The organism is Streptomyces sp. CWNU-52B (assembly GCF_047444975.1).
Taxonomy (GTDB): Bacteria; Actinomycetota; Actinomycetes; order Streptomycetales; family Streptomycetaceae; genus Streptomyces.
On sequence record NZ_JBLFJV010000006.1, the window covers coordinates 171,247 to 227,845 of the forward strand.

Genomic DNA, 56,599 nt, shown 5'->3' on the forward strand with positions numbered 1-56,599 from the left:
CGGCGGCGGCACGGGCCACCCGGTGACCGCCGTCGGCGACCCCTGCCAGGCCATCTACGGCTGGCGCGGCGCCTCCGTGGCCAACCTCGACGACTTCCCCGAGCACTTCGCGCACGCCGACGGCCGGCCCGCGACCCGCCAGTCGCTCAGCGAGAACCGCCGCAGCGGCGGCCGCCTCCTGGACCTCGCCAACGGTCTCGCGGAGCCCCTGCGCGCCATGCACGCGGGCGTGGAGGCCCTGCGCCCGGCACCCGGCGCCGAGCGCGACGGCATGGTGCGCTGCGCCCTGCTGTCCACCCACGCCGAGGAGATGGACTGGCTCGGCGACTCCGTCGCGCACCTCGTACGCACCGGGAAGGCACCCGGTGAGATCGCCGTCCTGTGCCGCACCGCGACCGACTTCGCCGAGATCCAGGGCGCCCTCGTCGCCCGGGACGTCCCCGTCGAGGTCGTGGGCCTCTCCGGGCTGCTGCACCTGCCCGAGGTCGCCGACCTGGTCGCCGTCTGCGAGGTCCTCCAGGACCCCGGGGCCAACGCCTCACTGGTCCGCCTGCTCACCGGACCGCGCTGGCGCATCGGCGCCCGTGACCTCGCCCTCCTGGGCCGCCGGGCCCGGATGCTCGTGTCCCACGCGCGCGTGGACGCCGACGACGACCCCGACCGGCGGCTCGCCGCGGCGGTCGAAGGGGTCGACCCGGCCGAGGTGATCTCCCTCGCGGACGCGCTCGACACCTTCCTGGAGACACCCCTCGGCGGCGACGGGGACGCCGACGGGCTGCCGTTCTCGGCCGACGCCCGCGTGCGGTTCGCGCGGCTCGCCACCGAACTGCGCGACCTGCGCCGCTCGCTCGCCGACCCGCTCATGGACGTCCTGCACCGCGTCCTGGCCACCACGGGGCTGGAGGTGGAGCTCTCCGCGTCCCCGCACGCCCTGGCCGCCCGCCGCCGCGAGACCCTGTCCAACTTCCTGGACGTCGCCGCCTCCTTCGCCGCGAACGAGGGCGAGGCGAGCCTCCTCGCCTTCCTCGGCTTCCTGCGCACCGCCGCCCAGTACGAGAAGGGCCTCGACAACGCCCTGCCGGGCGGCGAGAACACCGTCAAGGTGCTCACCGCGCACAAGTCCAAAGGGCTGGAGTGGGACGTCGTCGTGGTCCCGGGGCTCGTCACCGGCACGTTCCCCAGCGGCCAGGGCCGTGAGAAGTGGACCGCCCAGGGGAAGGTCCTCCCGCACGAACTGCGCGGCGACGCCGACACCCTGCCCGACATCGAGGCCTGGGACGCCCGCGGCATGAAGGCCTTCCACGAGGCCATGAAGGAGCACCAGCGCACCGAGGAGCTCCGCCTCGGCTACGTCACCTTCACCCGCCCCCGCTCCCTGCTGCTCGGCTCCGGCCACTGGTGGGGCCCCTCGCAGAAGAAGCCCCGCGGCCCCTCCGACTTCCTGCACGCCCTGTACGAGCACTGCGCGGCCGGGCACGGCGAGATCGAGGCCTGGGCGGACGAACCCGAGGAGAACGCGGAGAACCCCGCCCTGCGGGCGGCCGGCGCCGACCACGCCTGGCCGCTCCCGCTCGACGACCAGGCGATGGCCCGTCGCCGCGAGGCCGCCCGGACGGTGCTGGCCCACCTGGAGTCAGGCCACTCCCACGAGACGGCCCACCCTTCGGCGCACCCCTCCGCTCACGACGACCCGGGCCCGTACGACGATCCGGACTGGCCGCCTCCGCCGGAGGAGGACGAGCCGTCTTACGAAGAGCCTCCTTATGACGAGCCTGACGACGGACCTCCTTACGAAGAGACCGATCTCACCGACGAGGCCCCGGACGACTGGGACCCGTGGACCCAGGACCGCCCGAGGGTCCCGCACCCCACTCCGGCGCCGGACGCCCGCCCCGGCCCGCCGGAGACCACGCGCCCCACCCCCGAGGAGGCCCGCACCATCGCCTCCTGGGACCGCGACCTGGACGCCCTCACCGGAGAGCTCCTGCGCGCCCGCGAGAGCGTCACCGACGTCACCCTGCCTGCCTCCCTGACCGCCTCCCAGCTGCTGCGCCTGGCCGCCGACCCGGACGGTTTCGCCCAGGAGACGGCCCGCCCCATGCCGCGCCCGCCCCAGCCCGCCGCCCGCCGCGGCACCCGCTTCCACGCCTGGGTCGAAGCCCGCTTCGAGGAACTGCGCCTCCCGATGCTGGAACCGGAGGAACTGCCCGGCAGCGAGGCGGAGATCGCCGACGAACGCGACCTGGAAGCCCTCAAGAACGCCTTCGAACGCACCCCCTACGCCCACCGCACGCCCTACCGGGTCGAGGCCCCCTTCCAGCTCGCCATCGCCGGACGCGTCGTACGGGGCCGTATCGACGCCGTCTACAAGGTGGAGGACGGCGCCGGGGGAGCCATGACGACGTACGAGATCGTCGACTGGAAGACCAACCGCACCCGTACCGCCGACCCCCTCCAGCTCGCCCTCTACCGGCTCGCCTGGGCCGAGCAGCACGGCGTCCCCCTGGAATCCGTACAGGCGGCCTTCCTCTACGTGCGCAGCGGAGAGGTCGTACGCCCCGAGAACCTGCCGGACCGGGCCGCGCTGGAACGCCTTCTCCTGGAAGAACCACCCGAAGGGGTAGCCGACGCACCGCCGGACCAGCACGCGCGTGTGGACGGTTAGGCTCGTGACCATGAGCAAGACTCCGGACAGCGCCGTCCGCGCGTACATCGAGCGGCACCGCGCGGCCTTCCTCGACGACCTCGCCGAGTGGCTGCGCATCCCGTCCGTCTCGGCCCAGCCCGAACACGCGGCGGACGTACGGCGCAGCGCCGACTGGCTCGCCGCGAAACTGCGGGAAACGGGCTTCCCGACCTGCGAGGTCTGGGCGACCCCCGGCGCACCCGCGGTCTTCGCCGAATGGCCCTCCGACGACCCCCAGGCACCCACCGTCCTCGTCTACGGCCACCACGACGTACAGCCCGCCGCCCGCGAGGACGGCTGGGACACCGACCCCTTCGAACCCGTCGTCCGCGGAAACCGCCTGCACGCGCGCGGGGCCGCCGACGACAAGGGGCAGGTGTTCTTCCACACACTCGGCGTCCGCGCCCACCTCGCCGCCACGGGCCGCACCACCCCCGCCGTCCATCTGAAGCTGCTCGTCGAGGGCGAGGAGGAATCCGGCTCTCCGCACTTCCGCGCCCTCGTCGAGGCACGGAAGGACCGGCTGAGCGCCGACGCGGTGATCGTCTCCGACACCGGTATGTGGTCCGAGGACACCCCCACGGTGTGCACCGGCATGCGCGGCCTCGCCGAATGCGAGATCCAGCTGTACGGACCCGGCCAGGACATCCACTCCGGTTCCTTCGGCGGCGCCGTACCCAATCCGGCCACCGCGGCCGCCCGCCTCGTCGCCGCCCTCCACGACGAGCACGCGCGCGTGGCGATCCCCGGGTTCTACGAGGACATCGTCGAACTCACCGACCGGGAGCGGGAGCTCTTCGCCGAGCTGCCCTTCGACGAGCAGCAGTGGCTGCGCACCGCCAGGTCGACGGCCACCCACGGCGAGAGCGGCCGCACCACCCTGGAGCGCGTCTGGGCCCGCCCGACCGCCGAGGTCAACGGCATCGGAGGTGGCTACCAGGGCCCGGGCAGCAAGACGATCATCCCGTCCTCGGCCATGGTGAAGCTCTCCTTCCGGCTCGTCGCCGGCCAGGACCCGGACCACATCGAGAAGGTCGTCCGGGTCTGGGCCGAAGGGCAGCTGCCCGCCGGGATCCGTCACGAGATCACCTTCGCCGCCGCCACGCGCCCGTGTCTGACACCGCTCGAACACCCGGCACTGCAATCCGTCGCACGTGCCATGGGCCGCGCCTTCGAGCAGGAGGTCCGCTTCACCCGCGAGGGCGGATCAGGGCCCGCCGCGGACCTCCAGGACGTCCTCGCCGCCCCGGTGCTGTTCCTCGGGATCTCGGTCCCGTCCGACGGCTGGCACGCCCCGAACGAGAAGGTCGAACTCGACCTCCTCCTCAAAGGTGTCGAAACCACCGCCTACCTGTGGGGCGATCTGGCCCAGAACTGGCGAGATACCCACTGAAGAAGCCCCGCCGCACCCGTCCTGCCCTGCAACCGGCTGAAAAGCCCACCGAACCAACCGTCATACCGGGGGAGTTGGAAGCACCCGTGACCACCTGGACCGATCACACCGCCGACCGTCCCATCTCGCTCACCGCCCCGAACGGCATCGACCGGGCCGCGCACCACCGGCTCGACGAGGCCTGGCTCGCCGCGGCGTGGAGCCACCCCACCACCCGCGCCTTCGTGGTGTCCGGCGGCCAGGTCCTCATCGACGAGACGTCCGACGGCACCACCGAACTCGTCATGACCCCGTCCTTCGAGGCGCCCCTCACCGAAGCACACCGTTACTTCCTGGGCACCGACGACGACGGCGTCAGCTACTTCGCCCTCCAGAAGGACACCCTCCCCGGCCGCATGGACCAGTCCGCGCGCGCGGCGGGCCTGCGTGAGGCCGGCCTGCTCCTGTCGCCCCGCGACGCGGGCCTCATGGTGCACGCGGTCGCCCTGGAGAACTGGCAGCGCCTGCACCGCTTCTGCTCCCGCTGCGGCGAACGCACGGTGATCGCCGCGGCCGGCCACATCCGCCGCTGCCCCGCCTGCGGCGCGGAGCACTACCCCCGCACCGATCCCGCCGTGATCATGGCGGTGACGGACAACGAGGACCGCATCCTGCTCGGCCGTCAGGTGCACTGGCCCGAAGGCCGCTTCTCCACCCTCGCCGGCTTCGTCGAGCCCGGAGAGTCCATCGAGCAGTCGGTCCGCCGCGAGGTCTTCGAAGAGGCCGGCATCACCGTCGGCGAGGTCGAGTACGTCGCCAGCCAGCCGTGGCCCTTCCCCTCCAGCCTCATGCTGGGCTTCATGGCCCGCGCCACCTCGGCGGAGATCAACGTCGACGGCGAGGAGATCGAGGAAGCACGCTGGTTCTCCCGCGAAGACCTGCGGGCCGCCTTCGAGTCCGGGGAGGTCCTGCCTCCGTACGGCATCTCGATTGCGGCCCGCCTGATCGAACTCTGGTACGGCAAACCCCTGCCGACGCGCGGAACGGCCACCTGAGGAGGGAACCGCCCGCCGCGGACGCTAGGCGCCGATCTTCTGCTTGACCTGCGCGAGCGAAGGGTTCGTCAGCGTCGAACCGTCCGGGAAGAGAACGGTGGGAACCGTCTGGTTTCCGCCGTTCGCCTTCTCCACGAACGCCGCGGACGCCGGGTCGTGCTCGATGTTGATCTCGTCGTACGTGATGCCCTCACGGTCCATCTGGCCCTTCAGCCGACGGCAGTAGCCGCACCACGTGGTGCTGTACATCGTCACAGTGCCCGGCATGTCTCTCGTGCTCCTTCGCTGCAGGGAGGTGCGTGTTCGCAGTGAAGGGAACGTACGCGACCGGTCGGCCATTCCCCGGCACTCCCACCGGCGCGGGCAGCACCGGTCCCAGCGTCGACCGCCGCATTAGTACGACCGCGGACGTCTGCCTGTGGACAACCGGCACACCCGCCTCTGCCGACCTGGCAGCATGGCGGGGTGACACCAGCAACGCATTCCACCCTCTTCCCGCAGGGCGCCCACGGCTCTCAGTACCCGGCTGTGCCGAGCGGGGCCGACGCGGTACTGGAAGGCCTCGACCCCGAGCAGCGCGAGGTCGCCACCGCGCTGCACGGTCCGGTGTGCGTGCTCGCCGGGGCCGGCACGGGCAAGACCCGCGCCATCACCCACCGCATCGCCTACGGGGTGCGGGCGGGGATCCTCCAGCCCTCCAGCGTGCTCGCCGTCACCTTCACCAACCGTGCCGCGGGAGAGATGCGCGGCCGGCTCCGCCAGCTCGGTGCCTCCGGGGTCCAGGCCCGCACCTTCCACTCCGCCGCCCTGCGTCAGCTCCAGTACTTCTGGCCGAAAGCCGTCGGTGGCAGCCTGCCCCGAATCGTCGACCGCAAGATCCAACTGGTCGCCGACGCCGCGGCCGCGTGCCGTATCCGACTGGACCGCGGCGAACTGCGTGACGTGACCTCCGAGATCGAATGGTCCAAGGTCACCCAGACCGTCCCCGCCGACTACGCCGCGGCGGCGGTCAAGGCCGGACGTGAGGCCCCCCGCAACCGCGCCGAGATCGCCCAGGTCTACGCCGCGTACGAGGACATCAAGCGCGGCCGCGGTGTCATCGACTTCGAGGATGTCCTGCTGCTGACCGTCGGCATCCTCCAGGACCAGCACAACGTCGCCGAAGCGGTCCGTGCCCAGTACCAGCACTTCGTGGTCGACGAGTACCAGGACGTCAGCCCCCTCCAGCAGCGCCTCCTGGAGCTGTGGCTCGGCGAGCGCGACAGCCTCTGTGTCGTCGGCGACGCCAGCCAGACCATCTACTCCTTCACCGGCGCGACCCCCGACCACCTCCTCGACTTCCGCACCCGTCACCCCGGGGCCACCGTCGTCAAACTCGTCCGCGACTACCGCTCCACCCCCCAGGTGGTCCATCTCGCCAACGGCCTGCTCGCCCAGGCCCGCGGCCGCGCCGCCGACCACCGGCTGGAGCTGATCTCCCAGCGCACCGCGGGGCCCGAGCCCGGCTACGCCGAGTACACCGACGAGCCCGCCGAGGCCGAGGGGGCCGCCCGACGCATCCGCGACCTCATCGCCTCCGGCACTCCCGCGAGCGAGATCGCGATCCTCTTCCGTACGAACTCGCAGTCCGAGATCTACGAACAGGCCCTCGCCGACGTCGCGGTGCCCTACCAGCTGCGCGGAGCCGAGCGCTTCTTCGACCGCCCCGAGGTGAAGCGGGCCATCCACGGCCTGCGCGGCGCGGCCCGCTTCGGCGGGAACGACTCGCTCCTCGACGACGCACCCGACCTGCCCTCGCAGGTACGAGCCGTCCTGTCCGGCGACGGCTGGACCCACCAGCCACCGGCCGGCTCCGGCGCGGTCAGAGAGCGCTGGGAATCCCTGGCCGCCCTCGCCAACCTGGCCCAGGACTTCTCCGCCGCGAAAGCCGACGCCACCCTCGGCGATCTCGTCGCCGAACTGGAAGAGCGCGCCGGCGCCCAGCACGCCCCGACCGTCCAGGGCGTCACCCTCGCCTCCCTCCACTCCGCGAAGGGCCTGGAGTGGGACGTCGTCTTCCTGGTCGGCGTCGCTGAAGGCATGATGCCGATCTCCTACGCCAAGACGGACGAACAGGTCGAGGAGGAGCGCCGCCTCCTCTACGTCGGCGTCACCCGCGCCAGAGAGCACCTGTCCGTCTCCTGGTCGCAGTCCCGCTCACCCGGCGGCCGCCCCAATCGCCGGCCCAGCCGCTTCCTCGACGGTCTGCGCCCCGGCTCCGTCCCCACCGCGGGCCGCGGCGGCGCGAGCGGTCCCGGCGGCTCGGGCGGCATCGAGCGCGGAGCCCCGGGCAGCGCCCCCGGCGAGATCCGGCGGACCAACCGCACCCCCGCCCGCTGCCGGGTCTGCGGCCGCACGCTCAGCGACGCCGGCGAGATGAAACTGATGCGCTGCGAGGACTGCCCCTCCGACATGGACGAAGGGCTCTACGAACGGCTCCGCGACTGGCGGGCGGTCCAGGCCAGAGGCAGCGGTCAGCCCGATTTCTGCGTCTTCACGGACAAGACACTGATGGCCATCGCGGAAGCGGTGCCGTCCACTCCGGTTGAGCTGGCCCGCATCCCGGGAGTCCGCACCCGCAAGCTCAACCGCTACGGAACCGACGTACTCGCCATCTGCGCAGGTCAAGAGCTTGAGACGGGTGAAGGCGAGGAATGATTCAAACTCGTCGAGAAAATAGTTTGCGCATGCCCCAGCAATCCCCATAGGTTCTAAAGCACGGAAACGGCGCCCTTCTCGAAGGGCCAGGTTCCGTGCTGTACTTAACAACCGACGGACCGGCTCGCCGGTCCCAGAGACGCCGAGAGGAGGCGATTCCAGTGATCAGCATCATCAGCAGCTCCGCCAGCACGACCAAAATGACCGATCGCTCGGTCGTCTCCACCTGCCTGCTCGGCTTCTCGAACCTGGGCACCGGTCTGTCCGGCATCGCTGCCATTCGGCCGGCGTCCCCCGTGTCTCTCGCGGCACTCCCTGTTCGCGAGCGCAATGAGCGACCGATGAAGGCACTGGCAGCAGTAGAAGCACAGGCGCAGACCTATGCCTTTACGGCCACCGGTGCCGGAGCCGACAAGCAGACGCACCACACGATGTGGGCCTTCCGTGGGCCTGACCCCTGGAGTGATCCAGCCTGATCGACGATCAGGTCGGCGCCTTCAGGGCCGCGGAATCCCACCCGGGATCCGCGGCCCTTTTGTTTTCCCCCGACCGGGGACGGCAGCACGAAGGAGCCTCGGGACTAGCAAGAACCCCGGTACCAGCCGCCAACCGGCCAACCCGGCCGGCACGACCAGACGAGGAAGACCCGCCGTGCAACTCGAAACGCACGCCCCGTCCGTACCGCCTTCCGAAACGATCACCCCGCCCGGTTCCACGGAGGACTCCACCTTGATCCCGCTCACCGCGCTGACCGCGCTCGACGACGCCATCGAGAACCTCGGCGTGCCCGTCCCCTGCCGTTCGTACGACCCGGAGGTCTTCTTCGCCGAGTCGCCGGCCGATGTCGAGTACGCCAAGTCCCTCTGCCGCACCTGCCCGCTGATCGAGGCCTGCCTCGCCGGCGCCAAGGAGCGGCGTGAGCCCTGGGGCGTCTGGGGCGGCGAGCTCTTCGTCCAGGGTGTCGTTGTCGCCCGGAAGCGGCCGCGTGGCCGCCCGCGCAAGAACCCGGTCGCGGCATGAACACCGTAGGAACGATCGATCGCCCCCTGACGCACGACCCGAAGAAACAGGCCCCGATGAAGCCGTCCGCAGGCGAGCCCACCGGCTCCGCGATTCCAGACTTCACCGCCACCGGCGGCAACGACTCACGCCAGAACAGGACCCGAGAGATGCAACTCATCCCAGAAGCCCTCGCTCGTGCGCATATGCACGACCGAATCCATGAAGCCGAGCAGGAACGCAGGGCCATGCGCCTGGTGACGGCCCGCCGTATGCAGCGCCGCGCCGAGCGCGCCTCGCTGCGGGCCCGCCGCGCTCTGGCCATGGCGGTCATGCAGTAAGGCCCACCGGCCGAGAGCAGCACGAACGACAACACGAACAGCACGACAGACGAGACAGCGGGCAACACGAACAACCGCTGATCGGGGGGTCGCGGGGGTCGGTCCGAACGGACCGGCCCCCGCGGTGCGTTGGCTCACGCCCCGGCCGCTGAGCCCTTCTCGTCCAGCCCCGGGGCCGGTTCCGCCTCCGCCGCTGCCTCGTCCTCCGGGAGAAAGCCGGGCAACCAGTCCTCCAGCTCCTGCCGCAGCCGCACCGTCGCTCCCAGCTGGCACAGCACACCGATCGTGCTCAGGGTCACCCGGTGTATCAGCAGGTACGCCGGGGGCAGATTGAGCTGCTTGCCCAGTTGGTGCGCGAGGGAGCGGGGGTCGGCGATCCGGGCCGCCTGGCTGCGCATCCAGGTCCGGCTGAAGGTGAACTCGTCGAGCAGGGCGGGCTCGATGATGGGGAGCAGGTAGTCCAGGACGGCGTCCGGGTCCAGCTCTATGGCCTCCTTGACGAAGCCCTCTTCGCGGAGCAGTTCGTAGACCGCTTCCGCCTGCCCGTCGAGGGTCATGCGGAGAGAGTCGCCGATCGTCGACGGCAGGCCGTCCGGGAGGCGGTCCACCGTGCCGAAGTCCAGGACGCCCAGCCGCCAGCCGCTCCTGTCCCCGGAGTCCTCGGAGCCGTCCTCGCTCCCGGGGTCCTCTGGAGCGGCCGGCAGGAGGCGGAAGTTCCCCGGGTGCGGATCGGCGTGCAGCAGGCCGGTGCGGGACGGACCGGAGAAGAGGAAGCGGGCGAGGAGCTGACCGGCTCGGTCCCGCTCCTCCTGCGTACCGTCCGTGATCACCTCGGACAGGGGGATCCCGTCGATCCACTCCGTGACCAGGACCTGTTTGCACTGGTGGACCACGGCGGGCACCAGCACGTCCGGGTCGTCCGCGAACTCCTCCGCGTGTGCCTGCTGCGCCTGTGCCTCCAGGCCGTAGTCGAGCTCCTCGGACACCCGGTCGCGCAGCTCCGCGATGAGCGGCTTGATGTCCATGCCCGGGATCAGCGGGCCCAGCAGCCGGGCGAATCGGCTCAGCTGGTTCAGATCGGACAACAGGGCCTCACCCGCTCCCGGGTACTGGACCTTGACCGCGACCTCCCGGCCGTCGTGCCAGACGGCCCGGTGCACCTGCCCTATGGAGGCCGCCGCCGAGGGCTTGTCCTGGAACTCCAGGAACAGCTCCTGCCAGTCGTCGCCGAGCCGCTCCGCCAGCACGGTGTGCACCGTGCGCGTCGGCATCGGCGGGGCCGCTTCCTGGAGTTTGGTGAGCGCCGCACGATACGGGCCGGCGACCTCCTCGGGCAGCGCCGACTCGAAGACGGACATGGCCTGCCCGAACTTCATCGCGCCGCCCTTGAGCTCGCCGAGCACCTTGAACAACTGCTCGGCTGTGCGCTGTTGCAGCTCGCGCCCCACGAGTTCGGCGGACTTGCCACCGATCCGTTTGCCGAGTCCCCAGGTCGCGCGTCCGGCGAAGCCGAGCGGCAGGGCGGCCAGCTTGGCGGTTCGGGTGACAGCCTTCCGGGGAAGATCAGACATGCGCCCTCCAAGTACCGGACAGCCGTGCCGCGTGCGGCTGTTGCCCGGCCATTGTCGCGTGCGGCCCTTCGTCGTCCGAGGTCCGCTCCCCCTTACCTCTCTCCCCGGCCCCGCAGGGGCATGCGGGATGCTGCCATACCGGGCGGGCGTGCCAGTCGAAACCCGGCACCGAGACTTCCCAGCGGGCACCCGCACTCGACGGTAGTCCCCCGTCCAGGAAGGTGAGCGCATGGCCGGCGGCCAGCCCCGCGACCGTGGTCGCCAGCGCCAGATCGCACGCCGCCACCTGGCGGGACCGCCCGGAACGCCACTGAGCGAGCAGCCGCGGCCAGCCCGGATCCCGGTCGGTGCGTCCCAGCTCCAGACAGCCCGCGCAGGAGGTGTCACCGGGCAGGACCAGCGGGCCGACGACACCGGTGCCCTCCACGATCCCGGCGAACAGATGCGGCGTACCGGAGTCGATCAGCGGCCTGCAGGCCGCCGGGTCGGGCGCGTGCACGGCCAGTCCGTCCCGGGGCGCGACGATCACCAGGGACAGGCCTCGTTCGTCGTGCTCCGGAGCGGACCGGGCGGTGCCCTGCCGGGGCGGGCGGTCAGGGGCCGCTCTGCGCACCGCGCGCCGTGCGGCCTCGTCCCTGCGCTCGCCGACGGACTCCACGGGCAGCCCGCCCGGAGCCACGTCCCAGGGTTCGACGCGGCCACCGTCCTGGACATCGACCCGGCCCACGCCCGCGCCCGCCAGCGCCGAGGCCAGGACGGCCCCGACTCTGCCCGCGCCCCGTACCTGTACGCGCAGTGAGCGGCGGGCCGCCAGCCGGCGCATGGCCTCGCCCGGCTCAGGGGCGACGAGGGAGAGCGAGGCGGCGTCGGGCCGGAGCCGGTCCAGCACCCCCTGCTTCCCGCGCAGGGAGTCCGCGCCGGGGCCGCCGCCCGTGGCGTCGTCGAGGAGTCCGGCCCGGGACAGCCGCTCCACGAGACCGTCGACGCGGCCGTCGGGCAGACCCATCCGACGTCCCTCGTCGCGCAGGAGAGGCAGCCCGCGTGTCCCGTCGAGCAACGTCAGGACACTGCCCGTCGCCGTGTCCAGCGGGCCGAGCACCATCGCGTGAGCGGGTGCCATCCCGAACTGCACGGTGTGCAGATCCCGCCAGCCGCGCCGCAGCGCGGGTTTCACCATCGGATGCATGAAGCGCCCCCCCGTACGTCCCCGTTCGTGACACCGCTCACATGCCGCTGGCGGCTCACGTGCCTGTCGCGCCGGGGAGTTTCGTCCCGCTCCGCCGGTCGAATGACAGGATGCCCGCTTTGCCTGGCGCGTGCCGAAAGTTATCCACAGGGCGTGGGTGCTCGTCGTACAAATCGAGCGCGTGGGGTGCGGTTCGGCATCGATGCGTACCGGAGGCGGGACTTCCCCCATGCGCAACGGGTAACGTCGGGGCGTGCCCGCCGACCCACTGCACCGCGCCGGAAACCCACAGCGCAGCACGACGAGCCAGCCGCCAAGCGGCTCGGGGGCGAGCGCGATCGAGGTCCGCAGGAGCGCGCGACGGCGCAGAACGGTCTCCGCGTACCGTGAGGGCGATCGCACCGTCGTGCTCATTCCCGCCCGGATGTCCGAGGCGGAGGAGCAGCGCTGGGTCACCGTCATGCTCGACAAGCTGGCCGCCCAGGAGAACAAACGGGTGCTCGGCGACACGGAACTGTCCGAGCGTGCCGCCCGCCTCTCCGAGCTGCACTTCGCGGGCCGGGCCCGGCCCACCTCGGTGCGCTGGGTCACCAATCAGAACACGCGATGGGGTTCGTGCACCCCGGCCGAGGGCAGTATCCGTCTCTCGCACCGCCTGCAGGGCATGCCCGAGTACGTCGTCGACTACGTCCTTGTCCACGAGCTCGCCCATCTGCTGGTGCCCGGTCACGGGCCGGATTTCTGGCGGCTCCTTGAGGCCTACCCGCGGACCGAGCGGGCCCGCGGCTACCTCGAAGGAGTGGTCGCCGCCGACCGGCTGCCCCATCTGCCCGCCGCCCGCGGTGAGTGACACGACACCGGATCCCTGACCAGGCGGGCGACCGCACGGATTGTGTACCGGGTCTGTACCGGCTTCCTCCGCGGCCGGATTTTGCCGTTAGCCTGACGCGACGCACTTGTATTCGGGATGGGGGACGGTCGTTACGCATGGCCAGGGAATTCCAACGCGGCCACAAGGCCAGGATCAGTGACCTCACCTCGGGCACCGATCTGTACGTGGGTGTGCAGATCACCGGCCCCGGGCTGACCTTCGACATCAGCTGCTTCGGACTGGACGCCGACGAACAGCTGTCGGACGACCAGTACTTCGTCTTCTTCAACCAGCCGAAGACTCCTGAGGAGTCCATTCAGCTTCTCGGCGCCCAGGCGGGAGACACGGAGTCCTTCCGCGTCACCCTCGACAGGATCCCGCCGCAGATCCAGAAACTGTCGTTCACGGCGACCCTCGACGGTGCCGGACAGATGTCCCAGGTCGCGCCCGGGTACATCCGGATCGTGGCGGGCGGCGAGGAGGTGGCCCGGTACTCGTTCACCGGCGCCGAGTTCTCCACCGAGCGTGCCGTGATGCTCGGCGACTTCTACCTGAAGGACGTGTGGCGCTTCGCCGCCGTCGGACAGGGCTTCGACGGCGGGCTCGACGCGCTGCTGAAGAACTTCGGCGGCGAGGTCGCCGAGGAGGAGCCGGCCGCGCCGGCGCCGCAGGCCGGTGCGCCGTCGTTCGCGCCGCCGGGCCAGGCCGCCGCGCCCCCCGCGTTCGGGGCTCCGGCAGGCCCCGCGGTGCCGCCCGCTCCCGCGCCTGTTCCGCCCGCGCCGCAGCCCGCTCAGGGTTTCGCGCCGCCTCCGGGGCACACGCCACCGGCGCCCGCACCTCCGATACACGCCGCGCCGACCATCGTCGCGCCCATGACTCCGCCCGGCGGCGCCCCCGTACCGCCTCCGGCACCCGCTCCGGCGCCCTACGGTCAGCCGGGTCAGCAGCCTCCGTACGGCCAGGCCCCCGGCCAGACCGCACCCCTGCCGCCCGGTTACGGACAGCCCCAGATGCCTCAGGCACCTCAGGCCCCCGGCCCGCCTCCGGGCTACGGCCAGCCGCCCGCGCCTGGGGGCTACGGCCAGCAGCCGCCCTTCGGTCAGGTGCCGGGTCAGCCCGGTCCGCCGGGTGCGCCCGGCGGGTACGGAGTGCCGCAGGGCACCCCCCAGGGCGGCGCGGGTGTCACCGCGGCGCTGCAGATGTTCAAGGAGACGCCCACCGGGCAGCGCTGGACCCAGCAGAACAAGAAGCTGGTCCGGGTCGACCTCGGCATGGGCGGCGACCAGGCCGTACTGGCCCGCCAGGGCAGCATGGTCCTGTACCAGGGCAAGGTCGACTTCAGCTACAAGGGCGCCGGGTTCTCCGGCCGGATCGTGGGCAACGCGACCGGCCAGGAGATGCAGCTCATGCGCTGTTCGGGCCGCGGCCAGGTGTTCCTCGCGGAGAACTCCGCCATGCTGCACCCCATCGAGCTGCAGGGAGACGCCGTCTGCGTCTCCGCTGAGAACGTCCTCGCCTTCGACGAGACGCTCCAGTACGAGGTGCGCCGCGTCGAAGGACACGGCATCCCTGGCGGCGCCCTGTTCACGATGCAGTTCCAGGGGACCGGCACGATCGTCGTGAAGACGCGTGGCGTGCCCGTCGTCCTGCCCGTGACCCCGACGACGTTCGCCGACTGCAACGCCGTCGTCGCCTGGTCCGCCGCTTCCCAGGTGATCGTCTCCAGCCAGGTGCGGATGCGCCGCAACGCCTATCCGGGCGACACGGGGGAGAGCGTGAACCTCCAGTTCCGCGGCGCTCCCGGGAATTTCATCGTCGTCCAGCCGTACGAGGTCTGAGGGAGCCCGTCCTAAATGAACCAGCAACTCGCGGGCTTCGCCCCGGCACCCGTTGCCGCGCGCATGGAGAACCACGGCGATCACATGCTCAAGGTCGCCATGCAGACCGGAAGCGACCTCCTCGCGCGCGTGGGGTCGATGGTCGCCTATGAAGGCTTCGTCCAGTACGAGCCCAATCCGCCGGCCGTGCGCCAGATCGCCAAGGACTGGATGACCGGCGAGGGCGCACCTTTGATGAAGTGCTCCGGAGACGGCCTGCTCTACCTCTCCGACTACGGGGCGAACGTCGTCGTCATCAACCTCAACGGCGACGCGATCTCCGTCAACGCGACCAACCTGCTCGCCTTCGACGCCCACCTGACGTGGGGCGTCGAGCGGGTCAAGGGGCTGGCGAAGTTCGCCGGCCAGGGACTGTGGAACACCAAGATCTCCGGACAGGGCTGGGTCGCGCTGACCTCCCGGGGCAAGCCCATCGTCGTCGACTGCGGCGGCGGTGAGGACGAGACGTACGTCGACCCGGACGCGCTCGTCGCCTGGTCCCCGAACCTCAAGGTGAAGGGCAAGCGCAGCTTCAAGGCGCAGTCGCTGATCGGGCGAGGCAGCGGCGAGGCCTTCCAGATGGCCTTCTCCGGACAGGGCATCGTCGTCGTCCAGCCCAGCGAGGACAGCACCGACCGCCTCCGGGTACGGGGCTGAGGGGGAGGACACACCATGCAGAGCCCGCTTTTCGCCTACAACGACCAGCAGTCCCAGGACCGCTACAGCCTGCAGAACAAGCAGATGCTGCGCGTCCTGCTGGAGGGTCACGACGATGTGCTCGCCCGCAAGGGCACCATGGTCGCCTACCAGGGACTTGTGGAGTTCGACGCGGAGTTCCAGAACTCCGGCCAGCAGCGTTCGCGCGCCTACACCGGGGAGGGCCTCGACCTGATGCGCTGCCACGGGCAGGGCACCGTCTACCTGGCCAACCTCGCCCAGCACATCCATGTGGTGGACGTGGACCAGGACGGTCTCACCGTGGACAGCAGTTACGTCCTGGCGATGGACTCCGCGCTGCACCACGAGGTGATCGCCGTGGACAGCCAGTACGGGATCTCCGGCTCCGGCAAGTACCAGCTCAACATCAGCGGGCGCGGCAAGGTCGCCCTGATGACGTCGGGCATGCCGCTGATGATGCAGGTCACGCCGGACAAGTACGTCAACTGCGACGCCGACGCGATCGTCGCCTGGTCCACGAGCCTGCGCGTCCAGATGCAGGCCCAGACGCATTCCTCCGGAGTGTTCCGGCGCCGTGGCAACACGGGTGAGGGCTGGGAGCTGAGCTTCATGGGCCAGGGGTACGCGCTCGTTCAGCCCAGCGAGATGCTGCCGCCGCAGAACGCCGCCATCGGGTCGGGGCTCGCCGCCCAGTACGGGATGGGGCAGCAGGGAGCGCGGGGGCAGAACCAGGGGAACGCCTGGAGCTAGCGCTCCGGGAGGTGCGTGGCTGTCGGGCATCCGCGGGCCGGCCGTGGCTGGTCGCGCGGTCCCCGCGCCCCTGAAAGGGCACGTGGGTAAGGGGCGGTCGCCATTGCGGCCGCCCCTTACCCACGCCTCCTTCTCAGAGCCTCGCCCGGGTGGCTGCCAGGAGGCGGACCACGGAGGCGTCGGCCACCTGCGGCACCTCGTCGTAGGTGAACCAGCGCAGGTCCAGGGACTCGTCGCTGATCTCCTGGACGGCACCCGGGGCGGCCACGGCCGCGTACTGGACGTCGAAGTGGCAGTGGCACGGCGGCGGGATGGGATGCCGGTCGAGCCGCACGGGACCGCCCGGGAGCAGCGTCAGTCCCGCGATGCCCGACTCCTCCGTGGCCTCACGCAGGGCCGCGGCCTCCAGGGTGGTGTCCTCGGGCTCGCAGTGGCCGCCCATCTGGAGCCACATCCGGAGCTTCCTGTGGAGCGTCAGCAGCACCCTGCCCCGGTCCGGGTCGATCACCAGCGCGCTCGCCGTGACGTGCCCGGCCGTGCAGGCCTTCCACATGCCGTCCGGGTGGGCCCCCAGGTGGTCGAGGTAGGCCTGGCGCAACTGCTCCTGGCCCTCGACGTCCTTCAGGACCAGGACGGCGTCGTCGTACAGGGTCACTTTTCGCTGTCGCCCTTGTCGTCGTCCCTGTCGTCGCCCGGGTCGGCGTCCTTGCTCTTGGCCTCGCCCTGGCGCTCGCTCCCGCCCTCGGCCTCGTCCTTCGTCAGATTGGGCTTGTCGGGTGAACCGTCCGCGGCCTCGCCGAGCATCTTGTCGAGCTCGGAGAAGTCCAGCTGCTCGCGGTGCACGAAGCCGTCCGGGTCGTCCAGGTCGGAAGCCGTCGGCAGCATGTCCGGGTGCGCCCACAGGCCGTCCCGGCCGTCGACCCCGCGCGCGTCCGTGAGCGAGGCCCACAGCCGCGAGGCGTCCCGCAGCCGTCGCGGGCGCAGTTCCAGGCCGATCAGCGTGGCGAACGTCTGCTCGGCGGGGCCGCCCGTGGCGCGGCGGCGGCGCAGGGTCTCCCGCAGCGCGTCGGCGGACGACAGACGGGGCTTCGCGGCCGAGTGCACGACCGCGTCGACCCAGCCCTCGACGAGTGCCAGAGCCGTTTCCAGGCGGGCCAGCGCGGCCTTCTGCTCCGGAGTGTCCTCCGGCTGGAACATGCCTTGCTGAAGTGCCTGCTGCAGCTCTTCGGGGTTCTGCGGGTCGAACTGGCCGACGACGTCCTCCAGCTTGGCCGTGTCGACCTTGATCCCGCGCGCGTACCCCTCGACGGCGCCGAAGAGATGTGAGCGCAGCCACGGCACGTGGGCGAAAAGCCGCTGGTGGGCGGCCTCGCGCAGGGCGATGTAGAGGCGGACCTCGTCCTGGGCGATCCCCAGGTCCTTGCCGAACGCCTCGATGTTCAGCGGGAGCAGCGCGGCCTTGCCTGCCGGGCCGAGCGGCAGGCCGACGTCGCTCGAACCGACGACCTCGCCCGCGAGCACCCCGACGGCCTGCCCGATCTGCGTGCCGAACATGGCGCCGCCCATGGAGCGCATCATGCCGAGCAGCGGGCCCGCCATGGCCTGCATCTCCTCGGGCAGGACGTCGCCCATGGCCGCGCCGACGCGCTCGGCGACCGGGTCGACGAGCTCCTTCCACACGGGCAGGGTCGCCTCGACCCACTCCGCGCGGCTCCAGGCCACGGCGGACGTGGCACCGGAGGGCAGCGACGTCGCGTCGTCCAGCCAGAGGTCGGCCAGCCGCACCGCGTCCTGGACGGCGGAGCGGTCGGCGGGACCGATGCTCGCGTCCTTCGTGCCGTCGGAGGTGCCCTGGGACACCGTCTGGCGGGCGATCTGCTTGGCCATGTCCCAGTTCACCGGGCCGCCCTCGTAGGAGAGCATCTGGCCCAGCTGCTGGAACGCGGCGCCCAGGTCGTTGGGGTTCAGCGAACCGAACATGGCTGCGAGCGGATTGTCGCCTCCCGGTCCGCCGGGCCCGAAACCGAACGGGTTGGCAGGTCCCTGACCACCACCGCTCTGCTGGTCCTTCTTCTTGCCCTCGTCGCCGTTCTCCGGCTCCTCCGGCGGAAGGCCGAATCCGAATGGGGTGTCACTCACGGGATTCCTCGGCTGTTAAGGCCGCCGGTTCGCTCCGACGGCGGCTGCCCTGCATCACCACCCAGCGTAGACACCACAACCGGTTCGGGCCTCGGTGCGTCGCCGACTCGGCGGCTGCGGCAGGATGGATGCCACCTGGTACGTACGCGTCACGCGCGTTCTTACTGAAGACAACCGCTGGAGACGCCCGGTGAGTTCCCCAGATCCACAGGTTCGCGCAGCGCGAAACCCCTCAACCCACCCGTCGCCCGAACATCGGCCCGCACCGTCCGTGTCGCGTGCGGACAGGACGCCCGCCGTGCGAGGTCCCGTCGTCGCGATCACCGGTGCCGCCGCCGGGATCGGCGCGCTGCTCACCGAGCGGCTCGCCGCCAGCGACGAGATCAAGCAGGTCATCGCCATCGACGAGCGGCGTGGCGAGTGCGCGGACGCGCAGTGGCACATCCTGGACGTCCGTGACCCGGCCATCGCCGAGAAACTGCGCGGGGCGGACGTCGTGGTGCATCTCGCGCTCGACCTCGATCTCGAGACGGATCCGGCGGCGCGTACGGCGTACAACGTGCGGGGCACCCAGACCGTGCTGACCGCCGCAGCGGCCGCCGGGGTCCACCGCGTCGTGCTGTGCACGTCCGCCATGGTCTACGGAGCGCTGCCCGACAACGAGCTGCCCCTCTCCGAGGACGCCGAGCTGCGGGCCACCGCCGAGGCCACCGGGGTCGGGGACCTGCTGGAGGTCGAGCGGTTGGCCCGGCGGGCGCCGCGCGCCCATCCCGGGCTCAACGTCACCGTCGTACGCCCCGCCGTGCTCGTCGGAGGCACCGACACCGCGCTGACCAGGTACTTCGAGTCGCCTCGCCTTCTGGTCGTCGCGGGTTCCCGGCCCGCCTGGCAGTTCTGCCACGTCGAGGACCTGTGCGTGGCTCTCGAGTACGCCGCCCTGGAGAAGGTCGACGGGGAGCTGGCCGTCGGCTGCGACGGATGGCTGGAGCAGGAGGAGGTCGAGGAGCTCAGCGGGATCCGCCGGATGGAGCTGCCGTCCGCCGTCGCCCTGGGAGCCGCGGCCAGGCTCCACCGGATCGGGCTCACCCCGTCGCCGGCCGGGGACCTGGCCTACACGATGTACCCCTGGGTGGTCAGCGGGAGCCGGCTGCACGACGCCGGATGGCGCCCCCAGTGGACCAACGAGGAGGTCCTCGCCGAACTCCTGGGCGAGGTCGCCGGACGGCACACCGTGGCCGGACGCCGGCTCGGACGCAAGGACGCCACCGCCGCGGGAGCCGCGGGGGCGACGGTCGCCCTGCTCGGCACGGCCGCGCTGGTACGGCGGGCGCGCAAGGCCCGGCGCCGGATCTGACCGCGGTGGCGGGGCGGCGGTCGCCCTCCGCTCTCCCGCCGCTCTCCCGACCCGCCGCCGTCGGGCACGCGCGCGTGCCCGCACGCGTGCCGGTGGGAACAGTCGGTGGGAACGGCTGTTCCGTGCGGCTGACGGGGTGGGGCACGATGGGGGTATGGCACCCATGAACGACCATCCCGGTGAGCAGGCCGCACAGGATCCCATCAAGCTTCTGGCGATTCGGGAGACGGACCTCTCCCTGGACGAGGTCTTCCGGGCCGTGGGCGACGACGCCTCCGGAGGGACCGCGCTCTTCGTGGGGACCGTGCGCAACCACGACGGGGGCGCGGACGTCGACGCCCTCGGGTACTCCTGCCACCCCAGCGCCGAGGCCGAGATGCGGCGGGTCGCGGAGAAGGTCGTCGCGGAGTACCCGGTGCGGGCGCTCGCCGCCGTGCACCGGATCGGCGATCTGCGCGTGGGTGATCTCGCCGTGGTCGTCGCCGTCTCCTGCCCGCACCGGGGGGAGGCCTTCGAGGCCTGCCGGAAGCTGATCGACGACCTGAAGCACGAGGTCCCGATCTGGAAGCACCAGACGTTCTCCGACGGTACCGAGGAATGGGTCGGCGCCTGCTGACCCCACCGGCCCACCGGTCTCACCCGTCCGGGCCTCCGGTTGCGTAACCCGACCCCTGCCGCGAGCGTTGAACAAGCAGATGGTTAATCTGCTGATCAGTCAGTTGTGATGGCTCATGGGGTTGGGAGGACGGCATGGCGGCGCTCGCCTGGTTGCTGATTCCGCTGTTCGCCGCGGTCGGTGCCGGAGCCTGGGGCAGCTGGGCCGGACGGAACCGCAAGACCATCGGCGACGGCCACGAACTCGCGGGCTACACGCGCTTCCGCGAGGCCATGGAGAAGTCCCACCTGGACGCCTGACCGGCCGTCGGACCCTCGGACGGGCGGCCCCGACGGCGCGTTGACAGTGCGGTCCCGTACTGTCGTTCCATGCCACGCCGCACCGCGACGATGCTCGCCTCCACCCTGATGCTGATCGCGCTCCTGTGCGCGGGAGTCTTCATCAAAGTGCCGTACTCGGAGATGTCACCGGGTCCGACGGTGAACACCCTCGGCGAGCACGACGGCGAGCCGGTGCTCCAGATCGCCGGCCGCAAGACCTATCCGACGAGCGGTCATCTGAACATGACCACCGTCCGGGTCACCAGCGCCGACTACAACATGAACCTCGTCGAAGCCGTCTACGGCTGGCTGGCACACGACAACAAGGTGGTCCCGCACGACACGCTCTACCCCGACGGCAAGACGGAGGAGCAGTCGACGCAGGAGAACGCCGAGGAGTTCAACCAGTCCCAGGAGAGCGCCAAGGTCGCGGCCCTCAAGGAGATCGACGTCCCGGTGAAGTCCTGGGTCATCGTCTCCACCGTCGTCAAGGACACGCCCGCCGAGGGCCGGCTGCACGCCGGTGACGTGATCAAGGCCGTCGACGGCACGAAGGTGAAGGCACCCGGCGACGTCGCGAAGCTGGTCACCGAGCACAAGCCCGGTGAGAAGGTCGTCTTCACGATTGTGCCCGCCAAGGAACAGGCCGCCGCCGAGAAGGAGAACAAGACGGCGACCAGGACCGAGGACGTCACGATCACCACCGCCAAGTCCGACGACGACGGTGAGGACCGCGCGATAGTCGGGATCTCGGCCGGGACCGACCACACCTTCCCGTTCACCATCGACATCAAGCTCGCCGATGTCGGCGGCCCCAGCGCCGGTCTGATGTTCGCCCTCGGCATCGTCGACAAGCTGACCCCGGGCAGCCTCACCGGCGGCAAGTTCGTCGCCGGCACCGGCACCATCGACGACGACGGCAAGGTGGGCCCGATCGGCGGTATCGAGATGAAGACGGTCGGCGCCAGGTCCAAGGGCGCCCAGTACTTCCTCACGCCGAAGGACAACTGCGCGGCCGCCGCCGCGGACGTCCCCGACGGGCTCACGCTCGTCAAGGTGGACACCATCGACGACGCGGTGAGCGCCCTCAAGGACATCCGCGGCGGCGACACGGCCGGGCTGCCGAAATGCACCAAGAGCTGAATCGAGAGCTGAGCCAGGAGCCGGTACCGGAAGTCGGTACCGGAAGCGGCACCGGCTTCCGGTACCGGGCGGCAGGAGGCGCATCACCCCCTGCCACCCCTGTCACAGGGCCTGGCGTCCGCTCCGACGTCCGCTCCGGCGTCTGTTCCGCCGCCCGCGCTGACGCACCGGCAGGCCGTGCGGCCCCGCCGCCCCCGGACTACTCCTCGAACGTCGCCGTGAGCGCCTCGGCCAGCCCCGGTACGAGGTCGGACCCGGTCAGGACGTCGGTCGCCGCGTCCTTCTCGCGCAGCCGCAGCGCCGAATCACGCTTGCCGTCACGCAGCACCGCCACGGTCATCCGGACCTCCTGGCGCTCCGGATGTTCGGCGACCCACTTCGCCAGCCGCTGCTCGTCGAGGCCGTCCGGAACGGACGCCTCCGCGGACGGCGGCAGCATCAGCCGCTCCACGGACAGCGCGCAGCCGACCACCGCGTCGGGCCAGGCGATGGTGCCGAGGAACTCGTCCAACGGGCTGCCCGCCGGAAGTTCGTCCTGCTCAATAGGGGTGAGGGTGCCCGCGGGCACGTCTTCGGTCAGACCCAGACGGTCGGCGATCCCCGGTTCCTGGGAGCGCAGTCGGGTGGTGTCGACGAGGGCGAAGAGCCGGGCGGGCTGGTCCCAGCCGAGCCCCGAGACGTACTCGTCGATCTCGAGGACGGCGCGGGTGAGGGGACCGGCCGCCAGGGGGGTGCCTGAGGTGGAGGTGTTGGACATGGTCACAATCCTGCCTCGTTCGGCCCCCGAAGCGGGAACCGAGTAAAGCATCAGTAAGTTGCATAGATGTGGCCCGGCGTTTGCGGGGCCCCCAGATTCCAACAGCGAACTTCGAGGTGCGCACCTTGGCTTTCCAGATGCCGGACCGCGGCGGAGGCCCGACAGGGCCGCGGATGAGAGTGGGCCGACCGTCCCGGCGTGTTCGGACCCTGCTCATGACATTGGGCGTACTGGCCGTGCTGGCCATGGCCTTCGTCATGTTCGCGGGGTTCTGGACGGACTGGCTCTGGTACCGGTCGGTGAAGTACTCCTCCGTCTTCACGACCACCCTGTGGACCAAGATCGGTCTGTTCTTCGTCTTCGGACTCCTGATGGCCGTGGCCGTCGGAGTGAACATCTGGCTGGCCCACCGGCTGCGGCCACCGCTCAGCGCGATGTCGATGGAGCAGCAGAGCCTCGACCGCTACCGCATGAGCGTTGCCCCGTACAAGAAGTGGATCCTGCTCGGGATCACCTCGCTGGTCGGGCTGATCGCGGGCGCCTCCGCGGCCGGCCAGTGGCGCACATGGCTCATGTGGGTGAACGGAGTGCCCTTCAACCAGAAGGACCCCCAGTTCCACCTGGACGTGTCCTTCTACGCCTTCGACCTGCCCTGGTACCGCTTCATGCTGGGCTTCGGCTTCGCGGCCGCGATCCTCTCCCTGATCGCCGCCGCGCTGACGCACTACCTGTACGGCGGGCTGCGCGTCACCAGTCCCGGAGCGCGTGCCACGGCGGCGGCCACCGGCCATCTGTCGGTGCTGCTGGGCGTCTTCGTCGCCCTGAAGGCCGTCGCGTACTGGCTCGACCGGTACGGGCTCGCGGTGAAGTCCAGTGACTTCAAGGCGACCGGCAACTGGACGGGCCTCAGGTACGTCGACGCCAACGCCTACCTGCCGGCCAAGACGATCCTCTTCTGCATCGCGGTCATCTGCGCCCTGCTGTTCTTCGCCACCCTGTGGCGGCGTACCTGGCAGCTGCCCGTCATCGGCTTCGGTCTGATGGTGCTCTCGGCGATCCTCATCGGGGGTCTGTACCCGGCGATCGTCCAGAAGTTCCAGGTCCAGCCGAACGAGCAGGCCAAGGAAGCGCCGTACGTCGAGAAGAACCTCAAGGCGACCCGTGACGCGTACGGGATCAACGGCACCGAGGTCACCGAGTACGCGGGCGCGAGCACGACCAAGGACAAGACCAAGCTGCGCGACGACGCCGACGGCGCCGCGAGCATCAGGCTCCTGGACCCGAACGTCGTCTCGCCCACGTTCCAGCAGCTCCAGCAGGTCCGTAATTACTACGCGTTCCCGTCGAACCTGGACGTCGACCGCTACAGCAAGGACGGCAAGGACCAGGACACCGTCATCGGTCTGCGCGAGCTGAACCTCCAGGGCATCCCGAAGAGCAACTGGATCAACAACCACTTCCGCTACACGCACGGCTTCGGAGTGGTCGCGGCCAAGGGCACCAACGCCGACGCCGAGGGACGCCCGGAGTTCACCGAGTACGACCTGCCGTCCAAGGGCGGGCTCGGCGGCGGGGACTACGAGCAGCGGATCTACTACGGCGAGAAGACCAGCCAGTACTCGATCGTCGGCGGTCCCCAGAAGGAGATCGACTACTCCGACGACACCGGCGAGAAGACGACCAGCTACAAGGGCAAGAGCGGCGTCAACCTCTCGAACCCGGTCAACCGCGCGGCGTACGCAGCCGCGTTCAGCGAGCCGCAGATCCTCTACTCCGGTGCGATCGGCGAGGGTTCGCGGATCCTCTACAACCGCACGCCCAAGGAGCGCGTCGAGGCGGTGGCCCCCTGGCTGACCATCGACGGTGACGCCTATCCGGCGGTCGTCGACGGGAAGATCGAGTGGATCGTCGACGCGTACACGACCACCAATGGCTACCCGTACGCCTCGCGCACCACGCTCGGCGACACGACGGCCGACTCGCTGACCGCCGCCAACAACCAGCGTGCGGTGGTGGCCCAGCAGAACCAGGTCAACTACATCCGCAACTCGGTGAAGGCGACCGTCGACGCGTACTCCGGCAAGGTCACGCTCTATGAGTGGGACACCAAGGACCCGGTCCTGAAGACCTGGAAGAAGGCCTTCCCCGGGACGGTGAAGCCGAAGGGCGACATCCCGCAGGCCCTCCTGGACCACCTGCGCTACCCGCAGGACCTGTTCAAGGTCCAGCGCGAGCTGCTGACCCGCTACCACGTGAAGGACGCGGAGACGTTCCTCAGCGGCAGCGAGGTGTGGCAGGTGCCGGACGACCCGACCAACAAGTCGGGCAACGCGGTTCCGCCGTACTACCTCAGCATGAAGATGCCGGGGGAGCAGTCCCAGGCGTTCTCCCTGACGACGACGCTCACACCGAACGGCCGCGACAACCTGAGCGCCTTCATGTCGGTCAACGCCGAAGCCGGCACCAGCGACTACGGCAAGATCAACATCCTGAAACTGCCCACCGGCAGAACGGTCGACGGACCCAAACGGGTGCAGAGCCAGTTCAACTCCGAGCCGTCCATCGCCGAGTCGATCAGGCTCCTCAGAGGTGGTGACTCGGAAGTCGAGTACGGCAACCTCCTGACGGTGCCGCTCGACGGGGGCCTGCTCTACGTGGAGCCCGTCTACGTACGCGGTGGCGGGCTGAAGTACCCGCTGCTGCGGAAGGTGCTGGTCACCTACGGAGGCGCGACGGCCTTCGAGGACACGCTGGACGAGGCGCTCAACAAGGTCTTCGGAGCGGACGGTTCCACCGAGGAGCCACCGGACGAGGGCGATACGACGACCCCGCCGCCGACATCCAGCGACCCCACGGTCCAGGAAGCGCTCGACGACGCCCAGAAGGCCTTCGAACAGGGCCAGGAAGCCCTCAAGAAGGGCGACTGGGAGGCGTACGGAACGGCGCAGAAGGATCTTGAGAAGGCGCTCCAGCGGGCCGAGGACGCACAGGACGCGGCCGACAAGAAGACAGGCGGCAGCAGCAAACCCAGCGCCGCCGGTGACAAGAACGCCGACAAGAGTGCCGACAAGGAAACCGAGGAGAGCGGCAAACCGAGCGGCGGTCCCAGTAGCAGTCCCAGCAGCGACAAGAGCCCCGACAGCAGCTGAGTCAGGAGCCCCCCTCGCGCCGTGGTACGGTTTGAACACAACGGCGCGGGGTGGAGCAGCTCGGTAGCTCGCTGGGCTCATAACCCAGAGGTCGCAGGTTCAAATCCTGTCCCCGCTACTGAAGTTGAAGGACCCGGATCCTCCAAGGATCCGGGTCCTTCTGCGTGCGCGGAACCGTATGCGGCCGTGTGCGCGGGGTCGCGCGCGGGATCCCGGATTCCGGCGGGCCGTCAACAGCGGTACGTCAGCGGTCCGTGCGGGAACGCACTTCGGTCAACAGTGCTGCCGCGGTGAAGGCCGCGCAGGGCGGAGGGAGTTGTGCGATCTGTGTTTCACTTGTCTCTCTGTGGGCATGTCGACAAAACGCTGAAGTGACCTCACTGGCTGCGGTATACCAGGTGTACCCAGGTTGCAGGTGGTGCGACGATGGACGTTATGGGGGACAAGGCAACTCTGTTGGAGACAGGGCGGTTTGTGCAGCCTTCCGACCGGGACGAGACCGGTGAGGCTGTGGAGGAGGCTCGTCAACGGCTCGCCGCGCAAAAGGGCGACGCCGAGGCCATGAGCGTCCTCGGAGCCATGCTGCTCCGCCGCGGTGATCTCGACGGAGCCGAGCCGCAGCTGCGTGCTGCCACCGCGGCCGGCGACCGGGCCGCCGCCAACAACCTCGGTGTCCTCCTGCACCAGCGCGGATACGCGGAGGAGGCGGCCGGATGGTGGCGGATCGCCGCCGTCGCGGGCTCCGCGGCCGCCGCGCACGCCCTGGGGCGCCACCACCGTGAGCGCGGCGACGAGCCCGCCGCCGAGTACTGGCTGCGCCAGTCCGCCGAGCAGGGCCACTCCCTGGGCGCGTACGCGCTCGCCGATCTCCTGGAGCACCGCGGCGACGCCCGCGCCGAGGGCTGGATGCGTGCGGCCGCCGAGCGGGGGCACCGCGAGGCGGCGTACCGGCTCGCGCGGGCGCTCGACCGGACGACCGCGCAGGCGGACGGGACCGCGCCGGACGCCGGCCCGCGCACTGGCACGGGTACCGGCGTCGGCACTCGCACCGGCACCGGCGCAGGCTCCGGAAAGGGTGCCGCGGAGGCCGTCGGTGAGGTGGCCGAGCAGTGGTACCGGCAGGCGGCCGCACGTGGCCACCGCCGGGCCGCGCTGCACCTCGGGGCGATCCTGGAGAAGCGCGGGGAGCTGCGGGAGGCGGGGCGCTGGTACCTGACCTCCGCCAAGGACGGCGAGGCGCGGGCCGCCTGCGCGCTGGGGTTCCTGCTGCGGGACGCGGGTGACACCGAGAGCGCGGCGGTGTGGTGGCTGCGGGCCGCTCAGGACGGAGACGGGAACGCCGCCAACGCGCTGGGCGCGCTGCACGCCGAGCGGGGCGAGACGCAGACCGCCGAGCGGTGGTACCGGGCGGCGATGGACGCGGGCGACGTGAACGGCGCGTACAACCTCGGGCTGCTCTGCTCCGAGCAGGCACGCACCGCCCAGGCCGAGCAGTGGTACCGGCGGGCGGCGTACGCGGGACACCGCGAGGCGGCGAACGCCCTGGCCATCCTGCTGCTCCAGGTCGGCGACGCCGCGGGGGCCGAGCCGTGGTTCTCCAAGGCCGCGGAGGCCGGCAGCGTCGACGCCGCGTTCAACCTGGGGATCCTGTACGCGGGGCGCGGCGAGGACGTGACGGCGCTGCGGTGGTACGAGCGGGCCGCCGCCGCCGGACACAGCGACGCGGCGCTCCAGGTGGGCATCGCGCGGCTGCGGGACGGCGACGAGGGAGCCGCCGAGCGGCATCTCCGGTGCGCGGCGGGCGGCGGCAGTGCGGAGGGCGCCTACCGGCTGGCGACCGTGCTCGACGCGCGGCGCCCGCCCACGCCCGCGCACGAGCTGGGGGAGCCGACCACCGAGAAGAGCGAGTGCGAGGAGTGGTACGAGCGGGCCGCGTCCCAGGGGCACCGGCGGGCCCAGGTGCGGGTGGGGATGCTGGCGTCCGCCCGTGGGGACGTCGTGGAGGCGGCCCGGTGGTACCGGGAGGCCGCGGAGGCGGGGTCCCGGAACGGGGCGTTCAACCTGGGGCTGCTGCTGGCCCGGGAGGGAAGCGAGCCGGAGGCCGCCCTGTGGTGGGCTCGGGCCGCCGACGCGGGGCACGGGCGGGCGGCGTTGCGGCTGGCTCTGGTCTACGCGCGTCGTGGGGAGCTTGTGGAGGGGCAGCGGTGGGCCGACCGGGCGGTGTCGCTCGGGCCGGGGGAAGTGTCCGAGCGGGCGGCTCGGCTGCGGGACGCGTTGCGGGAGGAGCTGTCCGCGTGACGCTGCCGCTCGGCTGGGGCGGTCGGGGCGGTTGGGCGGGGGATTGGGTTTCTCGCCTCCGCCGCCCCTGCCCGTTCCGTCCCTGAGGGCTGCGCCCCCGGACCACCCCCGCATCGGGCCTGGACGGCCTCGTCCTCAAGCGCCGGACGGGCTGAGATGGCGGCCCGGAAATGGGATTTGCGCTGGTCGGCGGGGTGACGTAGTGTTCAGTTTGTCGACGCGGGGTGGAGCAGCTCGGTAGCTCGCTGGGCTCATAACCCAGAGGTCGCAGGTTCAAATCCTGTCCCCGCTACTGAAGACCGAAGGCCCGGAACCAATGGTTCCGGGCCTTCGGTGTTTCTCGGTGCGGAGAGGCCGGTGCCCCGGGGCTTCCTCGGGGCGAGGCAAGGTGAGGCGGGACGGGCGGTCGGCTCAGGCCGCCGCGCAGTTCGGGCACACGCCCCGGTACGTCACCTCTACGTCCGACACCGTGAAGCCGAAGCGCTCGGAGTCGGGGAGGTCCGCCAGCGGGTTGCCGCCCGGATGCACGTCCTTGATCGCGCCGCACTGGGCGCAGACCAGGTGGTGGTGGGGCTGGTGGGCGTTCGGGTCGTACCGCTTCGCGCGCTTGTCCGTGGCGACCTCCAGCACCTCGCCGAGCGAGACCAGCTCGCCCAGGGTGTTGTAGACGGTCGCCCGGGAGATCTCCGGAAGCTTCACGACAGCGCGTGAGTGGACCTCGTCGGCCGTCAGGTGGACGTGGTCGCCGTCCAGTACCTCAGCCACGACACGCCGCTGAGCGGTCATGCGCCATCCGCGTCCGCGCAGTCGTTCCAACAGGTCGCTCATATGACAGAGCTTAACAGCTACTCGACCAGATTCTGAATAGGTGTGACTTTGGAGCCCTGCTTGACTTAGACATTGTCTATTGTAGGATCGAGCTCGGCTTTGGCCGAAGGACAGGACAGGTAGAAGGACAGATCGCAGGCAGGACTGGCGAGGCAATGACGCAGGAGGCGCACGTGACGCAGGGACCGCTTACGACGGAGGCCGGCGCGCCGGTGGCCGACAACCAGAACAGCGAGACCGCGGGCACCGGCGGCCCCGTACTCGTCCAGGACCAGCTCCTGCTCGAGAAGCTCGCCCACTTCAACCGCGAGCGCATACCGGAGCGGGTGGTGCACGCCCGTGGCGCCGCCGCCTACGGCACGTTCACGCTCACCCGTGATGTCTCCCGGTGGACGCGCGCCGCGTTCCTCTCCGAGGTCGGCAAGCAGACCGAGACCTTCCTGCGCTTCTCGACCGTGGCCGGCAACCTCGGCTCGGCCGACGCCGTCCGTGACCCGCGTGGCTTCGCGCTGAAGTTCTACACCGAGGACGGCAACTACGACCTCGTCGGCAACAACACCCCGGTGTTCTTCGTCAAGGACGCCATCAAGTTCCCCGACTTCATCCACACGCAGAAGCGCGACCCGTACACCGGCTCCCAGGAAGCCGACAACGTGTGGGACTTCTGGGGTCTTTCGCCCGAGTCGACGCACCAGGTGACCTGGCTCTTCGGCGACCGCGGCATCCCCGCCTCGTACCGCCACATGAACGGGTACGGCTCGCACACCTACCAGTGGAACAACGAGGCCGGCGAGGTCTTCTGGGTCAAGTACCACTTCAAGACCGACCAGGGCATCAAGAACCTCACGACCGAGGAGGCCGTGAACGTCTCCGGGCTCGACCCCGACTCGCACCAGCGCGACCTGCGCGAGTCGATCGAGAGCGGCGCCTTCCCGTCCTGGACCGTGCAGGTGCAGATCATGCCGGCGGCCGACGCGGCCGGTTACCGCTTCAACCCGTTCGACCTGACGAAGGTGTGGCCGCACGAGGACTACCCGCCGGTCGAGATCGGCAGGCTGGAGCTCAACCGCAACCCGGAGAACGTCTTCGCGGAGGTCGAGCAGTCCATCTTCAGCCCCGCGCACTTCGTGCCGGGTATCGGGCCCTCGCCCGACAAGATGCTCCAGGGCCGCCTCTTCGCGTACGGCGACGCGCACCGCTACCGCGTCGGCGTCAACGCCGCCGACCTGCCGGTGAACCGTCCGCACGCCACCGAGGCGCGTACCCACTCGCGTGACGGCTTCCTGTACGACGGCCGCCACGGCGGTGCGAAGAACTACGAGCCGAACAGCTTCGGCGGGCCCGTCCAGACGGACAGGCCGCTCTGGCAGAGCACCCAGGTCACCGGTGTCACCGGCAACGGCGAGGCCCCCTCGCACGCCGAGGACGACGACTTCGTACAGGCGGGCACCCTCTACCGGCTGATGTCCGAGGGGGAGAAGGAGCGCCTGATCGACAACCTGGCGGGCTTCATCGCCAAGGTCTCGCGCGACGACATCGCCGAGCGTGCGATCGGCAACTTCCGTCAGGCCGACGGAGACTTCGGCAAGCGGCTGGAAGCCGCGGTCCAGGCATTGCGCGGCTGACACCGGCACTGGAACGTTTGCCGTAGAGAGCGGGCCGGCCTCCCTCGCACCGGGGGGCCGGCCCGTTTGCCTTGCCCGTCCGCCTGGCCGCTGTCCCTTCGGGACCGCGTCAGGTGTCTCTTCCGGACTCGTCAGGCCGGGGCCGGCTGACGAAGCGGTGCCCAGCAGCGGATGATGTCGCGGACCGAGACGATGCCGACCGGTTCGCCGCCGTCCAGGACGATGAGGTGGCGGAAGCCGCCGTGCGCCATGGCCTGAGCGGCGTCCTCCAGCGTCCAGGTGGGGGTGGCGAACACCACGTCGTTGGTCGTGTGGGCGCCGACGCGCTCGGCGTCCGGGTCCTGGCCCAGGCCGATGGAGTTGAGGACGTCGCGCTCGGTGAGGATGCCGATCCCGCTGTCGTCGGGATCGAGGACCACGGCCGCGCCGATGCGGCGCGCGGCCATCAGCGTGGCGGCCTTCCGGAGGGTGTGAGCGGGGCCGATGGTGAGGACCACCGTGCTCATGGCGTCGCGGACGAGCATGGACGGAGCCACCTCCTACGAATCCGCTGGTTAACGGATTCACAAGTTCACAAGTGAGGGGACTCTCAGAGTCGCAGCCAAAGGGAGGGTCAACAAGAGGGCGCGCACGGACTGTTCGGGGCGCGCGCCGGTCTCAGTAGCGCTGGTTGAGGTATCCCAGCAGTTCGTCGTGGAGGATGCCGTTCGATGCCGCCGCGTTGCCGCTGTGCGGGCCGGGGCGGCCGTCCAGTCCGGTGAAGGTGCCGCCGGCCTCCGTCACCACGATCGAGGTCGCCGCCATGTCCCACAGCGACAGCTCGGGCTCCGCGCAGATGTCCACCGAACCCTCGGCGACCATCATGTACGGCCAGAAGTCGCCGTACGCGCGCGTGCGCCACACCTCGCGGGTCAGGTCCAGGAACCCGTCCAGCAGGCTGCGCTCCTCCCAGCCGCCCAGCGAGGAGTACGCGAACGAGGCGTCCCGCATGCGCGACACCTCGGAGACCTTCAGCCGGGACGCGGACGACAGGCTGCGGCCGGTGAACGCGCCGTGGCCCTTCGACGCCCACCAGCGACGGGCGAGCGCGGGTGCGGAGACCACACCGACGACCGGCTGGTAGCCGCCCTCGACCGCCTCCATCAGCGCGATCAGGGTGGCCCAGACGGGCACGCCGCGTACGTAGTTCTTGGTGCCGTCGATCGGGTCGATCACCCAGCGGCGGGGGCCCGTGCCCTCGACCCCGTACTCCTCGCCGAGGATCGCGTCACGCGGCCTCGCCCGGCCGAGATGGCCGCGGATCAGTTCCTCGGCGGCCTTGTCGGCCTCGCTCACCGGTGTCATGTCCGGCTTGGTCTCGACCTTGAGGTCGAGCGCCTTGAAGCGGTCCATCGTCGCGGCGTCGGCGGCGTCCGCCAGGACATGGGCGAGGCGCAGGTCATCGCGATAGTCGGGCATGGGTGAACCGTATCTGCCGAGCCGCTCCGCGGGATACGGGGGGAGAGGCCGGGGTCGTACCGAAACCGCGGGCCGGCCGTCGCCGGCGGCGCCCCCGCGAAGGATCCGCACACCGAGCGCACACGGAGCGCACACCGGTCACGCATCGGTCACGCATCGGGCGCGCGCCGACCGCGCATCCGCCCCACACGGACGGCCCGACACGGACGGCCTGCCCGCCCGGCCGCGTGCCGAACAGGCCCCGGCCGCACGCCTTTCCGCCCCCGCGCCCCCTCGGCGTACGAGGCGCCCCCTTCGGTACCGTCGCGAACCCTTGACAGTGCCCCCGCGCGCGTCAACTCTGATGCGCAGAGCCGATCCCCTCAGGGAGGCGACGATGCCTGCAGCGCGGGAATCCCTATTGGACGCCGCCTACACGGCGCTCGGCCGCCGTCCGTGGTCCGCCGTGCGGATGGTGGACGTCGCCGCCGTGGCAGGAGTGTCCCGGCAGACCCTCTACAACGAGTTCGGGAGCAAGGAGGGCCTCGCCCGTGCGCTCGTACGGCGGGAGGCCGACGCCTATCTCGCGGGCGTGGAACGGGCGCTGGTGAGCCGTTCCGAGCCCCGGGAACGGCTGGCCGCGGCGGCCGAGTGGACGGCGTCCGCGGCGCGGGGCAACGCGCTGGTGCGCGCGATGCTCACGGGGTGCTGGGGGGAGCGGCTGCCCTCGCTGACCCTGTCCGCCGTGCCGTCGTCCTCGGCCGTGCCGTCCCAGCGGCGGGCCGACGGGCCGCTGCCCTCGCCCGGCGACTTCGTGGCGTTGGTACGGGACAGGGCCGTCGCCTCGCTGGCCCTGCCCGGAGTGTCGAAGTCCGAGGCGGCGGAACTGGCACGGGCCTGTGAACTCGCGGTGCGGCTGGGGCTGTCGTGTGTGCTGGCCCCGACGGGAGAGGGCGGCACGGCCGGACTGGTCCGGGACTCGCTGGCCACGGTGCGGTCCATGGTCTGACGCGGCGTGGACCCGCGTCGCGCGGCCGGAGCGGGGACTCGTCCCACCGAGCCGGACCGGCCGGCCCGGTCGACTCAGTGGGACGAGCCCGACAACTGCAGGCCGATGACTCCCACGATCACGAACGAGATCGAGACGATCTTCAGCGTGGACACCAGGTCGTCGAGGAAGATCATGCCGTAGATGGCGGTGCCCGCCGCGCCGATGCCCGTCCACACCGCGTAGGCGGGGCCCACGTCGAGCTTCTTCAGGGACAGGGTCAGCAGGCCGAAGCTGCCCAGCGCGAAGACGCAGAAGGCGACCGTCGGCCAGAGTCTCGTGAAGCCGTGGGAGAGCTTGAGGCAGACGGCGAACCCCGTCTCCAGGAACCCCGCCACGACTACCAGCAGCCACGCCATGTGATGCCCTCCCACGTTCCGTGACCGCTTCGTCGCGCTTGGATCCGGCTTGGTGCGATTATGCCTTTACCGTCGTGACCCGGACGCAAACAACACAGAGGTCACGGTCGCGCGAGGATCCGGTCCCCATGGATCCGGCACCGTGGATTCGGTCGCCTTCGCGTGGATCAGTCGCCTTCGCGCCGCTCCCGTGTCGAGAGCAGCCGGCGCAGCGAGTAGAGGCGTGCCGGGTCCGCGTGCCCCTCGGCCACCCACGCGTCCAGCGCGCAGTCCGGCTCGTCGTGACTGCACGCGCGCGGACAGCCCTCCGTGCCGGGCTCCAGATCGGGGAACGCCTTGATGACCCGGGACGGGTCCACATGGTGCAGGCCGAAGGACCGCAGACCCGGCGTGTCGACCACCCAGCCCTCGTCGTCCGGCAGCGGGATCGCCAGCGCCGAGGTCGTGGTGTGCCTGCCGCGGCCGGTGACCGCGTTGACCACACCCGTGGACCGCCGCCGCTCCGTCGACACGAGCGCGTTGACCAGCGTCGTCTTGCCGACCCCCGAGTGCCCGACGAACGCCGTGATCTTGCCGTCCAGCTGCTTGCGCACGCGGGCCACGGCCTCGCCGCTCTCCAGCTCCTCCCGGCTCGTCACGACATAGGGGACGCCCAGCGCCCCGTACAGCTCGAGGAGTTCGTCGGGGGGCGCGAGGTCCGACTTGGTGAGGACGAGGAGCGGGGAGAGGCCGCCGTCGTACGCCGCCACCAGGCAGCGGTCGACGAGGCGCGGGCGCGGCTCGGGGTCGGCGAGGGCCGTGACGATGGCCAGCTGGTCGGCGTTGGCGACGACCACTCGCTCGTACGGGTCGTCGTCGTCCGCCGTGCGGCGCAGGACCGAGGTCCGCGGCGCGATGCGGACGATACGCGCGAGGGTGTCCTTCTTGCCGGTCAGGTCGCCGACGATGGCCACCTGATCGCCGACGACCGCCGCCTTGCGGCCCAGTTCACGTGCCTTCATGGCGAAGATGAGGCGGTCCTCGACGAGGCAGGTCAGCCGGCCCCGGTCGACGGTGACGACCATGCCCTCCGCCGCGTCCTCGTGCTTGGGCCGGATATTGGTCCGGGGGCGGTTGCCCTTGCGGTTCGGGCGCGAGGGGATGTCGTCCTCGTCGGTGTGCTTGCCGTATCGGCGCATGATCCCGGTCCGCCCGTCAGTTCCCGAGCATTGCGGTCCACAGATCGGGGAAGTCCGGCAGTGTCTTCGCCGTCGTCGCCACGTTCTCGATCTGTACGCCGTCGACCGCGAGGCCGATGACCGCGCCCGCGGTGGCCATGCGGTGGTCGTCGTACGTGTGGAAGATCCCGCCGTGCAGCCGGCGCGGGCGGATGCGGAGGCCGTCGGCGGTCTCGGTGACGTCGCCGCCGAGTTCGTTGATCTCCTTGGTGAGCGCGGCCAGCCGGTCCGTCTCGTGCAGCCGCAGATGGGCCACGCCGCTCAGCGTCGAGGGGGAGTCCGCGAGGGCCGCGACCGCCGCGATGCCCGGGGTCAGCTCGCCGACCTCGCCCAGGTCCACGTCGATGCCGTGGATCGAACCGGAACCGGTGAACTCCAGCCCCCGCTCGGTCAGTTCGCAGGAACCACCCATCTCGGTGAAGATCTCCCGCAGCCTGTCACCCGGCTGGGTGGTGCGGGCGGGCCAGTCGGGGACGACGACCGTGCCGCCGGTGACCAGGGCGGCCGCCAGGAACGGCTGGGCGTTCGACAGGTCGGGCTCGACCGTCAGATCGCGGCCGAGGAGCGCGCCGGGGGTGACCCGCCAGACGTTCGGCTCGCCGCCCGACTCCGGGGTGTCCACCTGGGCGCCGACCGACCGCAGCATGTCGACGGTCATCCGGATGTGCGGCATGGACGGCAGGGTCGAGCCGGTGTGCCGTACCTCCACGCCCTGGTTGAAGCGCGGTCCTGACAGCAGCAGCGCCGACACGAACTGCGAGGACGAGGACGCGTCGATCGCCACCGGGCCGCCCTCCAGGGCCCCGCCGCCCTGCACGGTCAGCGGCAGCGCGCCCCGGCCGTCGTCGTCGATACGGGCGCCGAGGGCGCGCAGGCCGTCGAGCACGCCGTTCAGCGGGCGCTCGTAGGAACGGGGATCGCCGTCGAACCGGATGGGGCCGTCGGCGAGCGCGGCGACCGGCGGCAGGAAGCGCATCACCGTGCCGGCGTTGCCCACGTCGACCGTGGCCGGGCCGCGCAGACCCGAGGGGATGACACGCCATGCCTCGCCGGACCCGTCGGGGCCCACGCCCTCCTCGATCCCGACGCCCATCGCCCGCAGGGCACCGGCCATCAGGAGGGTGTCGCGCGAACGGAGCGGACGGCGGAGCCAGCCGGGCTCGGCCGCGAGGGCGGCGAGGACGAGCGCGCGGTTGGTGACCGACTTGGACCCGGGCACGTGGACCGTCGCGGTGACGGCTCCGCTCGCGTGCGGGGCGGGCCAGAGGGCGGTTTGGGCGGGGTTAACGGGCATGCCCTCACTTTAATGGGGGTTCGCTCTGCTGCGTTTGGCCGGGAAGAGCGGGTGTGTGTCGGCTGCGGGTGCGCCGTGGCTTGTTGCGCAGTTCCCCGCGCCCCCGAGAAGCGGGTGCGCCGTGGCTTGTTGCGCGGTTCCCCGCGCCCCCAAGAGGCGGGTGCGCTGTGGCTTGTTGCGCGGTTCCCCGTGGCCCCGAGAAGCGGGTGCGCCGTGGGTTGTTGCGCGGTTCTCCGTGCCTCCGAGACGCGGGTGCGCTGTGGCCCGTCGGGGTGGCTTGTCGGGCGGTCTCCGCGCCCCCGAAAGAAGAGGGCCGTGCCTCACAGCGCCAGCAGCCACCTGCCGCCGCCTATCAGGGAGCACAGCGACACCGCGTGGAACAGGAACAGCCACAGGCCCGCCGGGACGTGGGTCAGGCGGGACAACTGGTCCGCGTCCGAGTCGCCCGCTCCGCCGCGGGTGCGCTTCGCCTGGAGCTCGAAGGCCGGGCGGACCCCGCCGAGCAACAGGAACCACACGACGGCGTACGCGAAGGCCGCCTGCACCTGGGGGCCGCACAGCCAGGACACCACCACGAACGTGGCGCCGGTGACGAGGACCGTGAGCGCGCCGTACGCGTTGCGGATCATCACGAGGACGGCCAGGAGCAGCAGCGTGGCCAGCCAGAGCAGCGCGGTGATGTGCCCGGCGGCCAGCAGCGCCGCGCCGCCGAGACCGAGCAGCGGGGGAGCCGTGTAGCCCGCCGCCGCCGTGAGGATCATGCCGAGGCCGGTCGGCTTGCCGCGGCTGACGGTGAGACCGCTGGTGTCGGAGTGCAGCCGGATGCCGTCGAGGCTGCGGCCCGTGACCAGCGCGATCAGACCGTGGCCGCCCTCGTGGGCGATGGTGATGGCGTTGCGTGACAGCCGCCACAGCGGGTGCGGGACGATCACGGCGAGCGCGGCGGCCATCGTGGCGACCACGACCCAGGTGTCCGGGTCGGGCTGGCTCCCGAAGACCTCGTCCCAGAGGGTGGTCAGCGAGGTGGCTGCGGTGCTGTCCATTGTCTGGTTCGGCTCCCTTGGCGCTTATGGAATCTGGCAGTGTTGCACGTATGTGCGGACGGTATGCGGCCAGTCGTGGACCCGAGGATCTCGCAGGAGTCTTTGAGATCGAGAAGTGGGACCCGGAGGAGGCTCTGGACCCCGATTTCAACGTGGCTCCGACCAAAGAGGTCTACGTGGTCCTGGACCGCCCTCTCAAAGACGCGGCAGACCCTGGACCGGTTCGGCAGCTGCGCCGGCTCAAGTGGGGGCTGATCCCCTCCTGGTCCAAGACGCCCGAGGGCGGCGCCCGGATGATCAACGCCCGCGCCGAGACCGTCCACGAGAAGCCCTCGTTCCGGCGGGCCTTCACCTCCCGGCGCTGTGTCGTCCCGGCCGACGGCTACTACGAGTGGGTGACCGGCACCGGCGAGCGCGGCCTGGAGGTCGAGGGCAAGAAGAAGCGGCCCCGCAAACAGCCGTACTTCGTGCTCCCCGCCGACGGCTCCGTCTTCGCGATGGCCGGTCTTTACGAGTTCTGGCGCGACCGGACGCTGCCCGACGACCACCCGCTGGCCTGGCGGGTGACCTGCTCCGTCATCACCACGGAGGCGGAGGCCTCCCCGCTCGCGGTCGCCCCGAAGGAGGGTCCGCGCTCCCTCGCCGACATCCACCCCCGGATGCCGCTCATGCTCACCCCGGACCGCTGGGACGCCTGGCTCGACCCGTCCCGCACGGACGTCGACGAGCTGCGCTCCCTGCTCGCGCCGCCGCCGGAGGGGCTGATGCGGGCGTATCCCGTGTCCACGGCCGTGAGCAACGTCCGCAACAACGGCCCGGAGCTGCTGAAGGAGCTGGAGGGGCCCGAGGAGGGCACACTCTTCTGACGTGACGCATGTGACGGAGATCATCGAGACGGTGGAGACGGTGGAGACCGACGCGGGCCCGGCCCGTGTCACCTGGCACCGGGCGGCGAAGCCGGGCACGACGGGCGGGACCGGCACGACGGGCACGGCCGGTACGGCGAGTACGTCGGGCACGGCAGGCACGACAAGCGGTTCAAGCGGTTCAAGCGGTCCAGGCGGGGCGGGCGGACCGGTCGGGGCGGCGCAGCAGGAGCGGCTCGTGCTGGCCGTCAGCCACGGCGCCGGCGGCGGGATCGAGGCGCGCGATCTGCGGGCCCTCGCCGCCGAACTGCCCGCGCACGGAGTGACCGTGGCCCTCGTCGAACAGCCCTGGCGGGTGGCGGGCAAGAAGCTGGCACCCGCGCCGAAGACACTGGACGCGGGATGGCGCGGTCTGTGGCCGGCGCTCACGGGACCAGGGCTCCCCGTGGTGTCGGGCGGCCGCAGTGCCGGAGCCCGCGTCGCCTGCCGTACGGCCACCGAACTGGGTGCGCACGCGGTCCTCGCGCTCAGCTTCCCCCTCCACCCGCCGGGCAGACCGGAGAAGTCCCGCGCCGGCGAACTGCTCGGCACCGGGGTCCCCACGCTCGTCGTGCAGGGCGGCAACGACCCGTTCGGCCGACCGGAGGAGTTCCCGCAGGGCTCGTACGAGCTGGTCGAGGTGGAGTACGGCGACCACGGGTTCGCCGTGCCCAAGCGGGCCCCCGTCGATCAGGACCAGGCCCTGGCGGTTGTCACGGACGGTGTCCTGAAGTGGCTCTTGTCACTCGGGTGACCCCGGGAATGCTGAGGCTCGGAGCACTGTTGTGCGGATCAGACAGCACGGAAGGTGTGCTGTGAGACGTCGCACGAGAGGAAGTCCGCCGCATGGGTTCGACCATCTGCCCGAGTCGTGGCAGCACCGCTGACCTGGAGTGGTCGGTGCTGCACGCGGCGAAGACCGCCCCGGTCCGGGCGGCGGGCGGACCGGATCGGCAAGCCGCCGTGACCACCGGTCGTCTATTCTCCGAAGCAGGTGGGACCGGTTTCGGCCCTGCCCAGACTCTGGAGGAGGTGGGTCCGGTCACAGGGACCGACGCAGGGACCGAAAACGGCCAGGCGGAGCAGCCCGAGGACACGGGCAGCAGCGAGTCCACCGCCGAGCGCAACGTGCGCTTCGAGCGGGACGCGCTGGAGTTCCTCGACCAGATGTACTCGGCCGCGCTGCGCATGACGCGGAACCCGGCCGACGCCGAGGACCTGGTGCAGGAGACGTACGCCAAGGCGTACGCGTCCTTCCACCAGTTCCGTGAGGGCACCAACCTCAAGGCGTGGCTGTACAGGATCCTCACCAACACCTTCATCAACTCGTATCGCAAGAAGCAGCGCGAGCCCCAGCGGTCCGCCGCCGAGGAGATCGAGGACTGGCAGCTGGCGCGTGCCGAGTCGCACATGTCGACCGGTCTGCGCTCCGCCGAGTCACAGGCGCTCGACCACCTGCCCGACTCGGACGTCAAGGCCGCGCTGCAGGCGATCCCCGAGGAATTCCGCATCGCCGTCTATCTCGCTGACGTCGAGGGCTTTGCGTACAAGGAGATCGCGGACATCATGGGGACACCCATCGGAACGGTGATGTCCCGCCTGCACAGGGGCCGCCGTCAGTTGCGCGGCATGCTCGAGGACTACGCCAAGGACCGCGGCCTGGTCCCTGCGGGCGCCGGAGAGTCGGACGGAACGAAAGGCTCGGGCTCATGAGCTGCGGAGAGCCGCACGAGACGGACTGCAGTGAAGTACTCGATCATCTCTACGAGTTCCTCGACCACGAGATGCCCGACGCTGACTGCACCAAGTTCGAGGTGCACTTCGAGGAGTGCTCCCCGTGTCTCGAGAAGTACGGCCTGGAGCAGGCCGTGAAGAAGCTCGTCAAGCGGTGCTGCGGTCAGGACGACGTACCGACCGACCTGCGGGCGAAGGTCATGGGGCGCATCGATCTGATCCGCTCGGGGCAGGCCGTGCCCGAGCACGAGATCAGTACCGCCACCACCGCGGACGCCCGCGGTGGCGCCGCCGCCGAGGGCTGACAACGCCGGAGCGCCCCACGCCCACCGCCCCGGACGGGAACGCAGAACCTCCGGAGGCCACCCACGACGCCGGACCGGTCGACCCGGTCCGGCTTCTGGGCGTCGCGTGACCCGTACCAGCCGTGACCCGTACCGGCCGTGACCCGGACCGGTCCGTACCGGTTGGGCCGGCCCGGTGTCAGACGTCCAGCGCGCTCTCGATCCTCTTCAGGCTGTGCCGGGCCAGCGCCAGGTTGCTGCGGCCCCGGTCGAGCGCGAGGTACAGGAAGAGCGTGCCGCCGCTTGAGGTGAGCGGCCGTATCAGGTGGTACTGCTTGCCCAGCGTGATCAGGATGTCCTCGATGACGTCATCCATGGCCAGCGAGGAGAGCGTCCGCATCTTCGCGCGCATCACCTCGGTGTTGCCCGCCGACGCGAGCTCCAGGTCGAGCGACGGTCCGCCGCCGAGCGTGCCGAGCGCCATGCCGCTCTCGTAGTCGACGAGGGAGACGCCGATGGCACCTTCCACGGACATGGCTTCCTTGAGCGCGGTCTCGATGTTCATGCTGCCCCAATTCCTCGGTGACGCTGTCCGGTCGTTGTCTGTACAACTACGATCGAACACAAGCGGGTAGTGCGTCACAAAATACAAAATATGATGCCTGGTGCGTAAGTTGAAGCTCAAAGTAGTGTGCGACGTCAAGACGTGTAAGGGGGAACGGGGAAATGACGACAGCCGTTGACGCCTCCCTGGTCCGGCTTCTCGACTCCCCCGGGATCACCGGCGTCGCCCTGGTCGACGCGGTCACCGGTCTCACCTACGGGGTGGCCGGGGACGCCGACGAGGCCGGAGACGGCGCCGAGTGCGCAGAACTCGCGGCCCTCATCGTCGAACGGCTGGGGCGGGCGGGCGCCGAGGGGGAGTTGGAGAGCGTGATCATGACCAGCACGCGGCGCCATCAGGTGCTGCTCGCCGTCGAGCGGCCGGCCGGCGACCCCTTGCTGCTGGCCGCGGGCATGGACCGGGAGCGGACCAACCTGGCGCTCGCGACCAGGAGTCTGGCCGACCGGGCCGTCGAGGTACTCGCATGACGACAGCCGCGGCGCGCAATCTGCCCGCGCTTCTGCAGGGGTTGCACGAGGAGGGCCACAGCGGCACCGTGCGGGTCTCCGGTTCCCCAGGCGGAACGATTCACCTGAGGCGGGGCCTGATCGCCGCCGTCGAGTCGCCGGGCGCCCCGACCGCCACGTCCGTGCTGCTCACCCCGGGCCGCGTCGACGACGAGACCTGGCTGGCCGCCAACGCGGCGGAGCGCGACACGGACCGGCTGGGCGCGCACCTGGTCGCGGCGGGCCTGATCGGCGCCACCGAGCTGGAAGTCGTGTGCACCGCCTCGGTGTTCGACGCCGCCTTCGCCATGTCGATCGGCCCGCCGGGAGGCTGGACCCTGGGCGACCCGGAGCCCACCCTCGTCGGCGGGCCCGGTGTGACGCCCCGGCGGCTGACCGAGGAGACCACCCGGCGCATCGTGCGGCTCTCCGGCGCATGGGGCGCGCCGGGAGAACTCGCCCGGACACGGCCCGTGCCGGTTCCGGACGCCGGGCTGCGCCGTGGTCTGTCGGACCGCCACCGGGCCGTGCTGAGCACCGTCAACGGGCGCCGTACCGCACGGGACATGGCCTTCACGCTCGGGCGCGGGCTGTACGCGATCATGCTGGACCTCACCCGCCTGGAGGCGCAGGAGCTGATCCGGTGGGAGACGGGTGGCCCGTCGGACGGGCGGCCGAGCACCGCGCCGCGGGTGCTGCCGGGACGTGCCGCGGGCGCCCCGGACGTGCCGCGGGCGCGACCCACGCCGGCCGGCTCCGCCCCGACGGCGGCACCGTTGCCGAGGCGTACGCGCGGTGGGGTGCCGCGGCCGGGTGAGGCCCAGGGGCAGGGGCCCGCTGGGGGAGAGGGAGCGGATGCCTCTCCCACGGGACCGAACGGGGGGCACGGGGGCTTGTGAGTTCCAGCAGACGTCGGGCGGCGAAACGTCTTCGACGGGGCGGTACGGGCGCGGAGGCCCGGCGGGCGGCGAAGCGGGGCGCTCCGCGGCCGACGAAGGGCACACCTGGCCCCGTTCCGGGCGCGGGACCGCGACCGGAACCGGGCCCGGCGGAGGCCACGCCGAGCCCGGACGCGGCACGGGCCCAGGACGGCTCGCAGGGGTCGGACGGGGTGCGGACCGCGGTCGATCCGTCGGCGCCGGACGGGGTGCCGACCCCGGACGACCCACCGACCCCGGACGGAGTGCAGGGCTCGGATGGGCCTGCTGGACCCGCCGCACCTGCGGCGCCCGTCGTATCCGCGGCACCTGCGGCACCTGCGGCGTCCGTCGTATCTGCGGCACCTGCGGCACCTGCGGCACCTGCGGCACCTGCGGCACCTGCGGCACCTGCGGCGCCCGCCGCGCCTGCCGTGCCCACGGCGCCCGCCGTCGACCGGCCGCCGCCGCTGCCCGTACGGGGTGCGGCCTCCGCCGGTGCGGGTGACGGCTCCGGTGCGGCGCGGAACGGCGGCGACCGGGCGGGGGCCGACGGATCCGCGAGGGCGGCGGCCGTCGTCCTGCCCATGCTGTCGGCCGAGCAACTGGCCGCCGACCAGCCCTCCCTCGACATGCTGCGCCGGGTCCGCCAGGGCCTGAGAGAACTTCCGGAATCCGGCTGACGCCGCTCCGGCCGCACCACGACCACCCATGCACGCAGCAAGGAGCGCCATGAGCGACACGTCGACGCCCAACCCCCTCACCGAGATCCTGACCTCTCTGCGCGACCGGGTGATGGGGGTCTCCGAGAGCGTTCTGTCCACGGCGGACGGCCTCCTCGTCGTCGCCGACACGGACTCCTCCCACGCCGAGTCCGTCGCCGCGCTCGCCGCCGCGACCCTCGGTGTGGGCCGCCGGATGGCCGACCAGACCGGCGTCGGAGCGCTGCGCGAGGTGGTCGCCAGGTGCGGCTCGGGCCACGTCATCGTGATGGCCGTGGGCGACCGGGCGCTGCTGACCGTCATGGGGGACGACGGCCTCGACCTTGCCACGCTCCAACGGGAGTCGCCCGCCACGGTGGAGCAGCTGAGCAAGGCGCTCGCGGCCGACGTCGCGCAGTGAACCCCTGACCGGACAGGCCGCGCCGCGCGGTCGTCGTACGAGCGTTCGACCACGGAGAGGCGCGTGGCCTCGGACGAGCGCGTAGCTCACTCGAACGGGCGAATCTGCTCCCGTCGGCCCGGTGAATCCGTCCATGCCTCCCCCGAGCCGCTCCCCGCCGCCCTATCGTCCATGTCCCGAAGCCTGTACGGGGCTTGTGCCGGCCGGGCCCCCGCCCGGCCGGCCGACGAGTCCGGGCCGTCGGGAGGGGAACGCCATGCGGTCGGTTCCGCCGTGGGCACGTGTCTACGTCGCCTGCACCGCGCTCGGTGCGGTGTCGTGTGCCGTGCCGGTTCCGGACACCCACGCCCCGTGGACCGCGGTGGCCCTGTTCGCGGTGCTCTGCGCGGCCTGTGAACTGCTCGCCGCGAGCCGCTTCGCGGGGGAACGGGGGCCCGAGAGCGCCGGGCCGGCCGGGGAATCCGGAGAATCCGGCGCCCAGCTCAGATGGCACACGCCGGTGATGCTCGCCGCGGCCTTCCTGCTGCCGCCGCCTGCCGCCGCGCTCGTGCCGTTGCCGGGCGCGCTGCTGGCCAGGGTCGAGCAGCGCCCGCGCTGGCTGCGCCGGGTCTGGCGGGCCGCGCAGCTCTCGCTCAGCACCTGGGCCGCCTCGAAGACCCACTGGTCACTGGGCGGCCGGGACGCGGTCGTCACCTCCGACTTTCCCTACGCGCTCGGCACCGCGGGCGCGGCCGTGGCGGCGTTCTGCCTGGTGCTGACGGTGCTCGACGGGGGGATCCTGGCGCTCGCCGAGCGGGTGCCGGTACGGACCGCGTGGCGCGGGCTGTTCCTGCGCTCGCTCGCGCCCGTCGCCGTGCACGGGCTCGCCGGGCTGATGATGGCGGTCCTCTGGCGCAGCCCGTACGGGCCGGTCGCCGCGCTGCTCGTGCTGCTGCCGATGTACGTGTCGTGGTGGGTGTTCGCGCAGTACCACCGCGAGCGCGCCGCCCACCAGGCCACCATCCGGGCACTCGTACAGGCCGTCGACATCAAGGACGGGTACACGCGCGGGCACAGCGAGCGGGTGGGACAGGCGTCGATGATGATCGCGCGCGAACTGGGCATGGCCGACGAACGGGCCGAAGTGCTCAGGTTCGCCGGGATCCTGCACGACGTGGGCAAGCTCGGCGTCCCCACCAGACTGCTGCGGAAGAACGGGCCGCTGACGCCCGAGGAGCGCCGGGTGATCGAACTGCACCCCGAGTACGGACACGAGATGGTCCGGGGCATCGGATTCCTCGGGGAGGCCAGGTCGGCGATCCTGCACCACCACGAACGGCTCGACGGCAGCGGCTATCCGTACGGGCTGAAGGGCGGCCAGATCCCGGAGTTCGCCCGGGTGGTGGCGGTGGCGGACGCCTTCGACGCGATGACGTCGACCCGGTCGTACCGGCGGGCGCGGCCGGTCCCGGTGGCGATCGAGGAACTGGAACGGGGCGCGGGGGCGCAGTTCGACCCCCGGATGGTGGCGGCGTTCGTGCGGGCGATCGTCCGGCAGGGATGGCATCCCGTGGTGACGGCGGACGAGACGTCACCGCACGAGACGTCACCGCACGAGACGTCACCGCATGAGACGCCACCGCACAAGACACCGCCTCACGAGACGGCACGGCACGGGACACAGCCGCACGGGTCGGCGTCGCACGGCGAGCCGCCCCGCCTGCCGGACGACCGCCCGCACGCTCCCGACCCCGCCCGGCCCGCGACCCGCCCCCACCGGTCGGCGACGTGAACATTCCCGGTGGGAGAGCCCCGCGCGCCCTCGTACTCGTCCGGGCCTGCGCCGCGCTGCTGGCCGTTCTCGCCCTCGGCGTCACCCTCTGGGACGGCATCGACGACCGCGGGGCCGCTCTCGCCTTCGGGCTGCTCATCGCCGTGGGGGAGCTCGCCCGGTGGAGCGGCGCCGAGGAGCGGGAGTCGGCGCCGCTCGCCGCCGCCGGGGCCCTCGCCTACGCGCTCCTCGGCGAGAACGGCGGACACGCCCTCCACGGCGGCGCCGGCCACGACGGGGTCCCGCAGATCGTCGCCGTGGTCGCGGCCGCGTCCCTGCTGGGCTGTGTGCCGCATGTGGCGATGGGCCACGGACCCACCGCCGACCACCTCACCCGACGCGTCCTGACCGTCGGCTTCGCCGCCGTGTGCTTCCAACCCCTCTACGGCCGGGGCAGGCTGGGAGAGTGGGCCGGCGGCGGTCCCTCGTACGCGGCCCTCGTCGTCGCGCTGCTCCTGCTGACCGCGCTGTGGGACGCCGTGCTGGCCGCGGCCATGGCGCACGCGCGGACCCGGTGGCCCTTCGGACCGCTGCTGCGGGACGAGCTGCGCGGCACCCTCGGCATCGGCTCGGCGGTCTGCGCGACCGGAGCCGTGATGGCGCTCGCGGTCGCCGTCGCGGGCCTGTGGGCGCTGCCCGTCTTCTCGCTGCCCCTGCTGCTCACCCAGCTGTCCTTCCGGCGGTACGCGGCGGTACGGACCACCTACCGCCAGACCATCGCCTCCCTCGCGCGGGCCACCGAGATCGCCGGCTACACCCCGGCGGGGCACGCCCGGCGGGTGGCCGCGCTCAGCCGGGCCGTCGGCCGTGAGCTGGGGCTCTCCGGACCCGAGCTGACCGTCCTGGAGTACGCGGCCCTGATGCACGACATCGGCCAGCTCTCGCTCGTCGACCCCGTGCCCGCCGGTGCCACGGCCGGTCTGGCCCCCGACGACCAGCGGCGCATCGCCCTGCTCGGCGGCGCCGTGGTGCGTCAGACGGGAGTGGCCGCGGCGGTCGCCCTCGTGGTGGAGAGCCAGGCGGACCCGTACCGCGAACAGCCGGTCAGCGCCAGAATCGTGAGAGCGGTGAACGCCTACGACGAGAAAACCCGGGAAACCGGCCCCGGCGGACCCCTGGAAGCGCTGGAGGAGCTGCGGCTGGGCACCGCGCGCGACTACCAGCCCGAAGTCGTCGAGTCGCTGGCCAGGGTGCTGGCGAGAGACGGCCTTACCTTGCCCCTGGCTGGGTAACCCATGGGTAATGAGCGCCCGTCCGACCGTCCGTGGTTGGATGCGAGGAAGAGGACATCAGGGGGCACAGTCCAGCCCGAGGCTGCACGCTCTTCAACGAACTGGCAGGCGGGAATCGTGAGGATCTTCGGCAAGGGACGGCACCGCCCCTCCGTTTCGTGGCGGCAGGCCACCGACCGTGCGTTCACACTGATCGGCGACGGCCGGTACGAGGACGCGGGGGCGCTGCTGACCCGTGCGGCCGACCTGGAGCCCTGGCTGTCCGAGTCCTGGTTCAACCTCGCCCTGCTGCACAAGTTCCGGCACGACTGGGAGCAGGCGCGGGCGGCCGGTCTGCGGGCCGTGGCGCTGCTCGACCGGGAGGCCGGGGCCCCCGATTGGTGGAACGTCGGGATCGCGGCGACCGCCCTGCAGGACTGGCCCCTGGCCCGGCGGGCCTGGCAGGCGTACGGCCTGCGGGTGCCCGGCGGTGCCTCCCGGCCCAAGGCCGGCGCGGGGGCAGCCGCCTCCGGGGAGCCGGTGGGCATGGACCTCGGCAGTGCGGCGGTGCGGCTGTCGCCCGAGGGCGAGGCCGAGGTCGTGTGGGGGCGGCGGCTGGATCCCGCCCGTGTCGAGGTGCTCTCCATTCCGTTGCCGTCCTCCGGGCGGCGCTGGGGCGAGGTCGTCCTGCACGACGGAGTTCCGCACGGGGAGCGGACCACGACGGCCGGCCACTCCTATCCCGTCTTCGACGAGATCGAGCTGTGGGCGCCCTCGCCGGTGCCCACCTGGGTCGTGCTCCTGGAGGCGGCGACCGAGGACGACCGGGACGCGCTGGAGCGGCTCGCGGCGGACGCCGGGTTCGCGGCCGAGGACTGGTCGTCGTCCGTGCGGCTGCTCTGCCGGATGTGCTCCGAGTCACGGATGCCGTCCGACGAGGGCGACGGTGAGCATCTCGATCCGCACGACCACAGTGAGCCGGGGCATCCCGGGCCGCTCGGGCATCGGACCGACGGGCAGCTGTGGGTGCCGGAGCGTGAGTGCGGGCTCGCCGCCCCCGCGTCGTTGGTCCGGGGGCTGCTGGACGGGTGGGTCGCGGACAGTCCTGATTCCCGGGACTGGCGGGATCTCGAAGAGGTTTGTTAGGGACCGAGACCGAGACCGGGACCGGGACTTGGACTCGGCCCTGGACCCGGCCCTCAACCCGGACCCGGACCGTGGGCGGGAGTCCGCGGGCTCCTGGGGATTCCGGGAGGTCGTTCGTCGGCCGCGGGTCCGTCTCGTGGCTGGTCGCGCCCCGCGGCGGAGCCGCACAGTGGCACAGCTCCACGCCCCTGAGAAGCGCCCCGTACCCTGTATGAGCATTACAACCCCCGTTCATCCGAGGAAGGCTTACGTCGGTCATGGCGCAGCAGGACACTGAGCAGCAGCACTCCGGAGTGCTCCCCGTGGACGACGAGGGCTTCGTCATCGACACCGAGGACTCGGAGGAGCGGGAGGCGGCGTACCGGGAGCGCGGGACCTTCCGGCCCATCACGGTCGTCGGGAATCCGGTGCTGAAGAAGGAATGCAAGGACGTCACGGAGTTCGGTGACGACCTCGCCCGGCTGGTCGACGACATGTTCGCCAGCCAGCACGTCGCCGAGGGAGTGGGGCTGGCCGCCAACCAGGTCGGCGTCGACCTCAAGGTCTTCGTCTACGACTGCCCGGACGACGAGGGCAAGCGGCACACGGGAGTGGTCTGCAACCCCGTGCTCGTCGAACTGCCCGCCGAGCAGCGTCATCTGGACGAGGGCAGCGAGGGCTGCCTCTCGGTGCCGACCGCGTACGCGCCGCTGGCCCGCCCCGACTACGCCGAGGTCACCGGGCAGGACGAGAAGGGCAACCCGATCAAGGTGCGCGGCACGGGCTACTTCGCGCGCTGCCTCCAGCACGAGACGGACCACCTGTACGGGTACCTCTACATCGACCGTCTCTCCAAGCGCGAACGCAAGGACGCGCTGCGGCAGATGGCCGAGAACGAGCCGCGGTACCCCGTCGTCGCGAACGACTGACGACCCCCGCGAGCCCGCCGCGGAGCCGCTGCGGCGTCTATGAACGTCTACGAACGTCTGTGAACGTGCGCGATCGACGGCGATCGACGGCGAACGCCTGCGAACGCCTGCGAACGTCTGTGAACGACGGTGACGGAGAACGACACACGGGGCGCGAGCGACCCGAACCCACGGCGCCCGGCCGGATTCCCTTCCGGCCGGGCGCCGTTCGCGTGTACGTAGCACGTTCGATCCTTTGTGCGTCTGTAGCGATCCATATTCAGTCACACATAGGGATATTCTCGGCACCGTGAGGCGGCGGGTGAAGCAAATCCGTTCCCAGAACGGTCAGTTGTGGTGCTGAATGGGAAGGCGGGGATATGAACGGCGCACGCCCGGTACAGCGGGAGGGGCGTGTCGTCAACAGGCGGCTGAGAGGGGTTTGTTCGTGCCTGCTTTCTCACAGAGCACCTCAACGACGTACACCTCGGCCCTCGTTCCACCGGCTCTCTCTCTTCCGGTGATCGAGACCGAGTTTCCCCGCCGGCTCCATCCGTATTGGCCCAAGCTCCAGGAGGCGACAAGGACCTGGCTCCTGGAAATGCGTCTCATGTCGGCAGCCACAGTAGAGGCATATGCCGATGGGCTTTGCTACACCGACCTCATGGCGGGCTACTACATAGGCGCGCCCGACGAGGTCCTCCAGGCGATAGCGGACTACAGCGCGTGGTTCTTCGTCTGGGACGACCGCCACGACCGGGACATCATCCACGGCAGGCCGGAAGCCTGGCAGCGGCTCAGGAGCCGGCTGCACACGGCTCTCGACTCCCCGAAGGAGCACCTGCACCACCAGGACCCCCTGGTCGCGGGGTTCGCGGACAGCATGGTGCGGCTGTACTCGTTCCTGGGGGACGGGTGGAACGCACGGTTCGCCGACCACTTCCACGCCGTCATAGAGGCGTACGACCAGGAATTCCACAACCGCACGTCGGGCATTGTCCCGACGGTCGAGGAATACCTCGAACTGCGCCGGATGACGTTCGCGCACTGGATCTGGCTCGACCTTCTCGAACCGAGCGCGGAGTACGAACTGCCCGCTGCCGTGCGGGAGAACATCTCCTATCGGCGGGCCGCTCTGCTGTGCCAGGACTTCGCCGCCTGGTACAACGATCTGTGCTCACTGCCCAAGGAGATGGCGGGCGACGAGCTCCACAATCTCGGCATCAGCCTCATTCATCACGAGGGAATGCGGCTCGATGAATCGACGAGGGAAGTCAGGCGTCGGGTCGAGGGATGCATCACCGAATTCCTCGACGTCGAACAGGAGGTATTGAGGTACGCGGAAAGAATCGGCAGCGGGTCCGCCCGCGGTGCCGCGTTGGCGGCTGCCATAAGGGCGTGCCTGTGCAATATGCGGAACTGGTTCAGTTCCGTGTACTGGTTCCACCACGAGTCGGGACGGTACATGGTCGACAACTGGGACGACCGCTCCACACCCCCGTACGTCAACAACGAAGCGGCAGGTGAGAAATGACCGTCGAGAACGTACGGCCCGCTGCGCACCGAGCGGCAGAACCGTCCACCCCGCCCCTCGCGGGGGGTGGCGTCCCCGTCCTCGGGCACGGTCTGAAACTGGCCCGCGACCCCCTGGGTTTCCTCACCCGGCTGCGCGCCGAGGGTGACGTCGTCCGGCTGCGGCTGGGCCCCAAGACGGTGTACGCGGTGACCACGCCGGCCCTCACCGGAGAGCTGGCGCTGAGCCCCGACTTCAAGATCGACGGACCTCTGTGGGAATCCCTTGAGGGCCTGCTCGGCAAGGAGGGGGTGGCGACCGCCAACGGACCGCGGCACCGGCGGCAACGGCGGACGATCCAGCCCGCGTTCCGGCTGGACGTCATCCCCGAGTACGGGCCGATCATGGAGGAGGAGGCGCACGCCCTGGCGGAGCGCTGGCGGCCCGGCGAGACGATCGACTGCACCGCGGAGTCGTTCCGCGTCGCCGTCCGCATCGCCGCCCGCTGCCTGCTGCGCGGCGACTTCATGGACGAGCGGGCCGAGCGGCTGAGCGTCGCTCTCGCCACCGTGTTCCGGGGCATGTACCGCCGTATGGTCATCCCGGCGGGTCCGCTCTACCGGCTGCCGCTCCCGGCCAATCGCGCATTCGACCGAGCGTTGGCCGATTTGCACCTTCTGGTCGACGAGATCGTGGCCGAACGCCGTGCGTCCGGTCAAAAGCCGGACGATTTGCTGACGGCATTGCTGGAGGCGAAGGACGAGAATGGCGAGCCGATCGGGGAGCAGGAGATCCACGACCAGGTGGTCGCGATACTCACCCCCGGTAGCGAAACCGTCGCTTCCACGATCATGTGGCTCCTGCAAGTCCTCAGCGAACACCCGGAACACGCGGACCGGGTACGCGAAGAGGTCAAATCGGTCGCGGGAGACCGGCCCGTCGCATTCGCGGACGTGCGGAAGCTGTCCCACACGAACAATGTCGTCGTCGAGGCCATGCGGCTGCGTCCCGCCGTATGGATATTGACGCGCCGGGCCGTGACCGAGACCGCACTCGGCGGCTATCGCATTCCGGCCGGGGCCGACATCGTCTACAGTCCGTACGCGATCCAGCGCGATGCGTGTTCGTACGACGGGAATCTGGAGTTCGACCCCGATCGCTGGCTTCCGGAACGCGCCAAGGACGTACCCAAGCACGCGATGAGCCCCTTCAGTGTGGGTAACCGGAAGTGCCCGAGCGACCACTTCTCGATGGCCCAGCTCGGTCTCATCACGGCGGCGGTGGCCTCGCGCTGGCGTCTGGAGCAGGTGTCCGAGTCGAACGACACCACCCGGGTCGGCATCACGCTGCGTCCGCACCGGCTGCTGCTGCGGGCCGTACCGAGGTGATCACGCGGTGGGCCGAGCGGTGAGGTGAGCCGCTCGGCGATCCGTGCGGCGTACGTTCAGGCGGCCTGCGGGCCCTTGAACGTACGCCGGTACGCGTGCGGGGTCGTCCCCAGCGAGCGGACGAACTGATGGCGCAGCGCGGCCGCGGTCCCGAACCCCGAGCGGTCCGCGATGAAGTCCATCGTCTCGTCCGTGGCCTCCAGCAACTCCTGTGCCAGCAGTACTCGTTGACGTAGGAGCCAGCGGTACGGGGTGGTGCCCGTCTCCTGCTGGAAGCGGCGGGCGAAGGTGCGCGGGGACATGTGCGCGCGTGCGGCGAGCTGTTCGACGGTCACCTCCTGGTCGAGGTGGCGGTCCATCCAGACGAGCACCTCGCCGACCGTGTCGCACTGCGAGCGCGGCAGCGGCCGCTCGATGTACTGGGCCTGGCCGCCGTCGCGGTGCGGGGGCACGATCATGCGGCGCGCGATGCTGTTGGCGACCTCGGGGCCCTGCTCCTTGCGGACGATGTGGAGGCAGGCGTCGATGCCGGAGGCGGTGCCCGCCGAGGTGATCACCGGGTCCGCGTCCACGTACAGCACGTCCGGTTCGACCTTCGCGCGTGGATGGCGCCGGGCCAGCGTCTCCGCGTGCCGCCAGTGGACCGCGCAGCGCCGGCCGTCGAGCAGTCCGGCCGCGCCGAGCACGAAGACCCCGGAGCAGACGCTGAGCACCTTGGCGCCGCGCTCGGTGGCCCGGACGAGGGAGTCGAGCAGCTCGGCCGGGTAGGTGCGGCCGACGTAGTGGCTCCCGGCGGGGACGACGATCAGGTCGGCCTCCTCCAGTCGGTCGAGGCCGAACGGGGTGGAGACCGTGAACCCGGGGACGTGCGTGCCCAGGCTCGGCCCCTCGGCCGAGGCGACCGCGAAGTCGTACACCGGGAGTCCGTCGTCGCTGCGGTCGAGGCCGAACACCTCGCACACGACGCCGAGTTCGAATGGATGCACTCCGTCGAGCAGGACGGCGGCCACGTTGGTCAGCATGCTGCCAGTGTGCACCGGATCTGGCAGGAAATCGAGGGTGTGCGGCAGTACTGCCACTCACGGTAAGGAGCGTCAGGCGCGACAGTGGTGTCCATGAATACGACACAGCTGGAAGGCCTGATCGGAATGCTCACCGTCCTCGGAATCCTCGTCCTGCTCGTCCTCCCCTCGGTGTTCGGCATCGTGCACGACCGCCGCGTCGACCGTCAGCTCCGGGAGGCCGAACGCGGCGCCCCGGACCGCGCCCCGGGCTCGCCGTCGCCGCGGGCCCGTACGGAGCGCGCCCTGGGCGGGATCTCGGCCGCGGACGTCACCCGGGCGGCGTGAGCGAGCGCGCCGCCCGCCCAAGGAAAACCCGGCGGCCCCCGTCGCTCCCCTCCGGCACACTGCGGGGCATGGACATCGTGATCAGACGGGCGGAGCCCGCGGAGTACCCGGCGCTGGGGGAGATCACCGCGCAGGCCTATCTCGGGGACGGGCTGCTCGACTTCGGCGGGGGCGACCCGTACCTCGCCGAACTGCGCGACGCCGCCGGGCGGGCCGCCGCGGGCGAGGTGCTGGTGGCCGTGGAGGTCGCGGGGTCGCCGGGAGCGCCCCGCGGCCGGCTCCTCGGTGGTGTGACCTTCGTACCGGCCGGCGGACCCATGGCCGACATCGCAGGCGCGGGCGAGGCCGAGATACGGATGCTGGCGGTCGCGAAGGAAGCCCGCGGCCGGGGCGTCGGCACCTCTCTCGTACGCGCCTGCGTCGAACGCGCACGGGCCACGGACGGCTGCGCGAGCGTCGTCCTGTCCACCCAGCGCACCATGCGCAGCGCCCATCGCGTCTACGAGCGGCTCGGTTTCACCCGCACCCCCGCCCGGGACTGGAACCCCCTCCCGCAGCTGGACGACATCACGCTCCTCACCTACGAACTGACGCTCTGACACACGCCGACACAACATGTAGGGGTGCTTCCGGAGCCCGGCACAAGATGTATGCTCATGCTCGCTGTCGTCGCAGGGGAATCCGGTGCAAATCCGGAACTGTCCCGCAACGGTGTACTTGTACGCGTATGCCCGCATGCCGTCGTACAAGAGTCAGTCCGAGGACCTGCCGACAGCGCGCCCAGACCGTCCGGTCCGGGCGCATGACGTCCGGGCCTCGTGGAGTGGGCCGGTGGACGCGGCGTGGCGCTGCGCAGAGCGCGTACTCCCGTGTGCCCCGAACCCCTCTCCCCGCAGGCCCCCGTGCCGAGCGAGGGAGAGCCCCACGTGACCATCGCGCCAGCCGATCCGGTCTCCGCGACAGGGACCGCGACAGGGTCCGCGACAGCGCCCCGGGTCCAGCAGGACAGGGCCGAGACCGACGGACCGGGAGCCGCGCTGCTGCGGACCCTGACCGACTTCACCGTCGACCTCCCCGGCGCCGACCCCGGCAAGGTCGCCGCCGCCGCACTGCGCGGCAGGTCCGCCGCCGCGGACGAGCCTGAGCTGCGCGAGCTCGCCACGGAGGCGGCCGCGGGTCTCATCTCCGAGGACCCGGTCTACTCGAAGCTGGCCGCGCGGCTGCTCACCGTCGGCATCGCCGAGGAAGCCGCCTCGCAGGGCGTGCGCTCCTTCTCCGAGTCGGTCGCCGTCGGCCACCGCGAGGGCCTGATCGCCGACCGCACGGCCGAGTTCGTACGTGCCCACGCGGCCCGGCTCGACGCGCTGATCGACCTCGAAGGCGACGACCGCTTCGGCTACTTCGGACTGCGCACCCTGCACAGCCGGTATCTGCTGCGGCACCCGATCACCCGGTCCGTCATCGAGACGCCCCAGCACTTCATGCTGCGGGTGGCGAGCGGTCTCGCCGAGGACACCGGGCCCGATCCCCGGGCGGGCACCCGCTCGGTCGACGAAGTGGCGTCCCTGTACCGGCTGATGAGCCACCTCGACTACCTGCCCTCCTCGCCCACCCTCTTCAACTCCGGTACGCGGCACCCCCAGATGTCGTCCTGCTACCTCCTCGACTCCCCGCTGGACGAGCTGGACTCCATCTACGACCGCTACCACCAGGTGGCGCGCCTCTCCAAGCACGCGGGCGGCATCGGGCTCTCGTACTCCCGGATCCGCTCCCGGGGTTCACTGATCCGGGGCACGAACGGCCACTCGAACGGCGTCGTCCCCTTCCTGAAGACCCTCGACGCCTCGGTCGCCGCGGTGAACCAGGGCGGCCGGCGCAAGGGTGCCGCCGCGGTCTACCTGGAGACCTGGCACTCCGACATCGAGGAGTTCCTGGAGCTGCGCGACAACACCGGTGAGGACGCCCGGCGTACGCACAACCTGAACCTCGCGCACTGGATCCCGGACGAGTTCATGCGCCGGGTGGACGAGGGCCGTGACTGGTCGCTGTTCTCTCCCTCGGACGTGCCTGAGCTGGTCGACCTGTGGGGCGACGAGTTCGACACCGCGTACCGCGGGGCGGAGGCCGCCGGGCTCGCGAAGAAGACCATCCCGGCCCGCGATCTGTACGGCCGTATGATGCGCACCCTCGCGCAGACCGGCAACGGCTGGATGACCTTCAAGGACGCCGCCAACCGCACGGCCAACCAGACGGCGCTGCCCGGCCACACCGTCCACTCCTCGAACCTGTGCACCGAGATCCTGGAGGTCACGGACGACGGGGAGACCGCGGTCTGCAACCTCGGCTCGGTCAACCTGGGCGGCTTCGTCGACGCCGGCACGCAGGACATCGACTGGGAGCGGCTTGACGCGACGGTCCGTACCGCCGTGACCTTCCTCGACCGGGTCGTCGACATCAACTTCTACCCGACCGAGCAGGCGGGCCGCTCCAACACCAGGTGGCGGCCGGTCGGTCTGGGCGCGATGGGCCTGCAGGACGTGTTCTTCAAGCTGCGGCTGCCGTTCGACTCCCCGCAGGCGCGGGCGCTCTCCACCCGGATCGCCGAGCGGATCATGCTCGCCGCGTACGAGGCGTCCGCCGACCTCGCCGAGCGCAACGGCCCGCTGCCCGCCTGGGAGAAGACCCGTACGGCCCAGGGCGTGCTCCACCCGGACCACTACGACGTCGAGCTCAACTGGCCGGAGCGCTGGGCGGCCCTGCGCGAGCGGATCGCCGCCGTCGGCATGCGCAACTCGCTGCTGCTCGCGATCGCTCCCACCGCCACCATCGCGTCCATCGCGGGCGTGTACGAGTGCATCGAGCCGCAGGTGTCCAACCTGTTCAAGCGCGAGACCCTGTCCGGCGAGTTCCTCCAGGTCAACTCCTACCTGGTGGCCGAGTTGAAGAAGCTCGGCGTGTGGGACGCGCAGACCCGGGAGGCGCTGCGCGAGTCGTCCGGCTCGGTGCAGGGCTTCACCTGGGTCCCGCAGGACGTGCGCGACCTGTACCGCACGGCGTGGGAGATCCCGCAGCGCGGCCTGATCGACATGGCCGCGGCCAGGACCCCGTTCCTGGACCAGGCCCAGTCGCTGAACCTGTTCCTGGAGACGCCGACCATCGGCAAGCTCTCCTCGATGTACGCGTACGCCTGGAAGTCGGGCCTGAAGACGACGTACTACCTGCGCTCGCGCCCGGCGACCCGCATCGCCCGCGCCGCCCGGGCCCAGGCCCAGACGCAGGCCCAGCCCGAGCCGCAGCCCGCGAAGGCCATTCCCGTCCAGCAGGCCACCGATCCGGACGCGATCGCCTGCTCCCTTGAGAACCCCGAGTCCTGCGAGGCCTGCCAGTAATGACCACCGCACCTGACGCACCAGAGAAGACCGACAACAACGATGTGGCCGTGAAGGCCGTGAAGGCCGAGAAGAACCTCCTCGACCCGGGCTTCGAACTGACCCTGCGCCCCATGCGCTACCCGGACTTCTACGAGCGCTACCGGGACGCGATCAAGAACACCTGGACCGTCGAGGAGGTCGACCTCCACTCGGACGTCACCGACCTCGCGAAGCTGACACCGGGTGAGCAGCACATGATCGGCCGACTGGTCGCGTTCTTCGCGACGGGCGACTCGATCGTGTCGAACAACCTGGTGCTGACGCTGTACAAGCACATCAACTCCCCGGAGGCCCGGCTGTATCTGAGCCGCCAGCTCTTCGAGGAGGCCGTGCACGTCCAGTTCTATCTGACGCTGCTCGACACCTATCTGCCCGACCCGGCGGACCGGGCCGCCGCCTTCGACGCCGTCGAGAGCATCCCGTCCATCAGGGAGAAGGCCGAGTTCTGCTTCAAGTGGATGGACTCGGTGGAGAAGCTGGACCGGCTGGAGACGAAGGCCGACCGCCGCCGCTTCCTGCTGAACCTCATCTGCTTCGCCGCGTGCATCGAGGGGCTGTTCTTCTACGGGGCCTTCGCGTACGTCTACTGGTTCCGCAGCCGGGGTCTGCTGCACGGCCTGGCGACGGGCACCAACTGGGTGTTCCGCGACGAGACGATGCACATGTCCTTCGCTTTCGAGGTGGTCGACACCGTCCGCAAGGAGGAGCCGGAGCTCTTCGACGACGAACTCCGCCGGCAGGTCACCGACATGATGCGCGAGGCGGTCGAGGCGGAGCTGCAGTTCGGGCGCGACCTGTGCGGTGAGGGCCTGCCGGGCATGAACACCGAGTCGATGCGCCAGTACCTGGAGTGCGTGGCGGACCAGCGTCTGCAGCGCCTCGGCCTGGAGCCGGTCTACGGCTCCGAGAACCCGTTCTCCTTCATGGAGCTGCAGGGGGTCCAGGAGCTGACCAACTTCTTCGAACGCCGGCCGTCGGCGTACCAGGTCGCGGTGGAGGGCTCGGTGTCGTTCGACGACGAGTTCTAGGCCGCAGCACGACGCCGGAGGGGCTGATTCTCAGGAGAACCAGCCCCTCCGGCG

General features: G+C 70.9%; 52 protein-coding genes, 2 tRNA genes, 1 pseudogene and 1 riboswitch (1 of these 56 cut by a window edge). Of the genes and pseudogenes, 40 read left to right on the plus strand and 15 right to left on the minus strand.

Annotated elements, in window-relative coordinates:
* From ACLVWQ_RS08150 to nudC, 3 genes are all read left to right on the plus strand, one after another.
* Positions 1-2,665, plus strand: the 3' portion of a protein-coding gene (locus ACLVWQ_RS08150; RefSeq protein WP_414107553.1) for a UvrD-helicase domain-containing protein. Its footprint begins 863 nt before the window's first position; 2,665 of the gene's 3,528 nt are visible here — the last part of the coding sequence; the start codon falls outside the window, past its left edge; the stop codon is at positions 2,663-2,665.
* Between the two features lie 10 nt (positions 2,666-2,675).
* Complete coding sequence (locus ACLVWQ_RS08155; protein WP_414107554.1) at positions 2,676-4,079, plus strand: dipeptidase; 1,404 nt, start codon at positions 2,676-2,678, stop codon at positions 4,077-4,079.
* A gap of 86 nt (positions 4,080-4,165) precedes the next feature.
* The gene (gene nudC / locus ACLVWQ_RS08160; RefSeq protein WP_414107555.1) at positions 4,166-5,113 is read left to right on the plus strand and encodes an NAD(+) diphosphatase; all 948 of its coding nucleotides are present in this window, start codon (positions 4,166-4,168) and stop codon (positions 5,111-5,113) included.
* 24 nt (positions 5,114-5,137) lie between these two features.
* Here the strand turns inward: nudC and ACLVWQ_RS08165 are convergent, their stop codons facing one another.
* Positions 5,138-5,380 (minus strand): mycoredoxin, encoded by a 243-nt coding sequence (locus ACLVWQ_RS08165; RefSeq protein WP_055506967.1) that lies wholly within the window; start codon positions 5,378-5,380, stop codon positions 5,138-5,140.
* Positions 5,381-5,578: 198 nt separating this feature from the next.
* On the opposite strand from ACLVWQ_RS08165, the gene ACLVWQ_RS08170 reads away from it, so the two are divergent.
* From ACLVWQ_RS08170 to ACLVWQ_RS08185, 4 genes are all read left to right on the plus strand, one after another.
* Positions 5,579-7,810, plus strand: a complete 2,232-nt coding sequence (locus tag ACLVWQ_RS08170; RefSeq protein ID WP_414107556.1) for an ATP-dependent DNA helicase UvrD2 — start codon at positions 5,579-5,581, stop codon at positions 7,808-7,810.
* Positions 7,811-7,971: 161 nt separating this feature from the next.
* Complete coding sequence (locus ACLVWQ_RS08175; RefSeq protein ID WP_414107557.1) at positions 7,972-8,286, plus strand: hypothetical protein; 315 nt, start codon at positions 7,972-7,974, stop codon at positions 8,284-8,286.
* A gap of 175 nt (positions 8,287-8,461) precedes the next feature.
* The gene (locus ACLVWQ_RS08180; protein ID WP_414107558.1) at positions 8,462-8,830 is read left to right on the plus strand and encodes a WhiB family transcriptional regulator; all 369 of its coding nucleotides are present in this window, start codon (positions 8,462-8,464) and stop codon (positions 8,828-8,830) included.
* Positions 8,827-9,150, plus strand: a complete 324-nt coding sequence (locus ACLVWQ_RS08185; protein WP_414107559.1) for a hypothetical protein — start codon at positions 8,827-8,829, stop codon at positions 9,148-9,150. Before ACLVWQ_RS08180 ends, ACLVWQ_RS08185 begins: the two co-directional genes overlap by 4 nt.
* A gap of 134 nt (positions 9,151-9,284) precedes the next feature.
* Here ACLVWQ_RS08185 and ACLVWQ_RS08190 read toward each other — a convergent pair whose 3' ends face one another.
* The gene (locus ACLVWQ_RS08190) at positions 9,285-10,721 is read right to left on the minus strand and encodes an ABC1 kinase family protein (protein WP_414107560.1); all 1,437 of its coding nucleotides are present in this window, start codon (positions 10,719-10,721) and stop codon (positions 9,285-9,287) included.
* The gene (locus tag ACLVWQ_RS08195; protein WP_414107561.1) at positions 10,714-11,907 is read right to left on the minus strand and encodes a TOMM precursor leader peptide-binding protein; all 1,194 of its coding nucleotides are present in this window, start codon (positions 11,905-11,907) and stop codon (positions 10,714-10,716) included. Before ACLVWQ_RS08195 ends, ACLVWQ_RS08190 begins: the two co-directional genes overlap by 8 nt.
* A gap of 253 nt (positions 11,908-12,160) precedes the next feature.
* Here ACLVWQ_RS08195 and ACLVWQ_RS08200 point away from each other — a divergent pair, with 253 nt between their 5' ends.
* From ACLVWQ_RS08200 to ACLVWQ_RS08215, 4 genes are all read left to right on the plus strand, one after another.
* Positions 12,161-12,757 (plus strand): M48 family metallopeptidase, encoded by a 597-nt coding sequence (locus ACLVWQ_RS08200; RefSeq protein WP_414107562.1) that lies wholly within the window; start codon positions 12,161-12,163, stop codon positions 12,755-12,757.
* A gap of 137 nt (positions 12,758-12,894) precedes the next feature.
* Positions 12,895-14,616: a TerD family protein gene (locus tag ACLVWQ_RS08205; protein WP_414107563.1), complete on the plus strand. Its 1,722-nt coding sequence runs from the start codon at positions 12,895-12,897 to the stop codon at positions 14,614-14,616.
* Between the two features lie 15 nt (positions 14,617-14,631).
* Positions 14,632-15,312 carry an AIM24 family protein gene (locus ACLVWQ_RS08210; protein WP_414107564.1) on the plus strand — a complete coding sequence of 227 codons (681 nt, stop codon included), beginning with the start codon at positions 14,632-14,634 and terminating at the stop codon, positions 15,310-15,312.
* Positions 15,313-15,327: 15 nt separating this feature from the next.
* Positions 15,328-16,083 (plus strand): AIM24 family protein, encoded by a 756-nt coding sequence (locus ACLVWQ_RS08215; protein WP_414107565.1) that lies wholly within the window; start codon positions 15,328-15,330, stop codon positions 16,081-16,083.
* 133 nt (positions 16,084-16,216) lie between these two features.
* On the opposite strand, the gene ACLVWQ_RS08220 is transcribed toward ACLVWQ_RS08215, so the two are convergent.
* Together ACLVWQ_RS08220 and ACLVWQ_RS08225 are read right to left on the minus strand one after the other, a co-directional pair.
* Positions 16,217-16,738, minus strand: coding sequence for an NUDIX hydrolase (locus ACLVWQ_RS08220; RefSeq protein ID WP_414107566.1), 522 nt, complete (start codon positions 16,736-16,738; stop codon positions 16,217-16,219).
* Entirely contained in the window at positions 16,735-18,222 is a 1,488-nt protein-coding gene (locus ACLVWQ_RS08225) for a zinc-dependent metalloprotease (protein WP_414107567.1), read from the minus strand. Before ACLVWQ_RS08225 ends, ACLVWQ_RS08220 begins: the two co-directional genes overlap by 4 nt.
* A gap of 190 nt (positions 18,223-18,412) precedes the next feature.
* On the opposite strand from ACLVWQ_RS08225, the gene ACLVWQ_RS08230 reads away from it, so the two are divergent.
* From ACLVWQ_RS08230 to ACLVWQ_RS08245, 4 genes are all read left to right on the plus strand, one after another.
* Positions 18,413-19,576 carry an SDR family oxidoreductase gene (locus tag ACLVWQ_RS08230; RefSeq protein WP_414107568.1) on the plus strand — a complete coding sequence of 388 codons (1,164 nt, stop codon included), beginning with the start codon at positions 18,413-18,415 and terminating at the stop codon, positions 19,574-19,576.
* A 154-nt stretch (positions 19,577-19,730) separates the two neighbouring features.
* Entirely contained in the window at positions 19,731-20,192 is a 462-nt protein-coding gene (locus ACLVWQ_RS08235; protein WP_414107569.1) for a molybdenum cofactor biosynthesis protein MoaE, read from the plus strand.
* Positions 20,193-20,326: 134 nt separating this feature from the next.
* A complete protein-coding gene (locus ACLVWQ_RS08240; RefSeq protein WP_414107570.1) occupies positions 20,327-20,491 on the plus strand; it encodes a hypothetical protein in 165 nt (54 codons plus the stop codon).
* A gap of 69 nt (positions 20,492-20,560) precedes the next feature.
* Entirely contained in the window at positions 20,561-21,655 is a 1,095-nt protein-coding gene (locus ACLVWQ_RS08245) for a PDZ domain-containing protein (RefSeq protein WP_414107571.1), read from the plus strand.
* A gap of 199 nt (positions 21,656-21,854) precedes the next feature.
* On the opposite strand, the gene ACLVWQ_RS08250 is transcribed toward ACLVWQ_RS08245, so the two are convergent.
* Positions 21,855-22,412 (minus strand): PPA1309 family protein, encoded by a 558-nt coding sequence (locus ACLVWQ_RS08250; RefSeq protein WP_414107572.1) that lies wholly within the window; start codon positions 22,410-22,412, stop codon positions 21,855-21,857.
* Positions 22,413-22,549: 137 nt separating this feature from the next.
* Between ACLVWQ_RS08250 and ACLVWQ_RS08255 the strand changes: the two genes are divergently transcribed.
* From ACLVWQ_RS08255 to ACLVWQ_RS08275, 5 genes and pseudogenes are all read left to right on the plus strand, one after another.
* Positions 22,550-25,561 (plus strand): UPF0182 family protein, encoded by a 3,012-nt coding sequence (locus ACLVWQ_RS08255; protein ID WP_414107821.1) that lies wholly within the window; start codon positions 22,550-22,552, stop codon positions 25,559-25,561.
* A 44-nt stretch (positions 25,562-25,605) separates the two neighbouring features.
* Positions 25,606-25,679: transfer RNA gene (locus ACLVWQ_RS08260), tRNA-Met, on the plus strand.
* Between the two features lie 308 nt (positions 25,680-25,987).
* Entirely contained in the window at positions 25,988-27,859 is a 1,872-nt protein-coding gene (locus ACLVWQ_RS08265) for a sel1 repeat family protein (protein ID WP_414107573.1), read from the plus strand.
* A pseudogene (locus tag ACLVWQ_RS08270) lies at positions 27,828-28,022 on the plus strand (cobyrinic acid a,c-diamide synthase); the annotation flags it as partial. The gene ACLVWQ_RS08265 and the pseudogene ACLVWQ_RS08270, both read left to right, overlap by 32 nt.
* Positions 28,023-28,077: 55 nt before the next feature.
* Positions 28,078-28,151: transfer RNA gene (locus ACLVWQ_RS08275), tRNA-Met, on the plus strand.
* A gap of 119 nt (positions 28,152-28,270) precedes the next feature.
* Here ACLVWQ_RS08275 and ACLVWQ_RS08280 read toward each other — a convergent pair.
* On the minus strand, positions 28,271-28,687 hold the full coding sequence (locus tag ACLVWQ_RS08280; protein ID WP_414107574.1) for a Fur family transcriptional regulator: 417 nt from the start codon (positions 28,685-28,687) through the stop codon (positions 28,271-28,273).
* A gap of 155 nt (positions 28,688-28,842) precedes the next feature.
* Between ACLVWQ_RS08280 and ACLVWQ_RS08285 the strand changes: the two genes are divergently transcribed.
* The gene (locus ACLVWQ_RS08285) at positions 28,843-30,312 is read left to right on the plus strand and encodes a catalase (RefSeq protein WP_414107575.1); all 1,470 of its coding nucleotides are present in this window, start codon (positions 28,843-28,845) and stop codon (positions 30,310-30,312) included.
* A gap of 131 nt (positions 30,313-30,443) precedes the next feature.
* Here the strand turns inward: ACLVWQ_RS08285 and ACLVWQ_RS08290 are convergent, their stop codons facing one another.
* Positions 30,444-30,836 (minus strand): cyclic nucleotide-binding/CBS domain-containing protein, encoded by a 393-nt coding sequence (locus tag ACLVWQ_RS08290; protein ID WP_414107576.1) that lies wholly within the window; start codon positions 30,834-30,836, stop codon positions 30,444-30,446.
* Positions 30,837-30,969: 133 nt separating this feature from the next.
* Positions 30,970-31,770 (minus strand): histidinol-phosphatase, encoded by an 801-nt coding sequence (hisN, locus tag ACLVWQ_RS08295; protein WP_414107577.1) that lies wholly within the window; start codon positions 31,768-31,770, stop codon positions 30,970-30,972.
* A gap of 376 nt (positions 31,771-32,146) precedes the next feature.
* Between hisN and ACLVWQ_RS08300 the strand changes: the two genes are divergently transcribed.
* Positions 32,147-32,758, plus strand: coding sequence for a TetR/AcrR family transcriptional regulator (locus ACLVWQ_RS08300; protein ID WP_414107578.1), 612 nt, complete (start codon positions 32,147-32,149; stop codon positions 32,756-32,758).
* A gap of 74 nt (positions 32,759-32,832) precedes the next feature.
* On the opposite strand, the gene ACLVWQ_RS08305 is transcribed toward ACLVWQ_RS08300, so the two are convergent.
* The 4 genes from ACLVWQ_RS08305 to ACLVWQ_RS08320 form a co-directional block, all read right to left on the minus strand.
* A complete protein-coding gene (locus ACLVWQ_RS08305; RefSeq protein WP_055507014.1) occupies positions 32,833-33,156 on the minus strand; it encodes a DMT family transporter in 324 nt (107 codons plus the stop codon).
* Positions 33,157-33,323: 167 nt separating this feature from the next.
* On the minus strand, positions 33,324-34,334 hold the full coding sequence (gene rsgA / locus ACLVWQ_RS08310; RefSeq protein ID WP_414107579.1) for a ribosome small subunit-dependent GTPase A: 1,011 nt from the start codon (positions 34,332-34,334) through the stop codon (positions 33,324-33,326).
* 16 nt (positions 34,335-34,350) lie between these two features.
* On the minus strand, positions 34,351-35,667 hold the full coding sequence (gene aroA, locus ACLVWQ_RS08315) for a 3-phosphoshikimate 1-carboxyvinyltransferase (protein WP_414107580.1): 1,317 nt from the start codon (positions 35,665-35,667) through the stop codon (positions 34,351-34,353).
* A gap of 320 nt (positions 35,668-35,987) precedes the next feature.
* The gene (locus ACLVWQ_RS08320) at positions 35,988-36,710 is read right to left on the minus strand and encodes a M50 family metallopeptidase (RefSeq protein ID WP_414107581.1); all 723 of its coding nucleotides are present in this window, start codon (positions 36,708-36,710) and stop codon (positions 35,988-35,990) included.
* A gap of 50 nt (positions 36,711-36,760) precedes the next feature.
* On the opposite strand from ACLVWQ_RS08320, the gene ACLVWQ_RS08325 reads away from it, so the two are divergent.
* The 4 genes from ACLVWQ_RS08325 (at position 36,761) to rsrA (ending at position 39,654) form a co-directional block, all read left to right on the plus strand.
* Complete coding sequence (locus ACLVWQ_RS08325; RefSeq protein WP_414107582.1) at positions 36,761-37,576, plus strand: SOS response-associated peptidase; 816 nt, start codon at positions 36,761-36,763, stop codon at positions 37,574-37,576.
* A gap of 1 nt (position 37,577) precedes the next feature.
* The gene (locus ACLVWQ_RS08330) at positions 37,578-38,369 is read left to right on the plus strand and encodes an alpha/beta family hydrolase (RefSeq protein WP_414107583.1); all 792 of its coding nucleotides are present in this window, start codon (positions 37,578-37,580) and stop codon (positions 38,367-38,369) included.
* Positions 38,370-38,647: 278 nt separating this feature from the next.
* On the plus strand, positions 38,648-39,328 hold the full coding sequence (sigR, locus tag ACLVWQ_RS08335) for an RNA polymerase sigma factor SigR (RefSeq protein WP_414107822.1): 681 nt from the start codon (positions 38,648-38,650) through the stop codon (positions 39,326-39,328).
* Positions 39,325-39,654 (plus strand): mycothiol system anti-sigma-R factor, encoded by a 330-nt coding sequence (gene rsrA / locus ACLVWQ_RS08340; protein ID WP_414107584.1) that lies wholly within the window; start codon positions 39,325-39,327, stop codon positions 39,652-39,654. The genes sigR and rsrA overlap by 4 nt, the downstream gene beginning before the upstream one ends.
* 178 nt (positions 39,655-39,832) lie before the next feature.
* Here the strand turns inward: rsrA and ACLVWQ_RS08345 are convergent, their stop codons facing one another.
* Complete coding sequence (locus tag ACLVWQ_RS08345; protein WP_414107585.1) at positions 39,833-40,198, minus strand: hypothetical protein; 366 nt, start codon at positions 40,196-40,198, stop codon at positions 39,833-39,835.
* Positions 40,199-40,359: 161 nt separating this feature from the next.
* Between ACLVWQ_RS08345 and ACLVWQ_RS08350 the strand changes: the two genes are divergently transcribed.
* The 10 genes from ACLVWQ_RS08350 (at position 40,360) to ACLVWQ_RS08395 (ending at position 50,737) form a co-directional block, all read left to right on the plus strand.
* Complete coding sequence (locus tag ACLVWQ_RS08350) at positions 40,360-40,725, plus strand: hypothetical protein (protein WP_414107586.1); 366 nt, start codon at positions 40,360-40,362, stop codon at positions 40,723-40,725.
* Positions 40,722-41,642 carry a DUF4388 domain-containing protein gene (locus tag ACLVWQ_RS08355; protein WP_414107587.1) on the plus strand — a complete coding sequence of 307 codons (921 nt, stop codon included), beginning with the start codon at positions 40,722-40,724 and terminating at the stop codon, positions 41,640-41,642. The genes ACLVWQ_RS08350 and ACLVWQ_RS08355 overlap by 4 nt, the downstream gene beginning before the upstream one ends.
* Positions 41,643-42,094: 452 nt before the next feature.
* The gene (locus tag ACLVWQ_RS08360) at positions 42,095-42,343 is read left to right on the plus strand and encodes a hypothetical protein (protein ID WP_414107588.1); all 249 of its coding nucleotides are present in this window, start codon (positions 42,095-42,097) and stop codon (positions 42,341-42,343) included.
* Between the two features lie 49 nt (positions 42,344-42,392).
* On the plus strand, positions 42,393-42,782 hold the full coding sequence (locus ACLVWQ_RS08365) for a roadblock/LC7 domain-containing protein (RefSeq protein ID WP_414107589.1): 390 nt from the start codon (positions 42,393-42,395) through the stop codon (positions 42,780-42,782).
* 256 nt (positions 42,783-43,038) lie between these two features.
* Positions 43,039-44,553, plus strand: a complete 1,515-nt coding sequence (locus ACLVWQ_RS08370; RefSeq protein WP_414107590.1) for an HD-GYP domain-containing protein — start codon at positions 43,039-43,041, stop codon at positions 44,551-44,553.
* Entirely contained in the window at positions 44,550-45,824 is a 1,275-nt protein-coding gene (locus tag ACLVWQ_RS08375; RefSeq protein ID WP_414107591.1) for an HD-GYP domain-containing protein, read from the plus strand. The genes ACLVWQ_RS08370 and ACLVWQ_RS08375 overlap by 4 nt, the downstream gene beginning before the upstream one ends.
* A gap of 117 nt (positions 45,825-45,941) precedes the next feature.
* Positions 45,942-46,949, plus strand: coding sequence for a tetratricopeptide repeat protein (locus ACLVWQ_RS08380; protein ID WP_414107592.1), 1,008 nt, complete (start codon positions 45,942-45,944; stop codon positions 46,947-46,949).
* A gap of 257 nt (positions 46,950-47,206) precedes the next feature.
* Complete coding sequence (def, locus tag ACLVWQ_RS08385) at positions 47,207-47,857, plus strand: peptide deformylase (RefSeq protein WP_414107593.1); 651 nt, start codon at positions 47,207-47,209, stop codon at positions 47,855-47,857.
* 427 nt (positions 47,858-48,284) lie between these two features.
* Positions 48,285-49,370 (plus strand): epi-isozizaene synthase, encoded by a 1,086-nt coding sequence (cyc1, locus tag ACLVWQ_RS08390; protein ID WP_414107594.1) that lies wholly within the window; start codon positions 48,285-48,287, stop codon positions 49,368-49,370.
* Complete coding sequence (locus ACLVWQ_RS08395; protein ID WP_414107595.1) at positions 49,367-50,737, plus strand: cytochrome P450; 1,371 nt, start codon at positions 49,367-49,369, stop codon at positions 50,735-50,737. The genes cyc1 and ACLVWQ_RS08395 overlap by 4 nt, the downstream gene beginning before the upstream one ends.
* 56 nt (positions 50,738-50,793) lie before the next feature.
* On the opposite strand, the gene ACLVWQ_RS08400 is transcribed toward ACLVWQ_RS08395, so the two are convergent.
* Positions 50,794-51,759, minus strand: coding sequence for a helix-turn-helix domain-containing protein (locus ACLVWQ_RS08400; protein WP_414107596.1), 966 nt, complete (start codon positions 51,757-51,759; stop codon positions 50,794-50,796).
* A 93-nt stretch (positions 51,760-51,852) separates the two neighbouring features.
* Here ACLVWQ_RS08400 and ACLVWQ_RS08405 point away from each other — a divergent pair, with 93 nt between their 5' ends.
* The 4 genes from ACLVWQ_RS08405 to ACLVWQ_RS08420 all read left to right on the plus strand — a co-directional run bounded on the left by ACLVWQ_RS08405 (position 51,853) and on the right by ACLVWQ_RS08420 (position 56,545).
* Entirely contained in the window at positions 51,853-52,086 is a 234-nt protein-coding gene (locus ACLVWQ_RS08405; RefSeq protein ID WP_414107597.1) for a hypothetical protein, read from the plus strand.
* A gap of 68 nt (positions 52,087-52,154) precedes the next feature.
* Entirely contained in the window at positions 52,155-52,685 is a 531-nt protein-coding gene (locus tag ACLVWQ_RS08410; RefSeq protein WP_414107598.1) for a GNAT family N-acetyltransferase, read from the plus strand.
* Between the two features lie 21 nt (positions 52,686-52,706).
* A riboswitch (cobalamin riboswitch) is annotated at positions 52,707-52,874 on the plus strand.
* Positions 52,875-53,012: 138 nt separating this feature from the next.
* Complete coding sequence (locus ACLVWQ_RS08415) at positions 53,013-55,475, plus strand: ribonucleoside-diphosphate reductase subunit alpha (RefSeq protein WP_414107599.1); 2,463 nt, start codon at positions 53,013-53,015, stop codon at positions 55,473-55,475.
* A 113-nt stretch (positions 55,476-55,588) separates the two neighbouring features.
* Positions 55,589-56,545, plus strand: coding sequence for a ribonucleotide-diphosphate reductase subunit beta (locus ACLVWQ_RS08420; protein ID WP_414107824.1), 957 nt, complete (start codon positions 55,589-55,591; stop codon positions 56,543-56,545).
* Positions 56,546-56,599: the final 54 nt, after the last annotated feature.

Coding starts and splice junctions, on each gene's coding strand:
- ACLVWQ_RS08190 (WP_414107560.1), bottom strand. CDS start 10,721: ATGTCTGATCTTCCCCGGAAGGCTGTCACCCGAACCGCCAAGCTGGCC.
- ACLVWQ_RS08280 (WP_414107574.1), bottom strand. CDS start 28,687: ATGAGCGACCTGTTGGAACGACTGCGCGGACGCGGATGGCGCATGACC.
- ACLVWQ_RS08240 (WP_414107570.1), top strand. CDS start 20,327: ATGGCGGCGCTCGCCTGGTTGCTGATTCCGCTGTTCGCCGCGGTCGGT.
- ACLVWQ_RS08210 (WP_414107564.1), top strand. CDS start 14,632: ATGAACCAGCAACTCGCGGGCTTCGCCCCGGCACCCGTTGCCGCGCGC.
- ACLVWQ_RS08345 (WP_414107585.1), bottom strand. CDS start 40,198: ATGAACATCGAGACCGCGCTCAAGGAAGCCATGTCCGTGGAAGGTGCC.
- ACLVWQ_RS08350 (WP_414107586.1), top strand. CDS start 40,360: ATGACGACAGCCGTTGACGCCTCCCTGGTCCGGCTTCTCGACTCCCCC.
- ACLVWQ_RS08185 (WP_414107559.1), top strand. CDS start 8,827: ATGAACACCGTAGGAACGATCGATCGCCCCCTGACGCACGACCCGAAG.
- ACLVWQ_RS08290 (WP_414107576.1), bottom strand. CDS start 30,836: ATGCTCGTCCGCGACGCCATGAGCACGGTGGTCCTCACCATCGGCCCC.
- ACLVWQ_RS08155 (WP_414107554.1), top strand. CDS start 2,676: ATGAGCAAGACTCCGGACAGCGCCGTCCGCGCGTACATCGAGCGGCAC.
- rsrA (WP_414107584.1), top strand. CDS start 39,325: ATGAGCTGCGGAGAGCCGCACGAGACGGACTGCAGTGAAGTACTCGAT.
- ACLVWQ_RS08195 (WP_414107561.1), bottom strand. CDS start 11,907: ATGCATCCGATGGTGAAACCCGCGCTGCGGCGCGGCTGGCGGGATCTG.
- ACLVWQ_RS08400 (WP_414107596.1), bottom strand. CDS start 51,759: ATGCTGACCAACGTGGCCGCCGTCCTGCTCGACGGAGTGCATCCATTC.
- ACLVWQ_RS08325 (WP_414107582.1), top strand. CDS start 36,761: ATGTGCGGACGGTATGCGGCCAGTCGTGGACCCGAGGATCTCGCAGGA.
- ACLVWQ_RS08300 (WP_414107578.1), top strand. CDS start 32,147: ATGCCTGCAGCGCGGGAATCCCTATTGGACGCCGCCTACACGGCGCTC.
- ACLVWQ_RS08420 (WP_414107824.1), top strand. CDS start 55,589: ATGCGCTACCCGGACTTCTACGAGCGCTACCGGGACGCGATCAAGAAC.
- ACLVWQ_RS08410 (WP_414107598.1), top strand. CDS start 52,155: ATGGACATCGTGATCAGACGGGCGGAGCCCGCGGAGTACCCGGCGCTG.
- aroA (WP_414107580.1), bottom strand. CDS start 35,667: ATGCCCGTTAACCCCGCCCAAACCGCCCTCTGGCCCGCCCCGCACGCG.
- ACLVWQ_RS08305 (WP_055507014.1), bottom strand. CDS start 33,156: ATGGCGTGGCTGCTGGTAGTCGTGGCGGGGTTCCTGGAGACGGGGTTC.
- ACLVWQ_RS08355 (WP_414107587.1), top strand. CDS start 40,722: ATGACGACAGCCGCGGCGCGCAATCTGCCCGCGCTTCTGCAGGGGTTG.
- ACLVWQ_RS08205 (WP_414107563.1), top strand. CDS start 12,895: ATGGCCAGGGAATTCCAACGCGGCCACAAGGCCAGGATCAGTGACCTC.
- ACLVWQ_RS08165 (WP_055506967.1), bottom strand. CDS start 5,380: ATGCCGGGCACTGTGACGATGTACAGCACCACGTGGTGCGGCTACTGC.
- ACLVWQ_RS08245 (WP_414107571.1), top strand. CDS start 20,561: ATGCCACGCCGCACCGCGACGATGCTCGCCTCCACCCTGATGCTGATC.
- ACLVWQ_RS08250 (WP_414107572.1), bottom strand. CDS start 22,412: ATGTCCAACACCTCCACCTCAGGCACCCCCCTGGCGGCCGGTCCCCTC.
- ACLVWQ_RS08215 (WP_414107565.1), top strand. CDS start 15,328: ATGCAGAGCCCGCTTTTCGCCTACAACGACCAGCAGTCCCAGGACCGC.
- def (WP_414107593.1), top strand. CDS start 47,207: ATGGCGCAGCAGGACACTGAGCAGCAGCACTCCGGAGTGCTCCCCGTG.
- ACLVWQ_RS08255 (WP_414107821.1), top strand. CDS start 22,550: ATGCCGGACCGCGGCGGAGGCCCGACAGGGCCGCGGATGAGAGTGGGC.
- ACLVWQ_RS08285 (WP_414107575.1), top strand. CDS start 28,843: ATGACGCAGGAGGCGCACGTGACGCAGGGACCGCTTACGACGGAGGCC.
- ACLVWQ_RS08395 (WP_414107595.1), top strand. CDS start 49,367: ATGACCGTCGAGAACGTACGGCCCGCTGCGCACCGAGCGGCAGAACCG.
- ACLVWQ_RS08405 (WP_414107597.1), top strand. CDS start 51,853: ATGAATACGACACAGCTGGAAGGCCTGATCGGAATGCTCACCGTCCTC.
- ACLVWQ_RS08370 (WP_414107590.1), top strand. CDS start 43,039: ATGCGGTCGGTTCCGCCGTGGGCACGTGTCTACGTCGCCTGCACCGCG.
- ACLVWQ_RS08265 (WP_414107573.1), top strand. CDS start 25,988: ATGGACGTTATGGGGGACAAGGCAACTCTGTTGGAGACAGGGCGGTTT.
- ACLVWQ_RS08320 (WP_414107581.1), bottom strand. CDS start 36,710: ATGGACAGCACCGCAGCCACCTCGCTGACCACCCTCTGGGACGAGGTC.
- ACLVWQ_RS08365 (WP_414107589.1), top strand. CDS start 42,393: ATGAGCGACACGTCGACGCCCAACCCCCTCACCGAGATCCTGACCTCT.
- ACLVWQ_RS08235 (WP_414107569.1), top strand. CDS start 19,731: ATGGCACCCATGAACGACCATCCCGGTGAGCAGGCCGCACAGGATCCC.
- hisN (WP_414107577.1), bottom strand. CDS start 31,770: ATGCCCGACTATCGCGATGACCTGCGCCTCGCCCATGTCCTGGCGGAC.
- rsgA (WP_414107579.1), bottom strand. CDS start 34,334: ATGCGCCGATACGGCAAGCACACCGACGAGGACGACATCCCCTCGCGC.